This is a genomic window from Streptomyces sp. APSN-46.1, assembly GCF_022815725.1.
Classification (GTDB): Bacteria; Actinomycetota; Actinomycetes; order Streptomycetales; family Streptomycetaceae; genus Streptomyces.
In genome coordinates, this window is sequence record NZ_JALGRF010000014.1 from 57,672 (window position 1) to 114,615 (window position 56,944).

At 71.3% G+C, this 56,944-nt stretch carries 53 protein-coding genes and 1 riboswitch (2 of these 54 only partly in view); of the genes, 40 read left to right on the forward strand and 13 right to left on the reverse strand.

The window, feature by feature from the left end:
- Both MTF65_RS27065 and MTF65_RS27070 read right to left on the reverse strand, forming a co-directional pair.
- A protein-coding gene (locus MTF65_RS27065) for an FAD-dependent oxidoreductase (protein ID WP_243631588.1) crosses the window boundary here: on the reverse strand, positions 1–974 show its 5' portion. 769 nt of this gene lie to the left of the window's left edge; 974 of the gene's 1,743 nt are visible here — the first part of the coding sequence; it begins with the start codon at positions 972–974; its stop codon lies beyond the left edge, outside the window.
- A 53-nt stretch (positions 975–1,027) separates the two neighbouring features.
- Positions 1,028–1,294, reverse strand: coding sequence for a UBP-type zinc finger domain-containing protein (locus MTF65_RS27070; protein WP_407077171.1), 267 nt, complete (start codon positions 1,292–1,294; stop codon positions 1,028–1,030).
- Positions 1,295–1,574: 280 nt separating this feature from the next.
- On the opposite strand from MTF65_RS27070, the gene MTF65_RS27075 reads away from it, so the two are divergent.
- From MTF65_RS27075 to MTF65_RS27210, 28 genes are all read left to right on the forward strand, one after another.
- The gene (locus MTF65_RS27075) at positions 1,575–2,399 is read left to right on the forward strand and encodes a type 1 glutamine amidotransferase domain-containing protein (protein ID WP_243631590.1); all 825 of its coding nucleotides are present in this window, start codon (positions 1,575–1,577) and stop codon (positions 2,397–2,399) included.
- A gap of 42 nt (positions 2,400–2,441) precedes the next feature.
- A complete protein-coding gene (locus tag MTF65_RS27080; RefSeq protein ID WP_243631591.1) occupies positions 2,442–4,097 on the forward strand; it encodes a thiamine pyrophosphate-binding protein in 1,656 nt (551 codons plus the stop codon).
- 39 nt (positions 4,098–4,136) lie between these two features.
- A complete protein-coding gene (locus MTF65_RS27085; protein ID WP_243631592.1) occupies positions 4,137–4,568 on the forward strand; it encodes a nuclear transport factor 2 family protein in 432 nt (143 codons plus the stop codon).
- A gap of 23 nt (positions 4,569–4,591) precedes the next feature.
- The gene (locus tag MTF65_RS27090; RefSeq protein ID WP_243631593.1) at positions 4,592–5,047 is read left to right on the forward strand and encodes a nuclear transport factor 2 family protein; all 456 of its coding nucleotides are present in this window, start codon (positions 4,592–4,594) and stop codon (positions 5,045–5,047) included.
- A gap of 13 nt (positions 5,048–5,060) precedes the next feature.
- Positions 5,061–5,441 carry a nuclear transport factor 2 family protein gene (locus MTF65_RS27095; RefSeq protein WP_243631594.1) on the forward strand — a complete coding sequence of 127 codons (381 nt, stop codon included), beginning with the start codon at positions 5,061–5,063 and terminating at the stop codon, positions 5,439–5,441.
- Between the two features lie 13 nt (positions 5,442–5,454).
- On the forward strand, positions 5,455–7,083 hold the full coding sequence (locus tag MTF65_RS30570; RefSeq protein ID WP_243631595.1) for a GMC family oxidoreductase: 1,629 nt from the start codon (positions 5,455–5,457) through the stop codon (positions 7,081–7,083).
- Complete coding sequence (locus MTF65_RS27105; protein ID WP_243631596.1) at positions 7,076–7,687, forward strand: DJ-1/PfpI family protein; 612 nt, start codon at positions 7,076–7,078, stop codon at positions 7,685–7,687. Before MTF65_RS30570 ends, MTF65_RS27105 begins: the two co-directional genes overlap by 8 nt.
- Positions 7,687–8,118, forward strand: a complete 432-nt coding sequence (locus MTF65_RS27110) for a VOC family protein (protein ID WP_243631597.1) — start codon at positions 7,687–7,689, stop codon at positions 8,116–8,118. The genes MTF65_RS27105 and MTF65_RS27110 overlap by 1 nt, the downstream gene beginning before the upstream one ends.
- A 1-nt stretch (position 8,119) precedes the next feature.
- A complete protein-coding gene (locus MTF65_RS27115) occupies positions 8,120–9,940 on the forward strand; it encodes an AGE family epimerase/isomerase (protein WP_243631598.1) in 1,821 nt (606 codons plus the stop codon).
- A gap of 37 nt (positions 9,941–9,977) precedes the next feature.
- Positions 9,978–10,328 (forward strand): STAS domain-containing protein, encoded by a 351-nt coding sequence (locus MTF65_RS27120; RefSeq protein WP_243631599.1) that lies wholly within the window; start codon positions 9,978–9,980, stop codon positions 10,326–10,328.
- A complete protein-coding gene (gene glgX, locus MTF65_RS27125) occupies positions 10,325–12,472 on the forward strand; it encodes a glycogen debranching protein GlgX (RefSeq protein ID WP_243631600.1) in 2,148 nt (715 codons plus the stop codon). The genes MTF65_RS27120 and glgX overlap by 4 nt, the downstream gene beginning before the upstream one ends.
- A 16-nt stretch (positions 12,473–12,488) precedes the next feature.
- Positions 12,489–12,800, forward strand: coding sequence for an STAS domain-containing protein (locus MTF65_RS27130; RefSeq protein WP_243631601.1), 312 nt, complete (start codon positions 12,489–12,491; stop codon positions 12,798–12,800).
- A 14-nt stretch (positions 12,801–12,814) separates the two neighbouring features.
- Positions 12,815–13,270 (forward strand): anti-sigma regulatory factor, encoded by a 456-nt coding sequence (locus MTF65_RS27135; protein ID WP_243631682.1) that lies wholly within the window; start codon positions 12,815–12,817, stop codon positions 13,268–13,270.
- Positions 13,252–14,511 (forward strand): PP2C family protein-serine/threonine phosphatase, encoded by a 1,260-nt coding sequence (locus tag MTF65_RS27140; RefSeq protein ID WP_243631602.1) that lies wholly within the window; start codon positions 13,252–13,254, stop codon positions 14,509–14,511. The genes MTF65_RS27135 and MTF65_RS27140 overlap by 19 nt, the downstream gene beginning before the upstream one ends.
- Complete coding sequence (locus MTF65_RS27145) at positions 14,512–15,264, forward strand: MinD/ParA family protein (protein WP_243631603.1); 753 nt, start codon at positions 14,512–14,514, stop codon at positions 15,262–15,264.
- Positions 15,265–15,333: 69 nt separating this feature from the next.
- Positions 15,334–16,074 (forward strand): type 1 glutamine amidotransferase domain-containing protein, encoded by a 741-nt coding sequence (locus tag MTF65_RS27150; protein ID WP_243631604.1) that lies wholly within the window; start codon positions 15,334–15,336, stop codon positions 16,072–16,074.
- Between the two features lie 37 nt (positions 16,075–16,111).
- The gene (locus MTF65_RS27155) at positions 16,112–17,596 is read left to right on the forward strand and encodes an aldehyde dehydrogenase (protein WP_243631605.1); all 1,485 of its coding nucleotides are present in this window, start codon (positions 16,112–16,114) and stop codon (positions 17,594–17,596) included.
- A 38-nt stretch (positions 17,597–17,634) separates the two neighbouring features.
- A complete protein-coding gene (locus MTF65_RS27160; protein WP_243631606.1) occupies positions 17,635–18,261 on the forward strand; it encodes an NADPH-dependent F420 reductase in 627 nt (208 codons plus the stop codon).
- On the forward strand, positions 18,246–18,761 hold the full coding sequence (locus MTF65_RS27165) for a (2Fe-2S)-binding protein (RefSeq protein ID WP_243631607.1): 516 nt from the start codon (positions 18,246–18,248) through the stop codon (positions 18,759–18,761). The genes MTF65_RS27160 and MTF65_RS27165 overlap by 16 nt, the downstream gene beginning before the upstream one ends.
- Positions 18,762–18,766: 5 nt before the next feature.
- A complete protein-coding gene (locus MTF65_RS27170; protein ID WP_243631608.1) occupies positions 18,767–21,172 on the forward strand; it encodes a xanthine dehydrogenase family protein molybdopterin-binding subunit in 2,406 nt (801 codons plus the stop codon).
- Entirely contained in the window at positions 21,169–21,990 is an 822-nt protein-coding gene (locus tag MTF65_RS27175) for a xanthine dehydrogenase family protein subunit M (protein WP_243631609.1), read from the forward strand. Before MTF65_RS27170 ends, MTF65_RS27175 begins: the two co-directional genes overlap by 4 nt.
- Before the next feature lie 28 nt (positions 21,991–22,018).
- Positions 22,019–23,275 (forward strand): MFS transporter, encoded by a 1,257-nt coding sequence (locus tag MTF65_RS27180; protein WP_243631610.1) that lies wholly within the window; start codon positions 22,019–22,021, stop codon positions 23,273–23,275.
- On the forward strand, positions 23,272–24,750 hold the full coding sequence (locus tag MTF65_RS27185; RefSeq protein WP_243631611.1) for an ATP-binding protein: 1,479 nt from the start codon (positions 23,272–23,274) through the stop codon (positions 24,748–24,750). Before MTF65_RS27180 ends, MTF65_RS27185 begins: the two co-directional genes overlap by 4 nt.
- A 151-nt stretch (positions 24,751–24,901) precedes the next feature.
- The gene (locus tag MTF65_RS27190; RefSeq protein WP_243631612.1) at positions 24,902–25,243 is read left to right on the forward strand and encodes a nuclear transport factor 2 family protein; all 342 of its coding nucleotides are present in this window, start codon (positions 24,902–24,904) and stop codon (positions 25,241–25,243) included.
- Between the two features lie 97 nt (positions 25,244–25,340).
- Positions 25,341–25,988: a TMEM175 family protein gene (locus MTF65_RS27195; protein WP_243631613.1), complete on the forward strand. Its 648-nt coding sequence runs from the start codon at positions 25,341–25,343 to the stop codon at positions 25,986–25,988.
- A gap of 73 nt (positions 25,989–26,061) precedes the next feature.
- Complete coding sequence (locus MTF65_RS27200; protein WP_243631614.1) at positions 26,062–27,399, forward strand: transposase; 1,338 nt, start codon at positions 26,062–26,064, stop codon at positions 27,397–27,399.
- Positions 27,399–28,553: an XdhC family protein gene (locus tag MTF65_RS27205; RefSeq protein WP_243631615.1), complete on the forward strand. Its 1,155-nt coding sequence runs from the start codon at positions 27,399–27,401 to the stop codon at positions 28,551–28,553. Before MTF65_RS27200 ends, MTF65_RS27205 begins: the two co-directional genes overlap by 1 nt.
- Before the next feature lie 146 nt (positions 28,554–28,699).
- Entirely contained in the window at positions 28,700–30,142 is a 1,443-nt protein-coding gene (locus MTF65_RS27210; RefSeq protein WP_243631616.1) for a GuaB1 family IMP dehydrogenase-related protein, read from the forward strand.
- Positions 30,143–30,226: 84 nt separating this feature from the next.
- Here the strand turns inward: MTF65_RS27210 and MTF65_RS27215 are convergent, their stop codons facing one another.
- From MTF65_RS27215 to MTF65_RS27235, 5 genes are all read right to left on the reverse strand, one after another.
- Positions 30,227–31,462, reverse strand: a complete 1,236-nt coding sequence (locus tag MTF65_RS27215; protein WP_243631617.1) for a sensor histidine kinase — start codon at positions 31,460–31,462, stop codon at positions 30,227–30,229.
- The gene (locus tag MTF65_RS27220) at positions 31,459–33,210 is read right to left on the reverse strand and encodes a cation acetate symporter (protein ID WP_243631618.1); all 1,752 of its coding nucleotides are present in this window, start codon (positions 33,208–33,210) and stop codon (positions 31,459–31,461) included. Before MTF65_RS27220 ends, MTF65_RS27215 begins: the two co-directional genes overlap by 4 nt.
- Positions 33,211–33,368: 158 nt before the next feature.
- Positions 33,369–34,205: a LytTR family DNA-binding domain-containing protein gene (locus tag MTF65_RS27225; protein ID WP_243631619.1), complete on the reverse strand. Its 837-nt coding sequence runs from the start codon at positions 34,203–34,205 to the stop codon at positions 33,369–33,371.
- A gap of 172 nt (positions 34,206–34,377) precedes the next feature.
- Positions 34,378–35,316, reverse strand: coding sequence for an SCO0930 family lipoprotein (locus tag MTF65_RS27230; protein WP_243631620.1), 939 nt, complete (start codon positions 35,314–35,316; stop codon positions 34,378–34,380).
- Positions 35,317–35,431: 115 nt separating this feature from the next.
- A complete protein-coding gene (locus MTF65_RS27235) occupies positions 35,432–36,430 on the reverse strand; it encodes a GDSL-type esterase/lipase family protein (protein WP_243631621.1) in 999 nt (332 codons plus the stop codon).
- A 404-nt stretch (positions 36,431–36,834) separates the two neighbouring features.
- Between MTF65_RS27235 and MTF65_RS27240 the strand changes: the two genes are divergently transcribed.
- A complete protein-coding gene (locus MTF65_RS27240) occupies positions 36,835–38,289 on the forward strand; it encodes an amino acid transporter (RefSeq protein ID WP_243631622.1) in 1,455 nt (484 codons plus the stop codon).
- A 10-nt stretch (positions 38,290–38,299) separates the two neighbouring features.
- A complete protein-coding gene (locus MTF65_RS27245) occupies positions 38,300–38,755 on the forward strand; it encodes an Lrp/AsnC family transcriptional regulator (RefSeq protein ID WP_243631623.1) in 456 nt (151 codons plus the stop codon).
- Here the strand turns inward: MTF65_RS27245 and MTF65_RS27250 are convergent.
- Positions 38,733–39,443 carry a GNAT family N-acetyltransferase gene (locus MTF65_RS27250; RefSeq protein WP_243631624.1) on the reverse strand — a complete coding sequence of 237 codons (711 nt, stop codon included), beginning with the start codon at positions 39,441–39,443 and terminating at the stop codon, positions 38,733–38,735. The two genes, MTF65_RS27245 and MTF65_RS27250, sit on opposite strands and share 23 nt — an antisense overlap.
- Before the next feature lie 656 nt (positions 39,444–40,099).
- On the opposite strand from MTF65_RS27250, the gene MTF65_RS27255 reads away from it, so the two are divergent.
- The gene (locus MTF65_RS27255; protein ID WP_243631625.1) at positions 40,100–40,900 is read left to right on the forward strand and encodes a carbon-nitrogen hydrolase family protein; all 801 of its coding nucleotides are present in this window, start codon (positions 40,100–40,102) and stop codon (positions 40,898–40,900) included.
- A gap of 92 nt (positions 40,901–40,992) precedes the next feature.
- The gene (locus MTF65_RS27260) at positions 40,993–42,705 is read left to right on the forward strand and encodes an NAD(P)/FAD-dependent oxidoreductase (RefSeq protein WP_243631626.1); all 1,713 of its coding nucleotides are present in this window, start codon (positions 40,993–40,995) and stop codon (positions 42,703–42,705) included.
- A 102-nt stretch (positions 42,706–42,807) separates the two neighbouring features.
- Here the strand turns inward: MTF65_RS27260 and MTF65_RS27265 are convergent, their stop codons facing one another.
- From MTF65_RS27265 to MTF65_RS27275, 3 genes are all read right to left on the reverse strand, one after another.
- Entirely contained in the window at positions 42,808–43,485 is a 678-nt protein-coding gene (locus MTF65_RS27265; RefSeq protein ID WP_243631627.1) for a DUF5995 family protein, read from the reverse strand.
- Between the two features lie 76 nt (positions 43,486–43,561).
- Positions 43,562–44,956 carry a uracil-xanthine permease family protein gene (locus tag MTF65_RS27270; protein WP_243631683.1) on the reverse strand — a complete coding sequence of 465 codons (1,395 nt, stop codon included), beginning with the start codon at positions 44,954–44,956 and terminating at the stop codon, positions 43,562–43,564.
- 69 nt (positions 44,957–45,025) lie between these two features.
- Positions 45,026–46,246 carry an MFS transporter gene (locus MTF65_RS27275; protein WP_243631628.1) on the reverse strand — a complete coding sequence of 407 codons (1,221 nt, stop codon included), beginning with the start codon at positions 46,244–46,246 and terminating at the stop codon, positions 45,026–45,028.
- Between the two features lie 55 nt (positions 46,247–46,301).
- Between MTF65_RS27275 and MTF65_RS27280 the strand changes: the two genes are divergently transcribed.
- Positions 46,302–47,483, forward strand: coding sequence for an ROK family transcriptional regulator (locus tag MTF65_RS27280; RefSeq protein WP_243631629.1), 1,182 nt, complete (start codon positions 46,302–46,304; stop codon positions 47,481–47,483).
- Between the two features lie 152 nt (positions 47,484–47,635).
- Here the strand turns inward: MTF65_RS27280 and MTF65_RS27285 are convergent, their stop codons facing one another.
- Together MTF65_RS27285 and MTF65_RS27290 are read right to left on the reverse strand one after the other, a co-directional pair.
- Complete coding sequence (locus tag MTF65_RS27285; protein WP_243631630.1) at positions 47,636–48,406, reverse strand: SDR family oxidoreductase; 771 nt, start codon at positions 48,404–48,406, stop codon at positions 47,636–47,638.
- 183 nt (positions 48,407–48,589) lie between these two features.
- The gene (locus MTF65_RS27290; RefSeq protein WP_243631631.1) at positions 48,590–50,923 is read right to left on the reverse strand and encodes a chitinase C-terminal domain-containing protein; all 2,334 of its coding nucleotides are present in this window, start codon (positions 50,921–50,923) and stop codon (positions 48,590–48,592) included.
- 267 nt (positions 50,924–51,190) lie between these two features.
- Positions 51,191–51,321, forward strand: a riboswitch (FMN riboswitch).
- Positions 51,322–51,471: 150 nt separating this feature from the next.
- Here MTF65_RS27290 and ribD point away from each other — a divergent pair.
- The 7 genes in view from ribD to hisG are tightly spaced (at most 58 nt apart) and all read left to right on the forward strand, a layout consistent with a single transcriptional unit that may run on beyond the window.
- A complete protein-coding gene (ribD, locus tag MTF65_RS27295) occupies positions 51,472–52,632 on the forward strand; it encodes a bifunctional diaminohydroxyphosphoribosylaminopyrimidine deaminase/5-amino-6-(5-phosphoribosylamino)uracil reductase RibD (protein WP_243631632.1) in 1,161 nt (386 codons plus the stop codon).
- A complete protein-coding gene (locus MTF65_RS27300; protein ID WP_243631633.1) occupies positions 52,633–53,250 on the forward strand; it encodes a riboflavin synthase in 618 nt (205 codons plus the stop codon).
- Positions 53,247–53,900 (forward strand): nicotinamide mononucleotide transporter family protein, encoded by a 654-nt coding sequence (locus tag MTF65_RS27305; protein WP_243631634.1) that lies wholly within the window; start codon positions 53,247–53,249, stop codon positions 53,898–53,900. Before MTF65_RS27300 ends, MTF65_RS27305 begins: the two co-directional genes overlap by 4 nt.
- Entirely contained in the window at positions 53,897–55,198 is a 1,302-nt protein-coding gene (locus tag MTF65_RS27310) for a bifunctional 3,4-dihydroxy-2-butanone-4-phosphate synthase/GTP cyclohydrolase II (protein ID WP_243631635.1), read from the forward strand. Before MTF65_RS27305 ends, MTF65_RS27310 begins: the two co-directional genes overlap by 4 nt.
- Before the next feature lie 58 nt (positions 55,199–55,256).
- Entirely contained in the window at positions 55,257–55,742 is a 486-nt protein-coding gene (gene ribH, locus MTF65_RS27315; protein WP_007262951.1) for a 6,7-dimethyl-8-ribityllumazine synthase, read from the forward strand.
- Positions 55,743–55,777: 35 nt separating this feature from the next.
- Positions 55,778–56,059, forward strand: coding sequence for a phosphoribosyl-ATP diphosphatase (locus MTF65_RS27320; RefSeq protein WP_243631636.1), 282 nt, complete (start codon positions 55,778–55,780; stop codon positions 56,057–56,059).
- A gap of 57 nt (positions 56,060–56,116) precedes the next feature.
- Positions 56,117–56,944: the 5' portion of an ATP phosphoribosyltransferase gene (gene hisG / locus MTF65_RS27325; RefSeq protein WP_243631637.1), read on the forward strand. Its footprint extends 21 nt past the window's final position; 828 of the gene's 849 nt are visible here — the first part of the coding sequence; it begins with the start codon at positions 56,117–56,119; its stop codon lies beyond the right edge, outside the window.

Here is a 56,944-nt window from a genome sequence, read left to right on the forward strand (position 1 = left end):
GCGCCGAAGCGGGAGGCCTGGATGGTGGCCCGGCGGGTGAGGTCCCCGCCCGAGAGCCCCGACGGGAAGCCGAGGTAGTTCTCGATCAGGCTGGAGGTGCCGGCCTGGCCGCCCGGGGCGCGGGAGTCCAGCATGAGGGTCGAGAGCCCCTCCGAGGCCGCGTACACCCCGGCCGCCAGGCCCGCCGGCCCCGCGCCGACGATGACGCACTCGTAGTGCGGGCGGGAGGCGGTGGTGGACAGGCCCAGGCGCCGCGCGAGCTCGGTGTCGCTCGGGGCGGAGATCACCGCTCCGTCCGGGAAGCGGACGAGCGGGAGCGCCGCGTCGGGCTGGGCGGCGATCAGGGTCAGCGCCTCGGGGTCCCGCTCGACGTTGAGGAAGCGGAACGGCTGGCCGTTGCGGGTGAAGAAGTCCCGCACGGCGTGGGTGCCGGGGGAGACGAGGTGGCCGGCGACGATGATCCCGTCGTAGGCGGGGCGGTAGGTGGCCAGCCAGTCCGACAACAGGTCGTCCAGGACCGGGAACAGCCGCTCGTGCGGCGGGTCCCAGGGTTTGAGCAGGTAGTAGTCCAGCCGGACCCGGTTGATGGCGGTGATCGCCGCGTCCGTCTCCGCGTAGGCGGTCAGCAGGACCCGGCGGGCGTCCGGGAAGCGGCTCACCGCTTCGAGCAGGAACTCGACGCCGGTGACGTCGGGCATCCGCTGGTCGACGAGGAACAGGGCCGGGTCGTGGCCGCGTTCGTCGAGGGAGTCCAGGATCTTCAGGGCGTCGGCGGCCGAGGAGGCGCCGAGGACCCGGTAGCGGTCTCCGTAGGCGCTGCGCAGGTCGCGGCGGACGGCGCGCAGCACCTGCGGGTCGTCGTCCACGGCCAGGATGACGGGCTTGCGGTTCTCCGCGCGCTCGGCGGCGGCCCCCGGGCCGTGCGCGGCGGTGGCGGTGCCCGTGGTACCCGTGGTCGCGGCGGCGGTCCCCATGGTTGAGGTGGTGGAGGTAGCCGCGGTCGCCGGAGCGTTCTCCGGGGCCGCGCTCACGCCGGGTCCAGCATCAGCTTGTCGGCGTAGCACCAGGCCCAGTCCTCACCGGGCTCGTGCGAGGCCGCGATGGGGTGCTCGGTGGTGCGGTAGTGCCGGGTGGCGTGACGGTTCTTCGAGGAGTCGCAGCACCCGACGTGCCCGCAGCTGAGGCACATCCGCAGATGCACCCAGCCGTCTCCGAGAACCAGGCACTCCTCGCAGCCCTCGGTGCCGGGCTTCACCGGACGTATCTGATCGATGTGTGTGCACAACAGGTCCATCGTCATCGTCCCCGTCCCTCTCCTCGCGCACTCGTGCCTCGCGCGTCAGTGATTCACGACGCGTCCAGACCATAAGACGGGACCCCCGCGACGGTTCATCGATTCGGCCGAAGTCAGGGAGTCCGGAGGCGACTTCTTGATGTCGGCGGACTACTACCTGAGGTGCTCCGACGACATGGCCTCCTACCTCACGAAGTCGCGTACGGGCGCTTTGACGCAGGCCCTGGGCGCACGCAGTGTGGGGGACGCCAACGACAACAGGCGGCGCCTGGAGGAATCTGTGAGCAGAAAGATTCTGGTCATTGTCTCCGAACACGGTTACTGGGCCGAAGAACTGATAGGGCCCGTATCGCAGTTCGACGAGCGGGGCTACGAGATCGTATTCGCCACGCCGACCGGAAAGCGCGCGCACGCACTTCCGCCGAGCCTTGACGCGAACTACATCGACCCCCCGCTGGGACGCTCGGTCACGACCGAGGAAAACGCCCGGCTGGGCCGCGAGTTCGAGCAGTCGAGCCGGCTGGACTCGCCGCTCGACATCGAGGCATGGGTGCCCGAGCGCCCGTACACGAGCGACGAGGGCTATCTGCGCAAGCTGGAGCAGTACCACCGCGATCTGGACAAGCTCGACGCCGACATCGCGGACTACGACGCGATCCTCATCGTCGGCGGCAGCGGCCCGATCGCCGACCTCGCCAACAACGAGCGGGTCCACGCCCTGATCCTGGCCTTCAAGAAGGCCGGCAAGGTGGTGGCGGCCGAGTGCTACGGCGTCGCGTGCCTGGCCTTCGCCCGGGACTGGAGCGACCGCAAGAGCATCATCTGGGGCAAGCACGTCACGGGCCACTGCAAGGAGTACGACTACAAGGACGGCACCGGATTCCTCGGTACCGATTTCAACATGGGCCCGCCGCCGTATCCGCTGGAGTACATCCTGCGCGACGCGACCGGACCGCGCGGCGCGTATCACGGAAACTTCGGCAAGCCGGTGTCCGTGATCGTGGACTTCCCCTTCGTGACCGGGCGTTCGACCCCGGACTCGTACCTCACGGGACAGAAGATCGTGGAAGTCCTGGAGGACGGTCTCACCCGATACGGCTGGTAGGGGTAATAGTCCGGAAACTCCTGGGAGAGAAGGGGGAGTTCAATGAGTTCCGAAGCCACTCCCGGACGGGAAAGGCTGATCGAGCAGTTCAAGGCCGACGGCCTGAATGTGATGTTCGGAAATCCGGGGACCGTGGAACAGGGATTTCTCGACGCGGTGGACGCGGCGGAGGACTTCCAGTACATCCTCGCCCTCCAGGAGACCGTGGCCGCCGGCATCGCCGACGGCTACGCCCGGGCCACCGGCGGCGCGGCCCTGCTCCAGCTGCACTCCGGAGTGGGGCTGGGCAACGGCATCGGCATGCTCTACCAGTCGCTGCGCGGCCACACCCCGCTCGTCGTGGTCGCCGGCGACGCCGGGGTGCGCTACGACGCCATGGACGCGCAGATGGCGTCCGACCTGGTGGCGATGGCCAAGCCGGTGACGAAGTACGCGACCCGGGTCACCGATCCGCGGTCCGTGCTCCGCACCATCCGCCGGGCGGTGAAGATCGCCCTGACCCCGCCGCGCGGCCCGGTGTTCGTGGCGCTGCCGATGGACGTGCTGGACGAGCTCAACTCCGAGCCCGTACTGCCCGCCGTCGTGCCGCTCACGGACGTCGCGCCCTCGCCGGCCTCGGTGGGGCGGGCGGCCGAGCTGCTGGCCCGCGCCGAGCGGCCGGTCGTCCTCATCGGGGACGGGGTCTCGCTCTCCGGGGCGCAGGCCGAACTCGCGGCCGTCGCCGAGCTGCTGGGCGCGGACGTGTACGAGGTGGACTCCTCCGAGGTGAACATCGCGGCCTCCCACCCGCTGCGCCGCGGCCAGACGGGCCACATGTTCGGCCCGCACAGCAAGGAGCTCGTGGGCGAAGCCGACGGGGTGCTGATCGTCGGCACCTATGTCTTCCCGGAGGTGTTCCCCGAACTGGAGAGCCCCTTCCGGGCGGACGCGAAGGTCGTCCACATCGACCTCAACGCGTACGAGATCGCCAAGAACCACCCGGTGGACCTGGGCCTGGCCGCCGACCCCAAGCAGGCGCTGCGCGCGCTGGCCGGCGTACTCGAACGCCTGCTGACCCCGCAGCGGCGGGCGGCGGCCGCCGCCCGGCTGGACGCACGGTCCCGGGAGCGGGCCCGCGCCGCCTCGACAGCGCGAGAAGCCGACGAGACCGACGGCACGCCGATGGCCGTCTTCCTGCGGACCCTGGCCGAGCGGACCGGGGGCGATCTCATCGTCTTCGACGAGGCGCTGACCACCTCCCCGCTGGTCACGAAGCACCTGCCGCCCGAGCGGCCCGGCGACTACCACCTCACCCGGGGCGGTTCGCTGGGCGTGGGCTTCCCGGGCGCGGTCGGCGCCCAGCTCGCCCATCCGGACCGGCTCGTCGTCGGATTCGCGGGCGACGGCGGCTCGATGTACACGTACCAGGCGCTGTGGACCGCGGCCCGGCACGGGATCAACGCCAAGTTCGTGGTCTGCAACAACCGCAAGTACCGGCTGCTCGACGACAACATCGCCCAGTACTGGCGGGAGCGGGAGATCCCGGAGCACGGCTTCCCGGGCTCCTTCGACCTCTCGCACCCCGAGATCGACTTCGCCGCGCTGGCGCGCTCGCTCGGCGCCGGCGGGATCCGCGTGGAGAAGCCGGACGAGGCGGTCGCCGCCGTGGGCCGGATGCTGGCCCACCCCGGTCCGTTCCTCGTCGACATCCAGATCTGAGCCACCGCACACCACCCCAGTACGGACAGGAGGAACCGCATGCCCGCCGAACGGCTGACCGAGGACGCGATCCGCAGCTTCGCCGAGAACTGGTACGTGGCCCTGGACCAGCACGTACCCCTGGACCAGGTGCTCGCCCTCATCACCGAGGACCTGGAGTTCAAGGTCCCCGAGGACACCTTCCTCGGACACCAGGGCTTCGGCCGCTGGTACGCGGCCGTGACCAGCCGGTTCTTCGACGAGGTGCACACGGTCACGAAGGTGGAGCCCGTCATCGAGGGCGACCGGGCCATCGTCCGGGTGCTCGTCAACTGGCAGGCCAAGATCTGGGATCCGCCCGCCGCCCGCAGCGAGTGGCTCGGCTTCGACGCCGACCAGACCTGGACGGTGGTGGCCGGCCCCGACGGGCCGCTGATCAAGCAGTACACCGTCAACGACCTGGCTCCGATGCCCGGTTCCGGCTCCCTCTGAGCGCCGGCGAAGGAGAAGCGACGATGACCGAAGTGACACGGGAGCGGGTCGAGGCGGCCTACGCCGCCCTCGGCTCCGGCGACCGCGCGCGCATCCTGGAGTACTACTCCGAGGACCTGCGCTGGCTGGTTCCGGGCAACCATCCGCTGGCCGGCTGGTACGAGAGCCTGGACGCCTTCCTGGAGCTGATGGGCCAGACCCACAAGCTCACCGGGGGCACCTTCCGGATGGACATCCAGGCGGTCCTCGTCGGTGAGGACTGCAGCGCCGACCTGTGCCGCAACATCGCCCTGCGGGACGGCGCGGACCGGGCCAGCCAGTCCCCGTACGAGCGGATGGACTACCCGGTCTTCCACTTCATGCGATGGCGGGACGGCCGGATCGTCGAGGGCCGTGACGGGCTCTTCGGGGACTCGGCGACCGCCTTCAGCCAGTTCTGGGCGCCGTTCGCGCCCGACGGAACCCGCCGGGACCGATAGGGGGAGGAGCGCCATGAGCGCTGTGGACGCACGACAGATCCTTGAGCAGTACTACGAGTACGCCAACGCCGGGGACTGGGACCGCTGGTGCGACCTGTTCGCCGACGACCAGGTCATGGACGAGCAGCTCGCCGGACACATCGAGGGCCTGGAGGTCCTGCGCTCGATGATGAAGGGCATGGGGACGATGTACCGCGTCTTCCAGAACAAGCCCGTGCACTTCCTCGTCGACGGGGAGAAGGCCGCGGCCGTCTCCCACCTCAGCGCCATCAGCGCCTCCGGCGAGGCGATCGAGGCCGAGGTCATGAACTTCTTCCGGATCGTGGACGGAAAGATCGCCTACATGGCGAACTACCACGACACCGCCCCCTTCCAGGTGCTGAGCCAGGGCTGAGGGAGGTCGACTCGTGGCTATCTCCGACGCGGATGAGTACGACTACGTCATCGTGGGATCCGGCACCGCCGGCAGTGTCCTGGCGAACCGCCTCTCCGAGGACCCGGACGTCTCCGTCCTGGTCCTGGAGGCCGGCGGCTCCCGCATCCCGCCCGAGGTGGACGACCCGTCCTCCTGGTACAAGCTGCTCGGCGGGCCCGTCGACTGGGGCTACACCAGCGTCCCGCAGCCCGGTCTCGACGGCCGCCGTACGTACGAACCGCGGGGCAAGGCCCCCGGCGGCAGCAGCAACCTGTACATCATGATGCACATCCGGGGCCACGCCTCGGACTTCGACAACTGGGCCTACCAGGGCGCGGCCGGCTGGGCGCACGAGGACGTGCTCCCGTACTTCGCGCTGCTGGAGGGCCAGGAGGACGCGACCGCCGCCACCACCGGCACCCGCGGCCCGCAGCGGATCACGCACGCCGGACGGCACGGCCCCAACCCGGCCTCCCGCGCCTTCATCGACGCGGCCGTCGAGCTCGGCCACGAGGAGATCGAGGACTTCAACACCGACGGCCCGCGCCGCGGGCTCTTCGGCACCGGCTGGCACCACATCGACGTGGCCGACGGCCGCCGCCAGGGCGTCCTCGCCGCCTACCTGGAGCCGGCGCTCGACCGCGCCAACCTGACCCTGCGCACCAGCGCGCAGAGCACCCGGCTGCTCTTCGACGGGGACACCTGCACGGGCGTCGAGTACGTCCAGCTCCAGGCCCCCGCCGCGCTTTCGGGCAGGGACGTCCCGGGCCGGACCGTCCGCGACGGCCACAGCAGCACCGCCGAGCCCGGACCGCACACCGTACGGGCCCGCCGGGAGGTGATCGTGGCCGCCGGGGCGATCGAGTCGCCGAAGCTGCTGCTGCTCTCCGGCATCGGCCACCCCGAGCAGCTGCGGCAGCACGGCATCGAGGTCACCGCCGCGCTGCCCGGCGTCGGCGAGAACTTCCACAACCACGTCCTGACCGGGCTGATGGCCGAGGTCACCCAGGAACTCCCGCCGCCGGCGCAGAACCTGTCGGAGAGCGCGCTGTTCCTGTCCTCCCGGCCCGGACTGCCCGCGCCGGACCTCCAGATCGCGTTCGTGCACGTCCCGTTCGACGTGATCGTCGGCCAGGACCACCCGAACACGGTGTCCATCCTGCCCGGAGTCGTACGGCCGGTCTCCCGCGGCTGGATCAAGCTGGCCAGCGCCGACCCGCTGGCCCACCCGCTGATCAACCCGAACTACCTGGGTGACCGGTGGGACCTGGAGCGGATGGTGCAGGGCGTCAAGCTCGCCCGGGAGATCTTCGCGACCTCCGCCTTCTCGCCCCTGTACAAGCAGGAGCTCCAGCCCGGGCCCGACCACGTCACGGACGACGAGCTGCGGACCTTCGTCAAGCAGAAGTCCGAGAGCTACCACCACCAGGCCGGCTCCTGCCGCATGGGCATCGACGACCTCTCCGTGGTCGATCCCGAGCTGCGGGTGCACGGCGTACGGAACCTGCGCGTCGTCGACGCCAGCGTGATGCCCGCCGTTCCGTCGGGCAACTGCCACGCCGCCATCGCGATGATCGCCGAGCGCGCGGCCGACTTCGTGAAGGGGGTTTCCCGTGCCTGACGTCGTGCTGCGCGAGGGAGCGCTCTCGGGGACCCGGATCGCGGTCCTGGTCGAGAGCGACTTCTACGAGCCGGAGATCTTCTACTACCAGCACCGGTTCGCCGAGGAGGGCGCCGAGGTCGACTTCCTGACCCGGCTGTGGGGCAACGACTCCGTCACCTTCTCCGGCCACGAGTACCGGGCGCCGTTCACCGCCAGCCAGTCCCTGGAGGGGCTGAGCGACGACGAGCTGCGCCGGTACGCGGCGATCATCGTGCCCTCGGGCATGGTGGCCGACCGGCTGCGCTACACCGAGGACGTGGACCAGCTGGCGCCGGCGACGGAGCTGCTGCGCCGGGCCTTCGAGGAGCCGACGGTCCTCAAGGGCATCATCTGCCACGGCATGTGGCTGGCCTCCTCGATCCCGGGCAAGGTGCGCGGCCGCAAGGTGGTGTGCCACAACAACCTCATCGGTGACGTCCGGAACATGGGCGCCCAGTACGTGGACGAGGATGTGGTGGTCGACGGGGACCTGGTCACCGGCCGCACCGGCGCGCACCACCACCTGTTCGCCCGCCGCATCATCGACCTGATCGCGGCGGGGCGGGGCCGGGGGACCGGCTGATGGGGCCGATGGTCTGGTCGCACGTGGGCCTGAACTGCACGGACCAGAAGACCACCGAGGACTTCTACACCCGGTACTTCGGCTTCACCCGGGCCCGGGTGGTCGACCTCGGGGAGGCCCGGATCGTGTTCCTGCGCAAGGGGGACGCGTACCTGGAGCTCTTCGCGGCCGGCGCCGAACCGGCGCGGGAGGCGAACGACGACGGGCCGCAGGCCCCCGGCCGGATGCGCCACCTGGCCTTCCAGACCGACAGCGTGGACGCGTTCCTGGCATCGCTGGGCGACGCGGCCGAAGTGACCCTGGGGCCGTTGGACTTCGACGACTTCATCTGCGGGTGGCGGACCGTGTGGGTCCGTGATCCCGACGGGGTGATCGTCGAGGTCAGCCAGGGATTCGAGGACGACCGCTCACACGACAAGGACGGTGCATGACATGGCGGACGCCGTGAGCTTCTCCTTCTCCGACACGATCGCGGGCTACGTCGTCCGCTTCGACTCCGCGACCCGGCTGCTGCGGCTGAAGACCTCGGACGGCCGCGAGTTCGACGTCTCGCTGGCCGGGGACCCGAGCGCCGAGCTGGTCCGCAACCTCGACGAGCCGTACATCGACGCCTCCGGGCACATCGACGAGATGCTCTCGCCCGGCCGGTTCCTCTTCGTCTACGGCGTCCACTACCCGGAGCAGGGCGGCCGCTACGAGGCCAAGCGCCTGGTGTTCCTGGGCCGCGGCGCGGAGGACTACCGGTTCGAGGAAGCGAGCTGGTGGGTCAAGCAGATCGAGTCGCTGGCCGACTTCTACAAGCGGGCGCAGTTCGGTGAGGGGCCGGTGGACTTCACCCAGTACCGCACCGAGATCCGGCTCGGCGGCGACAAGACCGCCAGCCACGTCCAGGAGACCGACACGATCTCCCGCCTGGTCTACGGCATGGCCTCCGCCTACCTGCTGACCGGCAAGGACGAGTACCTGGAGGTCGCCGAGCGCGGCACCGAGTACCTGCGCAAGCACATGCGGGTCGTGGACGGCGAGGAGGACGTGGTCTTCTGGTACCACGGCATCAGCGTCGACGGGGACAGCGAGCGCAAGCTGTTCACCTCGGAGTTCTCCGACGACTACGACGCGATCCCGATGTACGAGCAGATCTACGCGCTCGCCGGCCCCATCCAGACGTACCGGATCACCGGTGACATCCGGATCAAGAACGACGCGGACGCCACCATCCGGCTGTTCGACAAGTTCTTCAAGGACGAGGAGCAGGGCGGCTACTACTCGCACATCGACCCGATCCTGTTCAGCCCGGACCACGAGTCCCTCGGCGAGAACGCCGAGCGCAAGAACTGGAACTCGGTCGGCGACCACGCGCCCGCGTACCTGATCAACCTGTACCTGGCGACCGGCGAACAGAGGTACGCCGACTTCCTGGAGTACACCTTCGACACCATCGCGGACAAGTTCCCGGACTACAAGAACAGCCCCTTCGTCCAGGAGCGCTTCTTCCGCGACTGGTCGCACGACACCGCGCACAGCTGGCAGCAGAACCGGGCGGTGGTCGGCCACAACCTGAAGATCGCCTGGAACCTGATGCGCATGAACTCCCTGAAGGCCAAGCCGGCCTACGAGGAGCTCGCCCGCAAGATCGGCGAGATCATGCCGGCCGTCGGCAGCGACCAGCAGCGCGGCGGCTGGTACGACGTGGTCGAGCGGATCAAGACCGGCGACGCGGAGACGTATCGTTTCGCCTGGCACGACCGCAAGGCCTGGTGGCAGCAGGAGCAGGCGATCCTCGCCTACCTCATCCTGAAGGGCACCGTCGGCGGCGAGGACTTCCTGAAGGAGGCCCGCCAGGCGGAGGCCTTCTACAACACCTTCTTCCTCGACCACGATGAGGGAGCCGTCTACTTCAACGTGCTCGCCAGCGGTACGCCGTACCTGCTCGGCACCGAGCGGCTCAAGGGCAGCCACTCGATGTCCATGTACCACTCGGCGGAGCTCTGCTACCTCTCCGCCGTCTACAACAACCTGCTCATCAACGGCCGGGAGATGGACTTCCACTTCCAGCCCGACCCGACCAACCTGCCCGACCGCGTGCTGCGCGTCTCGCCCGACCTGCTTCCCGCGGGCTCGGTCCAGGTCGCGTCCGTCGAGATCGACGAGAAGCCGTGGACGGACTTCGACGCGGACGGCCTCACGGTCCGGCTGCCCGACGTCCAGGGACGGGTCAAGGTCAAGGTCCGGCTGCGGCCGGCGGCCAAGTAAAGCCCAACGGGGGGCGCCCCAAAAAGAGGGGAACATCATGACTCTCAACCTGAAGGAACGCCGGAACAAGGCGGGCACCGTGCTCGTCGCCACCGGTGAGATCAACAGCGAGACCTCCGGATCGCTGCTCCAGACCCTGCTGCCGCTGGTCCGCGAGGGCCGGCCGCTGCGCATCGACCTCACGGCCGTCACCTATGTGTCGAGCGCGGGCCTGCGGACCCTGCTCGTCGTCTACCGCGAGGCCCAGCACGCCGGGGTCGCCGTCACCCTCTACGGGGTGAGCGAGGAAGTCCGGTTCGTCATGTCGGCCACCGGCTTCCTCGACTTCTTCGAGACCGGTGAGGCCGCCGCGGCCGAGGCCAAGGCCAAGGCACGGTCCGCGCGATGACCGAGTCCCAGTCCGAGCAGGTCCTGCGCATCGACGCGTACCCGACCCACGAGGTGGGCGGGTACCGCGTCCGCGCCGGCAAACCGTTCCCCTTCGGGGCCAACGTGGTCCCCGGCGGGGTCAGCTTCTCCGTCTTCTCCGACCAGGCCACCTCCATGACCCTGGTCATCTACAAGCGCGGAGAGCCCGAGCCGATGGCCGAGCTGGAATTCCCCGAGGAATTCCGCACCGGCAGCGTCTTCGCCATGACGGTCTTCGGCCTCGACCACGAGAACATCGAGTACGGCTACCGGGCCGACGGACCCTTCGACCCGGCCATCGGCCACCGCTTCGACGCCCGGCAGGTTCTCTCCGACCCCTACGCGCGGCTGATCTCCGGCCGCGACGTCTGGGGCGTGGAGCCGGACCGCAGCCTCGGCTACCAGTACCGCTCCCGCGTCTGCCTCCAGGACTTCGACTGGGGCGACGACACGCCGCTGCGGCTCCCTGCCGAGGACCTCATCGTGTACGAGGCCCACGTGCGCGGCTTCACCCGGCACCCTTCCTCGGGCGTCACCGCGCCCGGCACCTTCGCGGGGCTGCGGGAGAAGATCCCGTACCTGAAGGAACTCGGGGTGAACTGCATCGAGCTCCTCCCCGTGTTCGAGTTCGACGAGAGCGACAACCCGCGGACCAACCCGGAGACCGGCGAGAAGCTCTACGACTACTGGGGCTACAACACCGTCGCGTTCTTCGCGCCCAAGGCCGGCTACGCGGCCACCGGACGCTACGGGATGCAGGGCGACGAGTTCCGCACCCTGATCAAGGACCTGCACGCCGCCGGCATCGAGGTCATCCTCGACGTCGTCTTCAACCACACCGCCGAGGGCAACGAGCAGGGCCCGACGATCTCCTTCAAGGGCCTCGACAACGCCACGTACTACATGCTCACGCCCGAGGGGTACTACTTCAACTTCAGCGGCACGGGCAACACCGTCAACTGCAACCACCCCGTCGTGCGCAACTACGTGCTCGACTGCCTGCGCCACTGGGTCGCCGACTACCACATCGACGGCTTCCGCTTCGACCTCGCGGCCATCCTCGGCCGGGACCTGGACGGCACGCCGCTGCCCAACCCGCCGCTGCTGGAGCTGCTCGCCTACGATCCCGTGCTGCGGCACACCAAGCTCATCGCCGAGGCGTGGGACGCGGGCGGCCTCTACGAGGTCGGCAACTTCCCGGCGTACGGCCGCTGGGCGGAGTGGAACGGGAAGTACCGCGACACCGTGCGCAGCTTCATCAAGGGAGACCCGGGGCTCACCGGGGAACTCGCCACCCGGATCGCCGGCTCGCCCGACCTGTACTCCGGCCGCGGCACCTCGGCGTCGGTCAACTTCCTGACCGCCCACGACGGTTTCACCCTGGCCGACCTGGTCTCGTACAACGACAAGCACAACGAGGCCAACGGCGAGGGCAACAACGACGGCGGGAACGACAACGCCAGCTGGAACTGCGGGGCGGAGGGGCCGACCGACGACCCCGAGGTCAACGCGCTGCGGCTGCGGCAGATGAAGAACGCCCTCGCCATCCTCTTCACCAGCCAGGGCATCCCGATGCTGCTGGCCGGAGACGAGGTCGCGCGGACCCAGCAGGGCAACAACAACACGTACTGCCAGGACAACGAGCTGTCCTGGTTCGACTGGGACCAGGTCGGGGACAACGCCGAACTGCTCCGGTTCACGCGGGAGATGATCGCCTTCCGCAAGCACCACCGCGAGCTGCGCTCCACCGCCCACCCCACCGGCCGGCTCCGGGACAGCCTCGGGCTGCCGGACATCAGCTGGCACGGGGAGCGGGCCTGGCAGCCCGACTGGTCGGCCGAGAGCCGGCTGCTGGCGGTGGCCCGCTGCGGCACCGGCGACGACGACGTGGTGTACGTGGCCATGAACGCGCACTGGGAGTCGCACGACCTGGAACTGCCCGCCCTGCCGGGCGGGCGGAGCTGGCACCTGTTCGCCGACACCGGGGCCGAGGGACCGTACGACATCCGCACCCCCGGTGCGGAGCAGGAGCTGGACAACGCCGGCAAGTACCTCATCGGCCCCCGCTCCGTCGTGATCCTGGTGGGCCGCACGAACGATCCCGAGACGACCGGGACGCCCTGACCGAAGGAGACCTGACATGCCGCTTTCCGTGTCCCTGAGCATCGAGGGCGACACCACCGTCATCGAGCTGACGGGTGAGCTGGACGCCAAGACCGCGCCGGACTTCCACCAGACCATCGAGAAGGCCGCCGGGCACGGCACCAACACCGTGGAGATCAGGATGGCCGGCGTCGGCTACATGGCCAGCGCCGGACTGCGCTCCCTGGTCTTCGCCCAGCAGAAGGTGGCGGACCACGTGACCATCAAGGTGGTCGGCGCCATCGAGCCCGTCTCCCGGACCATCCGGACGGCCGGGCTGGACCGCAGCATCGTCCTCTCCGACGACTGACTCCGGTGAGTGACATGGTCAAACTGGCGAGGACGCCCGTCGAGCTGGAGGTGCCCGCGACGGTGGGGGCACTGGGCGACATCGCCGCGTTCGTCCTGCGGCTGGCCGGAGGGGCGGGCCTGGACAAGGGCGCCGCGTACCGGATCCGGCTGGCCGTGGACGAGCTGGCCACGAACATCGTGATGCACGGGTACCGGGGCGGCGACGGGCGGATCACCGTCCGCGGCCGCTCCGGTCCCGGCGGGGTGCAGATCGTCATCGAGGACACCGCACCCGCCTTCGACCCCGTCGAGGGCTGCCTGCCGCCCGTCCCCGGGCTTCCCCCGGAGCGGCGCAGGGTCGGCGGACTCGGCATCCACCTGGCGCTCACCAGCGTGGACGAGTTCAGCTACACCCGCAGGGACGGCCGCAACATCAGCACGCTGACTGTGAAGGCAGAGGGGACGGACCCATGCCCTCCACGACCGTGATCATCCTCGACGAGTACCCGCCTCCGCCGCCCCAGCTGTTCGACGCGCTGCGGACGATGGACGCGGAACTCGTCTCCCGCACTCTGGCGGACCTGCTCCACGGCGAGCTGGACGAGCTGCCCGTCGCGGACGTGCTGCTCGTCCCCGCCGAGTCCGACGGGGAGTCGGTACGGACGGCCGTGCGCCGGCTGCGCCACTGGGCCGGGGCCCCCATCGTGGTCGTCTGGACCGTGACGGAATTCGCCTCCCTGGAGGCGCACGTCCGGCTCGGCCACGACTACCTCGTACCGCCCTTCCTGCCCGCCCTGGTCGGGGCCCGGCTGCACAGCTGCTCGGAGCGGGCCGGACTCGGCCGCACCCTGCGCGAGGCCGACGCCCGGGCCGAACTGATGGGATACGAGAAGGAGCTGGAGATCGGCCGGGAGATCCAGGCCGGCTTCCTGCCCGAATCGCTGCCCGTCCCGGAGGGCTGGGAGATCGACGTACGGTTCCGGCCGGCCCGGCAGGTCGCCGGGGACTTCTACGACGTCTTCGAGATCTCCCGCGGCCGCCGGCTCGCCGTCGTCGTCGCCGACGTCTGCGACAAGGGGGTCGGTGCGGCGCTCTTCATGGCGCTCATCCGCTCGCTGCTGCGGCACACCGCCGAGAACAGCGGCCTCCAGCACCTGATGGCGGCCGGGCGCGCGGGCGGCAGCCGGCGCACCCCGGTCGTCGGCGCCACCCCACTGCTCAACGCGGTCACCGCGACCAACGGCTACCTCACCCGCAACCACCTGCGGCAGGGCTACTTCGCCACCCTGTTCTTCGGGGTGCTCGACCCGCTCACCGGCAGCCTGGTCTACATCAACGGCGGCCACAACCCGCCGCTGCTGCTGCCCGCCGACGGCAGCAGCCCCGTCCCACTGGAGGTCACCGGACCGGCCGTCGGCGTCCTGCCCGACTGCGTGTACACCCTCGGCTACGCCCAGCTGAATCCCGGAGACACCCTCTTCGTGTTCACGGACGGGGTCCCCGAGGCCCGCTGCCCGAACGGCAGCTTCCTCGGCGACGAACGGATGCTGGACCTGCTCGCCGGCCCCCCGGTGAGCGGCAAGGACGTGGTCGACCGGATCGACCTGGCGGTGCGGGAGCACACCGGCACCGCCGAACAGCACGACGATGTCACCATGCTGGCCCTGCACCGGCCACGTGCGGCGCGGGGGTCGTACGCGGACGGCGCCGGCCATCGGGTGGTGGCGTAGATGACCCGGACCATCGTGGTGCACTCGCACCGCGGCGGCACCGGAAAGTCCTCGGTGCTGGCGAACCTCGCGCTGCTGATCGCGGCGGAGGGACGCCGGGTGGGAGTGGTCGACACCGACATCCAGTCGCCCACCCTGGACCTGCTGTTCCGGCTCGAACCCGGCTTCTCGCTGGCCGACTACCTGCTCGGCCGCTGTGAGATCGAGGCCGCAGCCCAACAGGTGGGCGCCGGTTCCGGTCTGGCCCTGTACGTCGTACCGGCCCGGACGGGGACCGCCGCCCTGCGCGAGCTCATGTCCACCGGGTACGACGTGGGGCTGCTGCCGGAGGGCTTCGACCGGCTGGCACGGCACCTCGCCCTCGACGTGCTGCTGCTGGACACCCACGCCGGGCTCAACAACGAGTCGGTGACCGCCATGGCGAGCGCCGACGTCCTGATGATCATGGCGCGGGCCGACCGCATCGACCTCTCCGGGGTCGAGGAGACCCTCGCACTGGCCGGGCGGCTGCCCTGCCGGCGCACTCTGGTCATGAGCATGGCCCCGGAAGGCATCGACCGCGAAGAGGCCCGACGGCGCGCGGAGGAGGTGTACGGCGCCCCCCTGGCCGGAATTCTCCCCTACGCGCCGGAAATGGCCGCCCTGTACGGCGAACGCATATTCGCCGAGGCGCATCCCGACCACCCCCTGGTCGGTGAATTCCGCACCATCATCTCCGCGTTGGACGCACGTGACGAAGTATCACGCGCCTGACGCTCCCCCCTTACGCCCCTTGCGGGCGGCGTGTTGAATCGGCAGCGATTCAGAACAAGGAGAACAGTCATGAAGATTCTCGTCGTCATGACGGCCAAGGCAACGCTCCATCTTCTCGATGGGGAACAGCACCCCTCGGGATTCTGGGCCGAGGAATTCGTGGTTCCCTACACGCTCTTCAAGGCCGCGGGCCACACCGTGGACGTGGCGACGATCGGCGGCCTGGCTCCCACGGTCGACCAGACCAGCATCGACCCCCAGTTCCTCCAGTGGGTCCGCCCCCAGGGCTCGCCGGACGAGGACGCGGCCAACGCCGCCGAGTACGTCCGCGTCATCGAGAACACGCCTCAGCTGAAGAACCCGATCGCCCTGGAAACCCTGGGCGAGAAGGACATCACCGACTACGACGGCATCTACGTCAGCGGCGGGCACGGCGCCATCGGCGACCTGTCCAAGTCCGACGAACTCGCCCAGATCCTGCGGTGGGCCATCGCCCAGGACAAGCCGCTGGCCACCGTCTGCCACGGCCACACCTCGCTGCTCGCACTGCGCGACGGTGAGGGCCGCTGGCCGTTCGAGGGCTACCGGATGACCGCCTTCTCCCACAGCGAGGAGCTGGTCACCAACATGGCCGGCCGGCTCCCGCTGATCCTGGAGGCCGAGCTCACCCGGCTCGGTGCCCGGTACGAGAAGGCAGCAGCGATCTGGGACTCGCACGTGGTGGTGGACCGCAAGCTCACCACCGGCCAGAACCCGTACTCCTCCAAGGCCCTCGCCGAGACCTTCTTACGGCAGCTCGCGAAGGGCTAGTACCACCGCGCCCCGCACCCGACCCCGGAAGGCAGCCATGACCAAGCGTGAGCTGAGTGGTCCGCCCCTCGCCAATCCCGGCAAGCTGTTCATCGGCGGCAAATGGGTCCCGTCCCAGGACGGCCGGACCGAGCCGGACATCAGCCCCGTGGACGGACAGGAGATCGTGCCGGTGGCCCAGGCCACCGCCGCCGACGCCGACGCGGCCGTGGCCGCCGCCCGCACGGCGTACGAAGAAGGTCCCTGGAGCAGACTGTCCGCCCAGGAGCGCGCGCTGCGGCTGAACCGGGTCGGTGAGCTCATCGAGCGGGACCTGGAAGAGATCGCCCTGCTGGAGACGGTGGACATGGGCAAGCCGTTCGCCTTCTCCAGCACGGTCGACGCCCCGATGGCCGCGCAGCTGATGCACTACTACGCCGGCGCCGTGACCCGCGTGGACGGCTCCTCGCGGGCCCCGGCCGGCGGGCAGCTCGCGTACACCCTGCGCGAACCGCTCGGCGTGGTCTGCGCCATCACCCCGTTCAACTTCCCGCTGCTGCTGTCGATGACGAAGATCGCGCCGGCCCTCGCCGCGGGCAATACCGTCGTCCACAAGCCGTCCCCGGCCACCCCGCTCACCGCCCTGAAGATCGCCGAGCTGTTCCAGGAGGCGGAGATCCCGGACGGCGTGCTGAACGTCATCACCGGGCCCGGTGTGGAACTCGGCGAGACGCTCACCGACCACCCCGACATCGACAAGATCGCCTTCACCGGCTCGACCGTCGTGGGCCAGTCGATCATCCGCAAGGCGGCCGGCACCCTGAAGAAGGTGACGATGGAACTCGGCGGGAAGTCCGCCAACATCGTCTTCGCCGACGCCGACCTCGACGCCGCCGAGGAACTCGCCTTCTTCGGCATCTACTACAACAAGGGCGAGATCTGCACGGCCGGCTCCCGACTGCTGCTGCACCGCCCCATCCACGACGAGATGGTCGAACGCCTGGTCCGCCGGGCCGCCGCCCTCAAGCCCGGCGACCCGCGCGACCCGGCCACGCTGTTCGGCCCGCTGGCCCACCGCGGCCAGTTCGACAAGGTCAGCTCGTACATCGAGATCGGCGAGAAGGAAGGCGCCGTCCTGCGCACCGGCGGCTCCGGCTGGACCCCGGAGGGAGCCTCCAGTCAGGGCCTGTACTTCCTGCCGACCATCTTCACCGGCGTCGACAACGGGATGCGGATCGCCCAGGAGGAGATCTTCGGCCCGGTCCTGTCGATCATCCCCTTCGACACCGAGGAGGACGCCGTACGCATCGCCAACGACAGCGCGTACGGCCTCGCCGCCGGCGTCCACACCAAGGACCTGCGGCGCGCCCACCGGGTCGCCTCGCAGATCAAGGCCGGCACGGTCTGGGTCAATTGCTACAACCAGTACGACCCCTCGGTGCCCTACGGCGGCTACAAGGCCTCCGGCTACGGCCGCGAATGCGGGCCCGAATCCCTCGAAAGCTACACCCAGACCAAGTCGGTCTGGATCGGCATGGACTGAGCACACCTCCCCCGGGGGTGTCCGGCGAAGGAGCGTCAATGCGCACAGGCATCATCGGCACCGGGCGGATCGGTTCGACGCTCGCCAGGATCCTGGTGGCGGCAGGCCACGAGGTCGTGCTCGCCAACGCCCGCGGCCCGCACAGCATCGGCCCGCTGCTGGCCGAACTGGGCCCGGCGGCTTCGGCGGCGCACCCCGCCGAAGCCGCCGGCGAGACCGAACTCCTGGTGCTGATGGTGCCCTTCGACAGCGTCCAGGGGCTGCTGCCCCAGGACGCCGTACGCGACACCGTGCTCGTCGACGCGACGAACGCCTTCAGCGGCCCGGGCGCCCCCCGGGACCTCGGCGGACGCGGCTCCAGCGAACTCGTCGCCGAGTGGTACCCCGGCGTGCGGGTCGTGAAATCCCTGAACACCATGCATTTCGAGACACTCGCCGTCGCCGGTACCGATCCGGGCCGTAAAGATTCACAGCGCCTGGCCCATTTCGTGGCCGGCGACGACGGGAAGGCCAAGGAAATCGTCGCGGGAATCATCACGGATCTCGGATTCGCACCCGTGGACACCGGCCCGCTGCACTCGGGGGGAATTCTCCAGCAGCCCGGCGGGCCCCTCTTCAACCAGCCGCTCACGGAAGCGCAGGCGCTCGCATGGATCTCACACTGAATGTCAACGGAAGACCCGAGAAATTCGCGGCGCCGCCCAACGAGCTGCTCGTGGAGCGGCTCCGTGACGGCCTCGGACTGACCGGCACCAAGGTCGGCTGCGACACCGGCCAGTGCGGGTCCTGCGTCGTGCGGCTCGACGGCAAGTCCGTCAAGAGCTGCCTCGTCCTCACCGCGGCGGCCGCCGGCTCCGAGGTGACCACCATCGAGGGAGTCACCACCACGGGTGGCGAACTCACCGGCCTCCAGGAGGCCCTGCGCCAGGAGCACGGCACCCAGTGCGGGTTCTGCACCCCCGGCATGGTCATGGCGCTCGGCGAGCTCGTCGAGAACGCCGCGGCCACCGCCGACGGCGAAAGCCCCACCGAGCCCGAGATCCGCGAGTGGCTCACCGGCAACCTGTGCCGCTGCACCGGCTACCACAGCGTCGTACGGGGAGTGCAGCGCGCCTGCGCCGCCCCCCGGGCCGAGGTGCCCGCCACCTCCGGACAGGAGGTGTGAGCGAGATGACCGAAGTGACGGGGGAGACCGCCCTCCAGGGGAACGGCGTGCTGGGCCGGCCGCTCGACAGCCGCGAGGACCCGAGGCTGCTGCGCGGCGAGGCCGTCTACGTGGCGGACATCGATCTGCCCGGCACCGCCCACATGGCCATCCTCGGCAGCCCGGTGGCCCACGCGAAGATCCTCTCCATCGAGACCAAGGCCGCCGAGCAGCTGCCCGGCGTGCTCAAGGTGGCCACCGCGGCCGACTTCACCGACGTCATGCCGCTGCCCTGCATCTGGATACCCGGCGGGGTCGAGAGCCACTTCCCGCCCCACCCCTACGGACTTCCCGGCGCCCGCCCGGTCCTGACCGGCGACACCGTCCGGCACGTCGGCGACCCCATCGCCGTCGTCGTCGCCGAGACCCCGCGCCAGGCCGCCGCCGCGCTGGACGCCATCGCCGTCGAGTACGAGCCGCTGCCCGTGGTCACCCGGGCCGACGAGGCACTCGCCGAGGGCGCGCCCCAGCTGCACGAGGCCGTCCCCGGCAACCTGAACGCGTACTGGACCTGCGGCGACAAGGACCGCACCGACGCGGCCATCGCCGACGCCGAGGTCACCGTGGAGCTCGACCTGGTGAACCAGCGCACCATCAACAGCCCCATCGAGCCCCGCGGCGCGGTCGGCGACTACAACGCCGCCACCGGCGAGTACACCCTCTACGCCTCCACCCAGGGCCCGCACAACCACCGCTTCCTGCTCTCCGCGCTGGTCCTCGGCATCCCCTTCAACAAGCTGCGCGTCATCGCGCCGACCGTCGGCGGCAGCTTCGGCACCAAGGGGTACCTGTACCCCGACATGGCGCTGGTCCTGCTGCTCTCCAAGGCGCTCGGCCGGCCCGTGAAGTGGGTGGACACCCGCACCGGACTGATGAACTCCACCGTCCAGGGCCGCGACCACCGCCAGCACGTCACGCTCGCCGGCACCCGCGACGGCCGCATCACCGCCGTGCGCGCCACCAGCTACGCCAACCTCGGCGCGTACCCCTCCACCATCGGCCCCGGTGTCGCCACCGCCCTGATGGGCCGCTCCATCAGCGGCATGTACGAGATCCCCGCCGCCTTCTGCGAGGTGTACGCCGCCTTCACCAACACGGTCTCGCTCGGCGCCCAGCGCGGCAGCGGGCGCGCCGAGGCCGCGTTCCTGATGGAGCGCCTCGTGGACCGGTACGCCTCCGAGATCGGCATGGATCCGGCGGCGGTGCGGCGCAAGAACCTGGTGCCGAAGGAGAAGTTCCCGTACGACAACGGCCTCGGCTGGACCTACGACTCCGGGAACTACCAGCTGAACTTCGACCGGGCCATCGAGCTGTCGGGCTACGCCGACATGCCCGCCCGCAAGGCCGAGGCCCGCACCCGCGGCAAGCGCCTCGGCGTCGGCCTCGCCACCTACGTGGCCATCTGCGGCGTCGGCCCCTCCACCCGGATGTCCCAGGAGGGCATGCTCGGCGGCACCTGGGAGAGCGCCAACATCCGCGTCCACCCGACCGGCGAGGTCGCCGTCACCGTCGGCTCCGCCTCCACCGGCCAGAGCCACGGCACCGTCTTCGCGCAGGTCGCCGCCGACGAGCTCGGCATCGACCCGGACCAGGTCCAGGTCTACGAGGGCGATACGCAGAAGGCCCCGTACGGGCAGGGCACCTACGGCTCCCGCTCGTACAGCATGGCCGGGCCCGCCGTCGCGCTGACCGCACGGAAGATCAAGAGCAAGCTGATCCGCGCCGGGGCCGTCTTCCTGGGCATCCCGGAGGACAAGGTCGTCTACGCCGGCGGCAAGGTATACGAAGAGGGCAACGAGGAGAACGCCAAGACCTTCGCCGATCTGGCGATGGCCATGTGGTACGGCTGGGGGCTGCCCCCGGAGATCGAGCCGGCCCTCGACGAGACCACCCACTTCGACCCGCCGGACTTCAACTACCCCTTCGGGACCCATGTCGCGGTCGTCGAGATCGACGAACTCACCGGCGAGACCGAGGTCGTGGCCTACACCGCGGTCGACGACGCCGGAAACATCGGCAACCCGAAGGTGGTTCTCGGCCAGATCGAGGGCAGCATCGTGCACGGCCTCGGCCAGGCGCTGATGGAGATCGCCGAGTACGACGAGAACGGGCTGCTCGTCAGCCGCGACCTGGGTCACTACGCCCTGCCGCGCGCCGCCGACGTGCCCTTCTTCCGTCTCGACAAGACGGTCACGCCGTCCCCGCACAACCCGCTCGGCGCCAAGGGCGCCGGCGAGATCGCCACCGTGCCGCCGGCCGCGGCCGTGGTCAACGCGGTCGTCGACGCCCTGTCCGACCTGGGCGTCCAGCACATCGACATGCCGGTCACCCCCGAGAAGGTCTGGCGCCGCCTGAGAGGGGAAGCCCAGTGATCCTCACCGAATTCGACTACGTCCGGCCCGGGGGCCTCGACGAGGCGCTCACCCTGCTGGCCGGGACGCGCGGCGCCCGGGTGCTGGCCGGGGGGCAGAGCCTGCTGCCCGACCTGCGCACCGGCGCCGACCGGGCCGGGCTGCTGGTCGACATCCGGCGGCTGGAGGAGCTGCGGGGCGTCGAGCGCACGGCCGAGGGGCTGCGGATCGGGGCCCTGACCAGCCTCGCCGAACTCGCCGCGCACCCGCTGGTGCTCGCCGAGGCCCCGGAGCTGGCCGCCGCGGCCCGCGCCAACGGCGACCCGCAGGTCCGCAACCTCGGCACCGTCGGCGGGAACCTGGCCGCCACCGGGCGCGCCACCGATCTGCCGGTCGCGGCCATCGCCGCCGGCGGGCTGGTCGAACGCGCGGGTCCCGGCGGGCGCTCGACCGTACCGGCCGAGGAGTTCGCGGAGTCCGGCCCGCCCGCCGGTACGGTCGTCACCGCGCTGCTCGTGCCGCCGGCCGGCCCCTCCGGCGCCTTCGAGAAGACCGCCGACCGGGCCACCCGCTACCCGGTGTGCGCCGCGGCCGTACGGATCACCGCCGACGGGCCGCGGATCGCGGTCACCGGCGCCACCGCCCGCGCGCTGCGCCTGCGCGGAGTCGAGGACCGGCTGCGCCGGGGCCCGTACACCACCGACGCCGTACTCGCGGCGTTCCGCGCCGAGCCCAGGGAGCTCTTCGTCCCCGGGCGCGGCACCTCGGCCGAGTACCTCGGCCATCTGGCGGGGGTGCTCACGGCCCGCGCGCTGGCGAGGGCCCAGGCCCTCGCCTGACCGTCCACTACGGGGAGTTGAGTAAGCAGTGGCCGACACATCGAAGACGACCACGGGGGTTGCCGTGCGCCCAGCCGCCCACGCGGCCAGTGCACCCAGAGGCTCCGGCTTCTGGGTGGTGGGAGCGGTACTGGTCCTGCTGATGCTCTCCTCGTCCGTCCCGTCCGCCCTGTACGTGCTCTACCAGCAGAAATGGGGCCTCTCCTCCGGCATCATCACGGTGGTCTTCGCCCTCTACGCCGTCACCGTGCTCGCGGGGCTCCTGCTGTTCGGATCGCTCTCGGACACCCTGGGCCGACGCCCCGTGCTCGGCGCCGGCCTGGTCCTGGCCATCGTCTCGATGGGGCTGTTCGCCGGGGCCCAGGGGCTGGGGCTGCTGCTCGCGGCCCGGGCCGTCCAGGGCCTCGCCGTGGGCCTGGCCACCGGGGCGATGGGAGCGGCCCTGCTGGAACTCACCCCGCGCTCGCGGCCCGCGCTCGGCGCCCAGGTCAACAGCGCGGGTCCGACCATCGGCATCGGGCTCGGCGGCATCGGGGCCGGGCTCCTCGTCCAGTACGCGCCCGCGCCGACCGCGCTGAGCTACCTGCTGCTGGTCGGGGCCTTCGCGGTCGCGCTGGTCGGGGTGGTGCGGATGGGCGAGAGCGCGCCCGGCGCGGGCGGCGGCTTCCGCGTCGTGCCGCACCGGATCCGGGTCCCGGCGGCGGCGCGGGGCCGGTTCGCCGTCCTCGTGCTGACCATCGTCGCCGTCTGGTCCGTGGGCGGCTTCTACCTCTCGCTCGGCCCGCACCTGGCGCTCTCGCTGCTCCAGAGCACCAACTACCTGGTCGGCGGGGCCACGGTGGCCCTGCTCGCCGGCGCCGCCACCGCCGCCCAGCTGCTGCTGGGCGGTACGGAGGCACTGCGCACCGCCGTCCTCGGCCTGCTCGGGCTGCTGGCCGGCCTGGGCCTGGTGCTGCTCTCGCTCGGCATCGGTTCGGCCGCCGTGTTCCTGGTGGCCACCGCCGTCCTCGGCAGCGGCTGGGGCGCGGCCTTCCTCGGCTCCTTCCGGGCGCTGAGCGGGCTCGCCGAACCGGCACACCGGGGCGAACTGACCGCCGCCGTCTACGTGTTCGCGTACCTGGCGATGAGCGTGCCGGCGGTGCTCGCCGGAATGCTGACCAACATCCACGGGCTGCACCGCACCTCGGTCGGCTTCATGGCCGCCGTCGCCGGGGTGTGCGCCCTGGCGCTGGTGGTGACCCTGCGGCTGGCCGCCCGTACCAGGGCCGAGGGGAGGACGGCGTGAACGAGGCGGAGCTGCGTACCGCGCTGAGCGGGCTGGAGATCTTCGAAGGGCTCACCGGGGAGCAACTGGACTGGCTGGTCTCGGTCTCCGAGCCCCGGGTCCTCGCCGACGGGGAGGTCCTCTTCCGGGACGGCGAGGAGGCCACCGGCTTCCACGTGCTGCTCTCCGGCGGGCTCGTCGTCACCAAGGTGGTCGATGGCCGGGAGGAGGTGCTCACCCGGCACTCCACCGAGGAGGAGAGCGCCGCCGCCGAGGACCACGACGGCAAACCGTCCGCCGCGCACCGCTTCACCGGCGAGCTGCCGCTGCTGACGGACGGCTCCTACGTGGCGACCGCCGCCGCGAGCGGGCCGGCGACAACCGTCGTCGCCTACCCCAAGGCGGTGTTCTTCGAGATGCTGACCCGCTGCCACGGGGTGGCGGCGGTGCTGATCCCGGTGCTGGCCTGGCGGATCAAGTCCTCCGAGGTGCAGGCGCGCAAACGGGCCACCGTGGAGGCGCTGGGCACGCTCGCCGCCGGGCTGGCCCACGAGCTGAACAACCCGGCCGCGGCCGTGGCCCGGGCCGCGCAGGAGCTGGCGCCCGCCCTGGACCGGCTGACCCGGACCGCGCACGCCTGGGGCGCGGCCGCCTCGGGCGCGGAGCGCTCCGTACTGGACCGGCTCGCCGAGGAGCTGGACAAGCTGCCGCCGCCGGAGATCACCGACGCGCTGGCCCAGGCCGACGCCGAGGAGGAGATCGCGGACTGGGCGGAGGAGGCCGGCACCGAGCGGGCCGGGCTGCTCGGTTCGGGGATCTCGGACCTCGGCCTGGAGCTGGGCTGGCTGCTGGAGCGGCTGGAGGGGGTCGGCGAACCGGCCCTGCCCGCCGCCCTGGACCACCTCGCGGCGCTGCTGGAGACCCGGTCCCTCGCGGCGGAACTGCGGGCGGCCGGCCCGCGGATCTCCCAACTGGTCGCCGCCACCCGGGATTACGCCAATCTCGACCGGGCGCCCGAGCAGACCTTCTCGGTGACCGACGGGCTGGAGAACACGCTGGTCGTGCTGCGTGCCAAGCTCGCGGGCATCAGCATCGTGCGTGTGTACGAGCCCGACCTGCCCGAACTGACGGGCTATCCGAGCGAGTTGAACCAGGTGTGGACCAACCTGGTCGACAACGCCGCCGAGGCCATGGAGGGCTCCGGCGTACTGACGCTACGCGCCCGGGCCGAGGGCGTCTGCATGGTCGTGGAGATCAACGACACGGGCCGGGGCATCCCCGAGGTGTCCCTGCCGAGGATCTTCGAACCCTTCTACACCACCAAGGACGTGGGGAAGGGCACGGGTCTGGGGCTGCACCTCAGCTACCGGATCGTGACCCAGCGCCACCACGGGTCGATCACGGCCCGCTCGCGTCCGGGCGAGACGCGGATGGTCGTCCGGCTCCCCTTCGCGGGGAACGCGCCCGCCTGTGCCACGCCCGACGACACCCCCTGATCAGACGACACCCCCTGATCAGACGACACCCCCTGATCAGACGACACCCCCTGATCAGACGACACCCCCTGATCAGGCGAAATCCCCTGATCGGCCTGCCGATGCAGGCACCGCCACCCGTCCCATCACCCCGTGAACGAATGGAGTCGACATGGCCACGTACGACATCTCCAAGCTGCACCCGGTGTTCGTCCGCCAGATGGACGCGCTGGCCGCCCTGGACATCGAGGCGGTGATGAAGAACTACACCGACGACGCCGTTCTGCTCCGCTTCGAGGGGGCGTCCGTCGGCATCGACGCCGTGCGCGAGACGTTCACCGGCTATCTCACGGTGAAGCCCACCCTGGTCGAGCTCCAGGAGTACATCGAGACGGACGACACCATCTTCTACCGCGCGATCATGAACCTCAACGGCGAACCGGAGCACGCGTTCGGGACACTTGTCGTCCGCGATGGCCGAATCTGGCGGCAGACGGCAGGCTTCGGTAGCTGACCGCCGAAAGCTGGGTAGCGTGTGCGGGGAGGGCGGGCACCGCCCTCCCCGTATGTGCGGCACGCAGTGCGGCCGCACCAACTGAAAAGGGGAGGTCATGGAACACGAAACCGGGCGGGTCGAGGCATTCAGTGACGGTGTATTCGCCATCATCATCACGATTCTCGTCCTGGAATTGAAGGTTCCGGAGGAAACCGGATCCCACTTCTGGCATGGCGTCCGGGAGCAATGGCCCCATTACGCGGCCTACGTGGTGAGTTTCCTCATCATCGGCGTGATGTGGGTGAACCACCACACCATCTTCAGCCACCTCAAGCGGGTGGACCGGCCGCTGTTGTTCCTGAATCTCATGGTGCTGATGGTGGTGTCCGTGATTCCGTACACCACCAATGTCCTTGCCGAGCACCTCATGCAGGAGGGCGGCTCCGCCAACGCGGCCGCGGTTCTCTACAGTGCCGTCACCGTCGCTTACGCCTTGGCCTTCCTGGCGTTCTGGTGGTACGTCACCCGGGTCGGCCACCTCTTCCACGAAAAGGTGGACAGGGAAGGTGCCCGGGCCACCAGGGTGCGCTTCGGCCTCGGTGCCATCGCCTACCCCCTCACGGTCGTCCTGGCCTTCTTCTCCGCACCGCTCACTCTTGTCGCGCACTTCCTGATCGCGATCTACTATGCGGCGAACCAGATCCCCATCCCCCTCGTGGTAGAGGAAGAGCGGCTCGAAACTGCCAGCGACCTCAGGAAGTAGCCGCCGGGGCCTACGGCCGTTCTCCGCGGTCAAGTAGGGTATTGGATCTAGCTGGTCGCGGGGGAGGCACCAGATGGCTCGAGTAGTCCTGCCGGAGGATTCCACCAAGGAAATCTCCGAATTGATCGATGTACTGATCTCTCTCTTCTTCGAGTCCTTACCCCGGCGGGACCAGCGTAACTGGGCCCGCGTTTATCTGAACGGTCTTGTGCGGACGGCCGGGAAGAAAACAATCCGAAACATTGCCGGAACAGGGGCCAGTTCCGTCGAACAGAGCCTCCAGCAGTTCATCAGCAAATCCCCGTGGGACTGGACCCCCGTACGCCGGTCCCTCGCCCAGCACCTCGAACGCACCGCGCAGCGCCCGCTGGCCTGGGTGATCCAGCCCATGGTCATCGAGAAGGCCGGCGACCGGTCGGTCGGCGTCGGCCGGCAGTTCGTACCCCAGCTCGGCCGTACCGCCAACTGCCAGCAGGCCAGCGGGATCTGGCTCGCCTCCAGCGAGGCCAGCTTCCCGGTCGAATGGACCCTCACCCTCCCCGGGCCCTGGACCAGTGAACTGCTGCGCCGCCGGCGGGCCGGCATCCCCGACACCGCGCGCTCCCTGACCCCCGCACAGGACGCGGTGCACGCGGTCCAGCGCATGGCCGCGAGCTGGCAACTCCAGCGCCGGCCCGTGGTGATGGAGGTCGCCAACACCGATCTCCCGCACTGTGTCGAGTCGTTCGCGCTCCAGGACATCCCCTTCGTCTTCAAGGTGGACGGCACCCTGCCCGTCTCCTTCGGAGGAGCCGGCCGCCACAAACCCGGGCCGCACACCGCGCCCGCCCGTGAGCTCATCGACTCCCTGCGCTCACAGCGCCGCGTCGTCGAATGGACCCGGCACGGCCGCGCCGAGGGAGCGGTGACCCTGCTGACCTCGGCCGCCATCCTCGCCACCCCCTGTGAGGACCGGCAGACCCCCGCGCCGCCGATTCCGCTGCAGCTGGTGGGGGCCTGGACCGAAGCCGCGATGCTGCCGTCCGAGTTCTGGATCACCAACATCGGTGACCGGCCGCTCGCCCAGCTCTTCCTGCTCGCGAAACTCACCGACCGGGTCTCCCTCGACTTCTCCGAGACCTGCGAACCGGTGGGGATACGAGACTTCGAGGGCCGCTCCTTCCGCGGCTGGCACCACCACGCCACCCTCGCGAGCGTGGCCCACGCCGCCATGCTGCTGAGCACCCGCGGGCGGAGCCTGGATCCGGGCCCCCTCGCGTACCCGGGCCCACCGGCCCGGACGGCCGCGCAGGTCGCGCAGGTCGCACCGGTCACGCCGGCCGTGTCGCCGCCGAGACCGCCGAGACCGCTCATCCCCGGGCAGACCCCCCGGGTGCCCGGACAGAGCCCGCGCCGCGAGTACATCCGCTGATGCTCGACATCGCCGGGGAACTACGCGCGTGGTGCGCCGCCCAGCGGGAATTCGCCCTGGCCACCGTGGTCGCCGTCAGCGGAAGCGCACCCCGCGGCCCCGGCGCCTCGCTGGCCGTCGACGCCGGGGGCACCGCGGTGGGCTCCCTCTCCGGAGGCTGCGTGGAATCCGCCGTGCACGAGCTCTGCCTCGACGCGATCGCCTCCGGCGAGGGCGGCGTGCACCGCTTCGGGTACAGCGACGACGACGCCTTCGCCGTCGGCCTGACCTGCGGGGGAGTCCTCGACGTCCTGGTCACCCCGGTACGCGGGCAGGACCCGGTGCGGCCCGTGCTCGGCTCGGTGCTCGACGCCGCCGCCGGCGGGGCGCGGGCCGCGCTGGCCCGGGTGGTCTCCGGGCCGCCGCAGCAGCTCGGGCGGGCCCTCGCCGTCCACCCCGACGGGTCCTACGAGGGCTGCCTGGGCGGAGGCGCGGAGCTCGACCGGGCCGCCGCCCGGCAGGCGAGGGCGCTGCTGCTGGCCGGGCGGACCGGCACCGCCGAGCTCGGCACGGCCGGTGGGCTCTGCGGGCAGCCGCTGACCCTGCTGGTCGAGTCGGCCGCCGAGCCGCCCCGGCTGATCGTCTACGGCGCCATCGACTTCGCCTCCGCCCTGGCGCGCGTCGGGGCCTTCCTCGGACACCGGGTCACGGTGTGCGACGCCCGGCCCGTGTTCACGACACCGGCCCGCTTCCCGGACGCCGACGAGGTGATCGTGGACTGGCCGCACCGGCATCTGGCCGCCGAGTGGGAGGCGGGCCGGCTGGACGCCCGTACCGCCGTCTGCGTCCTCACGCACGACGCCAAGTTCGACGTACCGCTGCTGGCCCTGGCGCTCAGGGCGCCGCTGGGCTACGTGGGGGCCATGGGATCGCGGCGCACCCACGAGGAGCGGGCCGCGCGGCTGCGGGACGAGGGGGTCACACCGGCCGAGCTGGCCCGGCTGCGCTCACCCATCGGCCTGGACCTGGGCGGAGCCACCCCCGAGGAGACGGCCCTGGCGATCGCCGCCGAGTTCACCGCCGTCCGGCACGGCGGCACGGCGGCGCCGCTGGCCGGGCTCGGGGGGCCCGTGCACCGGCGGGTCGGTGCCCCTTTCGTGACCAAAGTCCCGTAGGAAAGAACCACGCGGCCCGGTATGTCCTGGACGATCTACCCGGGCGTGGTAAACGCCAGGACGTGGGAGAATGAAGTACGTGCGTTTTCCTCGGCTGCCCCGCTGGGTATGACGGGATCCTCCGACTCGACTGGGATGTTCTGCACGTGCGTTTCCTCAATGACCAGAAGCCGCCGTACGACCTGACGTACGACGATGTGTTCATGGTGCCGAGCCGCTCCGCGGTGGGTTCCCGCCAGGGCGTAGACCTCTCCTCGCCCGACGGCACCGGCACCACCATTCCGCTCGTCGTGGCCAACATGACCGCCATCGCGGGCCGCCGGATGGCCGAGACGGTCGCCCGCCGCGGCGGCCTCGTCGTCATCCCCCAGGACATCCCGATCGAGATCGTCACCGACGTCATCTCCTGGGTGAAGACCCGCCACCTCGTGCTCGACACCCCGATCACGCTGGCGCCCACCCAGACCGTCGCCGACGCCCTGTCCCTGCTCCCCAAGCGCGCGCACGGCGCCGGTGTCGTCATCGACGCCGACAACCGCCCGATCGGTGTCGTCACCGAACACGACCTCACCGGCGTGGACCGCTTCACGCAGCTCTCCGAGGTCATGTCGAAGGACCTGCTGCTCATCGACGCCGACATCGACCCCCGCGAGGCGTTCACCAAGCTCGACGCCGGCCACCGCAAGCTGGCCCCGGCCGTCGACAAGGACGGCAAGCTGGTCGGCATCCTGACCCGCAAGGGCGCGCTGCGCGCGACCCTGTACACCCCGGCCACCGACGCGGACGGCAAGCTGCGCATCGCGGCGGCCGTCGGCATCAACGGCGACTTCGTCCAGAAGGCCAAGCAGCTGCTCGACGCGGGCGTGGACACGCTCGTCATCGACACCGCGCACGGCCACCAGGAGTCGATGCTCAACGCGATCAAGGCCGTCCGGGCGCTGGACCCGCAGGTTCCGATCGTGGCGGGCAACATCGTCGCCGCCGAGGGCGTCAAGGACCTGATCGACGCCGGCGCCGACATCATCAAGGTCGGTGTGGGCCCCGGCGCCATGTGCACCACCCGCATGATGACCGGCGTGGGCCGCCCGCAGTTCTCCGCGGTGCTGGAGTGTGCGGCGGAGGCGAAGAAGTACGGCAAGCACGTGTGGGCCGACGGCGGTGTCCGCCACCCGCGTGACGTGGCGATGGCGCTGGCCGCCGGTGCGTCGAACGTGATGATCGGTTCGTGGTTCGCGGGTACGTACGAGTCCCCGGGCGACCTCCAGCAGTCCGCCGACGGGCGCCTGTACAAGGAGTCGTTCGGCATGGCCTCGGCGCGCGCGGTGCAGAACCGCACGTCGGAGGAGTCGGCGTACGACCGGGCCCGCAAGGGTCTGTTCGAGGAGGGCATCTCCACCTCGCGGATGTTCCTCGACCCGGCGCGTCCGGGCGTCGAGGACCTGATCGACTCGATCATCGCCGGTGTCCGTTCCTCGTGCACCTACGCCGGTGCCGGGTCCCTCGCGGAGTTCGAGGAGAAGGCCGTGGTCGGTGTCCAGTCGGCCGCCGGCTACGCCGAGGGCAAGCCGCTGCACGCCAGCTGGAGCTAACCCCTCTTCCGTGGCCCCCGGCCGTCCCGCGTGGACGGCCGGGGGCCACGCGCGTACCCGGGTGCGGCCCGGCTGCGGGGGCTTTCAGCCGGGGGGAAGCCGCTCTCCGGGTGGCGAAGTGTGCACTCCCGCACGGTACTTGGGAATCCGGATGGTGATCTTCATGCCGGCGCCGACCCCCGTCTCCATCACCATCCCGTACGCGTCGCCGTACACCTGCCGGATCCGCTCGTCCACATTCGGCAGCCCGATCCCGGAGGAGGAGTCCGTCCGCTCCCCGGCCAGGATCCGGCGCAGCAGGGCCGGGTCCATCCCGACCCCGTTGTCCTCGATGGTGATCACCGCCTCCGAGCCCGCGTCCCGGGCGGTGATGGTGATCCGGCACTCCTGGGTGGAGTCCTCCAGGCCGTGCTTGACCGCGTTCTCCACCAGCGGCTGGAGACACAGGAACGGCAGCGCCACCGGCAGCACCTCCGGCGCCACCTGCAGGGTCACCTTCAGCCGCTCCCCGAACCTGGCTCCCGCCAGGGCCAGATACTGCTCGATGGACCGCAACTCGTCCGCGAGGGTGGTGAATTCGCCGTGCCGCCGGAAGGAGTAGCGGGTGAAGTCCGCGAACTCCAGCAGCAGCTCCCGGGCCCGCTCCGGATCGGTGCGGACGAACGAGGCGATCGCGGCGAGGGAGTTGAAGATGAAATGCGGCGAGATCTGCGCCCGCAGCGCCTTGATCTCCGCCTCCATCAGCCGGGTCCGCGACCGGTCGAGCTCGGAGAGCTCCAGCTGGACGGAGACCCAGCGCGCCACCTCGGTCGCCGCCCGCACCAACACCGCCGACTCGCGCGAGCCGTACGCCACCAGCGCCCCCAGCACGCCGTCCTCGCCGGTGAGCGGCGCGACCACCGCCCACTTCAGCGGGCAGTCCGGCCGCTGGCACTCGGTGCGCACGCTCTGGCTCCGCCCGGACTCCAGCATCACCGCCACCCGGGCCATCGCCCGCCGCTGGTGGTGGTCCGCGCCCGGGCCGTCCCAGGCCAGCACCGCCTCCCGGTCCGTCAGGCACAGCGCCTCGGTGCCCAGCAGCGACCGCAGCCGCCGCGCGGCCTTGCGGGCGGCGTCCCCGGTCAGCCCGGCGCGCAGCGGGGGAGCGGCCAGCGAGGCGGTGTGCAGGGTGTGGAAGGTGGCCCGCTCCACCGGTGTCCCGAGATCCAGCCCGGCGGCCCGCTCACCGCGCCGGGCGTGCCACCGGCCGGCCGCCCAGCCCAGGCCGAGCAGCAGGGCGGCGCCCGCCACCGCCAGCAACGAGAGCACCGCTCCGGTCATGGAGCACCGCCCACGCGGGCCGCGCCCGGCCCGCTCTCCGGCAGGTGGAGCGTCTCCGGCAGATGCAGCCGGGCCAGCGTCGCCGCCGTCCCGCCGGGTACCCGCGAGGGCGTCGCCAGCGACACCAGCACCATCGTCAGGAACCCGAGCGGCACCGACCACACCGCCGGCCAGGCCAGCAGGGTGTGCGGCCAGCCCGCCGAAGCCAGCCCCGCCCGGGTCGCCAGCACCGCGCTCAGCGCCGCCCCGCCCCCCGCGACCAGCCCGGCCACCGCCCCCGGCGGAGTCAGCCCGCGCCACCAGATCCCCAGCACCAGCAGCGGGCAGAACGACGAGGCCGACACCGCGAAGGCCAGCCCCACCGCGTCCGCCACCGGCACGTCCGTCGCCGCCACACTGCCCCCCAGCGGAACGAGCATCGCCACCAGCGCCGCGACCCGGAAGCTGCGCACCCCCCGCGCCTGGAGCACGTCCTGGTGCAACACCCCCGCCACCGCCATCGTCAGCCCCGAGGCCGTCGACAGGAACGCCGCGAAGGCGCCCCCCGCCAGCAGCGCCCCCAGCAGGTCGCCGAGCACCCCGCCCACCATCCGCTCCGGCAGCACCAGCACCGCCGCGTCCGCCGTCCCGGTCAGCGCGAGCTCGGGGGCGTAGATCCGGCCGAGCGCCCCGTACACCGGCGGCAGCAGGTAGAAGACCCCGACCAGCCCGAGCACGACCAGCGTGGTCCGCCGCGCGGCCCGCCCGTGCGGGCTCGTGTAGAAGCGCACCGCGACGTGCGGCAGCCCCATGGTGCCGAGGAACGTGGCCAGGATCAGCCCGTACGTCGCGTACAGCCGCAGCTCCGGCCGGTCCCCGGACAGCGGCTCGGACCAGCTGGACATGCCCAGCCCCGCCTCCGCCCGGGTCTGCGGCACGGGAACGCCCGGGTCGAACTCCAGGCGCGCGCCGGCCCGTACGGAGTGCTGCCCGGCGGACAGGGCCAGCGGCGCGGCCTCGTACGTCCGCCCGTCCACCTGCCCCGTCACCGTCAGCGTGAGCGGCTCGTCCAGGGACAGCCGTACGTCCTCGGCCAGTGTGACGGCGGTGTGCTCGCGGAAGACCGCCGGAGCGTCGAACCGGGCGCGCGGCTCCCCGTCGCCGGCCCAGGCCGCGATCAGGAAGAAGGCCGGCACCAGCAGAGCGGTGAGCTTCAGCCAGTACTGGAAGGCCTGTACGAAGGTGACCGAACGCATCCCGCCCGCCGCCACCGCCACCGTCACCACGACGGCGACGACCACCCCGCCCACCCAGTGCGGGGCCCCGGTCAGGATCTCCAGCGTCAGCCCCGCCCCCTGGAGCTGCGGCAGCAGGTACAGCCAGCCGACGCCGATCACGAACAGCACCGCGAGCCGCCGCACCGCCTGCGACTCCAGCCGCGCCTCGGCGAAGTCGGGCAGCGTGTACGCGCCCGAGCGCCGCAGCGGGGCCGCCACCAGCACCAGCAGCACCAGATAGCCGGCGGTGTACCCGACCGGATACCAGAGCATCTCCGGCCCCTGGAGCAGCACCAGCCCCGCGACACCGAGGAAGGAGGCCGCCGAGAGGTACTCCCCGCTGATGGCCGCCGCGTTCAGGCGCGGGCCGACGGTGCGCGAGGCGACGTAGAAATCGGAGGTGGTCCGGGATATCCGCAGGCCGAGCGCCCCGACGAGCACCGTGACCAGGACGACGACGGTGACCGCGGTCAGCGCGTACGTCTGGTTCACAGGGCGTCGGTCCTTCGCCGGGGGAGGGGTGACCGGAGTCTACGCACGGGCCCGGACCGGGCAACAGGCGCGATCCGGCACGTCTGCCCGGCCGCATCGGAACGTCAGACCCCGGGGTCCCGGTCGGGCCCGTCGGGCCGGGTCCGCACCGGCGGTTCTCAGCCCGTCGCGTGCCGCATCAGCAGATCCCGGAGCTCGCGCGCGTGCCGTCGGCTGACCTGGAGCTCCGCCGCCCCGACCCGGACGCTGGTGGCGCCCGCGTCGAGGCGCAGCTCGTCGATCCGGCCCAGCGCCACGAGATGGCGCCGGTGGATCCGGACGAACCCGCGCGCCGCCCAGCGCTGCTCCAGCGTGGACAGCGGGATGCGCACCAGATGACTGCCCTCGTCGGTGTGCAGCCGGGCGTAGTCGCCCTGGGCCTCGACGTACGCGATGTCGGCGATCGCCACGAACCGGGTGACCCCGCCCAGTTCGACGGCGATCTGGTCGGCGGCGCGGTCGGCGACGGCCGCCTCGGGAACGGGGCGCGGCAGCGGCTGCTGACCCGCGGACACCGGATTCCGTACGGGAGGCGGCTCGGGGGCGGCGGGCGGCCGGTCGGGTCCGCCCAGCTGTACGCAGGCCCGCCGGACGGCCTCGGCCAGCCGCTCGGGACGGACCGGCTTGAGGACGTAGTCCACGGCCTTGAGGTCGAAGGCCTGGACGGCGAACCCCTCGTGGGCGGTGACGAACACGATCAGCGGCGGCCGCGCGAACCCGGCCAGCAGCCGGGCGATGTCCAGCCCGGTCAGCCCGGCCATGTGGATGTCGAGGAAGACCACGTCGATGCCGTCGGGCCCGCCCGGGCCGCTCTCCAGCGCCCGGGTGATCCGGCGCAGGGCCTCGGTGGCGTCCGAGGCGCCCTCGGCGCTGTGCACCCGGGGGTCGGAGCGCAGCAGGTAGAGGAGTTCCTCAAGGAGCGGCTTCTCGTCGTCGACGGCCAGTACGCGCAGCATGGGGGGAGTCTAGGTTCCGGGTTGTCGCGGGGAAACGGTGCGCGGCCCCCGCCCCGGGGGAGGTAGGGCAGAGGCCGCGCGGTCCGGCGTGGGGGAGCGCCCGGGAGGTGGTCCGGGCGCGCGGGGAAGAGTCCGGGAGGCCGACAGGGGGACGGGCCGGCCTCCCGGACGGCTACTGGGCGGTGATGAGCTTGCCGTCGGGGGCGACGGCATACCAGGTGCCGCCGACACCCTGGCCGTTGACGTCGCCGGGCTTCTTGTCACCCGTGAAGGTGTAGACGGGCCAGCAGTTCACCGTCTGCTGCTTCTGGCCGTCCGGGCGGTCGAGCACCAGGTAGTTCTTCTCGATGATGCCCTCGCCCTTCTCCGCCGGGGCCACCACGGGCCACTTGGCCAGGCAGTCGCCGGTGCACTTGGAGACCATCGGCCAGGCGGTGTCCGGCTTGAACCGGTACACGGTCATGCCCTTGCCGTCGACGACGTGGTCGCCGAGCTTGGGGTCCTTGGCGACGGACAGGCCGCCCTCCTCGCCCGTGGCGGGGGCCGGCGCGGCCGCCTCCTTCGAGGCCTTCTTGCCGTCGGGCGCGAACGCGAACCACACCCCGCCGACGCCCTGCCCGTTGATGTCACCCGGCTTGGCGTCCTTGTTGAAGCGGTACGCGGGCCAGCCCGCCACCGTCAGCTGCTTGGTGCCGTCGCTCCGGACGACCTCGCCGAGCAGCGCCGGGTCCATGCCGGCGGCGGCGGTGGCGTCGTCCGCCGCGACCGCGGGCCAGGTCTTCGCGCAGTCGCCGTCGCAGTTCGACTTCGGGGGCTTGGCGGTGTCCTTGTCGAAGCGGTAGAGCGTGAGACCGGCGCTGTCGGCGAGGAACGGGCCGATCTTCTCGTTGTCGGTGATCGCCAGCTGTCCGGCGGCGGAGCCGGCCCCGGTGTTCTTGCCGGTGCCCGCCGCGTTCTCGGCGCCGTAGTCCCCCGAGCCGGCCTGCGAGGAGGCGGCCGCGACGGGCTGGGCGGCGGACGCCGCCCCGGTGTCGTCCCCGCCGCAGGCCGTCGCCGTCAGGGCGACGACGACTGCCACGGCGGCCAGGGTGGTTCCGCGCTTGATGCCCATCGTGATCTCTCCCGTGTGGTGTCTCCCGTGGCGCTGCCTGAGCCGCGCCAACTGTGTGCAGGACACGGGACGAGGGAGCCGGACCGTTCAGTGCGGCCCCTGTGGGCTGTCTCACTCACCCCCCGTCGAACCCGGCCCGGCGCAGGGCCGTGGCCACAGCGAGGCCGAGGACCTGGTGTCCGGCGTCATTGGGGTGCAGCCCGTCCGCGAGGTGCTCGGGACCCAGCAGGTCACGCCCCGGGAGCAGGGCGAGGCGGGCGTCCCCGGCGCCGATCCGGTCCCGGGCGGCGCGCTCCATGGCATCGCGCAGGGCGCCCAGGGTGGCGCCGAGCCGGTTCGGGGTGCGCTCGGCGTCGGGGCGCAGTACGGGGGAGACCAGCAGCAGCGGGGTCTGGGGGTGACCCTGGCGCAGCAGGTCGAGGAACGCGCGCGTGGTCTCGTACAGCAGGGGTACCGAATGGGGGACGCGGGACCAGCAGTTGGTGCCGAAGGCGAGGGTGAGCACGTCGGCGGGGAGTCCGGCGAGCTGTTCGGCGGTGGCGAGTTCCCCGCGCGCCGCGCCCGCGTAGCCGAGGTTGACGGTGTCCCAGCCGAGCGCCCGGCCGGTGACGGCGGGCCAGCCGTGGGCGGGGCGGGTGGACCACCAGCCCTCGGTGATGGAGTCCCCGTGCACCACCCAGCGCGGGGCGGGCGGTGCGGGGGAGAGGGGGCCGCCGATCCCGCGCAGGCCGAGGATCCGCGGGGACTGGGTCTCGGGCGGGTGGACGATGAACGGGCCGTGCCGCCGGGGGAGTTCCACGCGTACGACGGCTTCGGCGGCCGGTTCGGTGTACACCTCGGCGAGCCGGCCGTGTCGGTTCCACAGGGCGAAGCCGTGCGCGAGGTCGCGCAGCCCGTCGGTGGGGCCGGGCACGGTGGCCCGGTAGTGGATGTCCACGGCCCGGGCCGTCTCGGTGGTGAACTCCAGCCGCACCCCGATCGGCAGCGTGGCCCGCTCGCCGGTGTCCCATGGCAGCCGCATGGTGTCCGCCGGGTCGGCCCGCACGGGGCGCCCCTGGTCCAGCCAGGCGACCCCGCGCAGGAACGGTCCGGGGTCCAGCCACCCCTCGTCCACGCCGCTCACCCCTCGTCCACGCCGCTCACCGGTCTCACGCACCGCCTCCCGCCTTCACCCGTACCCCGCCGGGGCCCGTCCGGATCCCCGGCGGCACGCTGCGGCAGATCTGACGAACTGTCAAGAATAGGCGTCGGAGTGTGACCGCGCAGTGATCGATCATCCGTGCGCAACAAAGGACCATCCGGGACAGATCCGCGCAACGATCGTTCGTCAATGTGCAAGGATGGTGCATTACGGGCGGTATCAATCAGCTCGTAGGCTCACTCGCTGTACGTGGAGTGGCGTGGACCGCCTGCTCGGCGGTCCCCCATGCCCAGGCGCGCTTTCGCTCGCCTGCTCCTGCTCAGGACCGCTGCGGTCGACGCCTCAATCCTCACCCGCAGTGTCAAAGGAGTCCCCTCGTGCTCGAAACCGGCCAGGCGCCACCGCTCACTTCCGAGCCCCGCAAGCCTGTGAACCCTTTGCTGCGCCGCAAGCCGGTCGAGCAGATGGTCGCCGAGGGCGGCCAGGGTGAGGGCGGCCTGCTGCGCCGCTCGCTCACCATGTGGCAGCTGACCATGATCAGCATCGGTGCCACCCTGGGCACCGGCATCTTCGTCGTCCTCGGCGAGGCCGCCCCCAAGGCCGGGCCGGCCGTGACGATCTCCTTCATCATCGCGGGCCTCACCGCCCTCTTCTCGGCCCTCTCCTACGCGGAGCTGGCCGGCTCCGTCCCGGTCTCCGGGTCCTCGTACTCGTACTCCTACGCCACCATGGGCGAGTTCATCGCCTGGATCTGCGGCTGGTGCCTGGTCCTGGAGTACGCCGTCTCGGTCGCGGCCGTCGCCGTCGGCTGGGGCCAGTACCTCAACGAGCTGCTCGACGGGACCATAGGCATCACGCTCCCCGAGACCATCTCCGCCCCGATGGGCGAGGGCGGCTGGATCAACCTGCCGTCGCTGGTCGTGGTCCTGCTCGCCATGGTGTTCCTGATGCGCGGCGCCAAGGAGAGCGCCCGGATCAACTCGATCATGGTCGCGGTGAAGATCGTCACGCTGGTGCTCTTCGTCGGCATCGGCATCATGGGCATCAAGTCCGGCAACTACGCCCCGCTCGCGCCGCTCGGCATCACCGGCATCAGCGCCGCCGCCTCCACCCTCTTCTTCTCGTACATCGGCTTCGACGCCGCCTCCACCGCCGGTGAGGAAGCCAAGAACCCGAAGAAGGACCTGCCCCGCGCGATCATGCTGTCGCTGGGCATCGTCACCGTCCTGTACGTCCTCGTCGCCTTCGTCGCCGTCGGCGCCATGCCGTGGCAGGACTTCGAGGGCACCGAGGCCGCGCTCGCCCAGATCATGACGGACGTCACCGGCACCAGCGTCTGGGGCGTCGTCCTCGCCGCCGGCGCCGTCGTCGCCATCGCCTCCGTCGTCTTCGCCGTCCTCTACGGCCAGACCCGCATCCTCTTCGCGATGTCCCGCGACGGCCTCGTCCCCAAGGTCTTCGCCAAGGTCGACGAGAAGACCGGCGCCCCCCGCGCCAACGTGGTGATCGTCTCCCTCTTCTGCGGCGCCCTCGCGGCCTTCATCCCCCTGGGTGAGCTGGCGAACGCCACCAGCATCGGCACGCTCTTCGCCTTCGCCCTGGTCAACATCGCCGTCGTCATCCTGCGCCGCACCAAGCCCGACCTGCCGCGCACCTTCAAGGTGGCGCTGTTCCCGGTCACGCCGATCCTCGGCTTCGCCGCCTGCGGCTACATGATGTACAACCTGCCGATCGCGACGTGGGTCGCCTTCGGTGTCTGGATGGCCGTCGGCCTCGTGGTCTACTTCCTGTACGGCATCCGCCGCTCCAGCCTGGCCACAGCAGAGAAGTGATCCACCCGCAGTGCGACTGAACGATCTCGACGAACGCATCGTGCACGCCCTCGCCGAGGACGCCCGCCGTTCCTACGCGGACATCGGCTCCGAGGTCGGGCTCTCCGCCCCCGCGGTCAAACGGCGTGTGGACCGGCTGCGCGCCGACGGCGCCATCACGGGCTTCACCGTCCGGGTGGACCCGGCCGCCATGGGCTGGGAGACCGAGGGCTTCATCGAGATCTACTGTCGCCACAACACCTCGCCGGACGACATCCGGCGAGGTCTGGGGCGGTACCCCGAGGTGGTGTCCGCGTCGACCGTCACCGGCGACGCGGACGCCCTCGTCCAGATCTTCGCCTCCGACATGAGGCACTTCGAGCGGGTCCTGGAGCGGATCGCCGGCGAGCCCTTCGTCGAGCGCACCAAGTCGGTCCTGGTCCTCTCCCCCCTGCTCCGCCGCTTCACCTCGGGCGCGCCGGCCTAAGCCTTTCGTCGGGGGTGCGCAGCCCGAGGAAGTCCGGTCGGCGGCGCAGCGTGAAGCCCATCGACTCGTACAGGGCGATGGCGGAGGCGTTGTCCGCGGCGGCGTGCAGGAAGGGGCTGTCGCCGCGCTCCCGGACGGCGGCGGCGACCGCGCGTATCAAGGCACCGGCCAGTCCCCGCTTCCGGTGGTCGGGGTGGGTGCACACGGCGCTGATCTCCGACCAGCCGGCCGGCCGCATCCGCTCGCCGGCCATCGCGACGAGCCGGCCCTCGTGCCGGATCCCGAGGTACGTGCCGAGCTCGACGGTGCGCGGCAGGAACGGGCCGGGCTTGGCGAGCTCGACCAGCTCCAGCATCTCCGGCACGTCGGCGGGGCCCAGCGGGACCGCGTCGGGCGCGGCCTCGGCCCGTACCGCCCGGCCGTCGAGCTGTACGCCGGGGATGGTCGCGACGGTTTCCCAGCCGGCGGGCGGGGTCAGCAGCCCGGTGACCCAGACGGGCGCGCCGGGGCCGGCCAGCGCGGCCAGATCCGCCCAGGCGAGCGGGTCCTCCGGGTCGGCGAGCGCGGCGAACGGGGTGGTGTCGCCCTGGTAGCGGGCGGCGAGCCCGGAAACCTCGGCGAAGGTGGCGTGCGGGCCGGTCAGCGCGGCCCAGACGGGATTGTCGAGCGCTGCGGTGTCGGGGGACATGGCGCGGATCTCCTTCTGCCGGGGTGAACGGCCGACCGTCACCGCCTTCTTGACGGACGGCGGGCGCCACGAGGTGGAGTGCCCGCCATGATCACCCTATCCACCGGCGCACCGGCGCACCGGCGCACCGGCCGCCGAGCACGGGACGGGGACGGCGTACAGCCCGAGCGGGGGCACGCCCGCCCCTACTGCGCCGGGGCACCGCGGGCGCTCCAGCCCCGGTTCGCGCCGGGTCGGCTGAGCGCACCACATCCGGCCCGGGGCGGCCCGGGCCGGATCCGTTCCGCGGGGGCAGGGCGGCCAAAGCCCGGCACCAAGCCCGGAAGGCCCGGCTCCCGCAGTGACGCCGGTCGGGCGGCTGGGCGCACGGTTCCGGTGGCGGGATGGCCGTGCCGGGCGCTTCGGCGACCCGGCCCGGCTTGAGCCGCGCACCCGCGCGGCCCGCGCGTAGGCTCGTACCTGCGCCGTCTTCGCGGCCACCGCCGCCTTCCGAGCGGACGCGTAGAGTCACCCGCGCAACGAATCGTCGTATCGCCCGGCGAACACGCAACGAATCGATGCGCAGCGCGCAACGCTCACGGCTTGTCGCGATCGAACGCGCAAACGTACCTTCGTATGACCCCCTCCCCACCAGTCACAGTCACCGAGGTACGTCCATGCCCCCGCTGCGCACCGCCCTCCTCCAGAGCTCCGGCCGGCTCGGCGACACCGCCGAGAACCTCAAGGCGCTCGAAGAGGCCGCGGCGCGCGCCGCACAGGGCGGGGCCGGGCTCCTCGTGACCTCGGAGATGTTCCTGACCGGCTACGCGCTGGACCTCCAGGACATCCCCGGCCTCGCCGAACCGGCGGACGGCATGTCCGCCCGGGCCATCGGCGAGATCGCCCGCCGCCACGGGATCGCCGTCCTGTACGGCTACCCGGAGCGCGCCGGCGACACGGTGTACAACTCGGCGCAGCTCATCGGCCCGGACGGCACCCCGCTCGCGAACTACCGCAAGACCCACCTCTTCGGCTGCTTCGAGCAGGACGCCTTCACCCCCGGGGACACCCCCGTGGTCCAGGCGGACCTCGGCGGCCTCCGCGTCGGCATCATGATCTGCTACGACGTGGAGTTCCCCGAGAACGTCCGCGCCCACGCGCTCGCCGGGACCGACCTGCTGCTCGTCCCCACGGCGCAGATGCACCCGTTCCAGTTCGTCGCCGAGCAGCTCGTGCCCGTACGGGCCTTCGAGAACCAGATGTACATCGCGTACGTCAACCGCACCGGCCCCGAGGGCGAGTTCGAGTTCGTCGGCCTCAGCTGCCTGGCCAGCCCGGACGGGGTCACCCGCACCAGGGCCGGCCGCGGCGAGGAGATGGTGTTCGGCGAGGCCGATCCGGAGCTGCTGCGGGCCTCGCGCGCGGCCAATCCGTACCTGCGTGACCGGCGCCCAGGGCTCTATGCCTCCCTCGTCTGAGCTCTGAAGTCTGAACTCTGGGCTCTGAGCCCTCCCGCTCCGTCCGAGCCGCCGCCTTCCCCCCTGCCCCACCCTGCAAGGAGTCGTACCCCATGACGTCCACGGTGCCCACCACCGCCGTCCCGCACAGCGACGGACAGCCGCCGATCACCATGTTCGGCCCGGACTTCCCGTACGCGTACGACGACTTCCTCGCCCACCCGGCGGGCCTGGGGCAGATACCGGCGACCGAGCACGGCACCGAGGTCGCCGTCATCGGCGGCGGGCTGTCCGGCATCATCTCCGCGTACGAGCTGATGAAGATGGGCCTCAAGCCCGTCGTCTACGAGGCCGACCAGATCGGCGGCCGGCTGCGGACCGTCGGCTTCGAGGGCCCCGGTACCGAGGGCCTGACCGCGGAGATGGGCGCCATGCGCTTCCCGCCCTCCTCGACCGCGCTCCAGCACTACATCGACCTCGTCGGCCTGGTCACCGAGCCCTTCCCGAACCCGCTCGCCGAGGCCACCCCCTCGACGGTCGTGGACCTCAAGGGCGAGACCCACTACGCCGAGACCATCGACGACCTCCCGCAGGTCTACCGCGACGTGTCCGCCGCGTGGAACGCCTGCCTGGACGAGGGCGCCGACTTCTCCGACATGAACACCGCGATGCGCGAGCGGGACGTCCCGCGCATCCGCGAGATCTGGGCGAAGCTCGTCGAGAAGCTCGACGACGAGACCTTCTACGGCTTCCTCTGCAAGTCCGAGGCCTTCCAGTCCTTCCGCAAGCGCGAGATCTTCGGCCAGGTCGGCTTCGGCACGGGCGGCTGGGACACCGACTTCCCGAACTCCATCCTGGAGATCCTGCGCGTCGTCTACACCGAGGCGGACGACCACCACCGCGGCATCGTCGGTGGCTCGCAGCAGCTGCCCCTGCGGCTGTGGGAGCGCGAGCCCGAGAAGATCATCCACTGGGAGCAGGGCACCTCGCTGTCCTCCCTGCACGAGGGCACCCCGCGCCCGGCGGTGACCCGCCTGCACCGCACGGCCGGCAACCGCATCACGGTCACCGACGCCTCCGGCGACATCCGCACGTACCGCGCCGCGATCTTCACGGCGCAGTCCTGGATGCTCCTGTCCAAGATCGCGTGTGACGACTCGCTGTTCCCGATCGACCACTGGACGGCGATGGAGCGCACCCACTACATGGAGAGCTCGAAGCTGTTCATCCCGGTGGACCGCCCGTTCTGGCTGGACAAGGCCGTCGACGACGCGGGGAACCCGACCGGCCGCGACGTCATGTCGATGACGCTGACGGACCGCATGACCCGCGGCACCTACCTGCTGGACAACGGCCCGGACCAGCCGGCCGTCATCTGCCTCTCGTACACCTGGTGCGACGACAGCCTGAAGTGGCTGCCGCTGTCCGCGAACGAGCGGATGGAGGTCATGCTGAAGTCCCTCGGCGAGATCTACCCGAAGGTCGACATCCGCCGCCACATCATCGGCAACCCGGTGACCGTGTCCTGGGAGAACGAGCCCTACTTCATGGGCGCGTTCAAGGCCAACCTGCCGGGCCACTACCGCTACCAGCGGCGCCTGTTCACCCACTTCATGCAGGACCGCCTGCCCGAGGACAAGCGCGGCATCTTCCTCGCGGGCGACGACATCTCCTGGACGGCCGGCTGGGCCGAGGGCGCGGTCCAGACCGCCCTCAACGCGGTCTGGGGCGTCATGCACCACCTCGGTGGCTCCACCGACTCCACCAACCCCGGCCCGGGCGACGTCTACGACGAGATCGCCCCGGTCGAGCTCCCGGAGGACTGACCTCCCGGACCCCGTGACCACGGGCCGCCCCCGCGAAATCATCGCGGCGGCGGCCCGTTTTCATGTCTGGTTTCAATCCGGCTTCAGGTCCGCTTCACGAGGCTAGGGCGCGTAAGCCCCGGTCTTCGCATCGGGTTTCACGGCCGTCGGCGTCAGCAGGCAGCGGCCCACCAGGCCCACCCCCGCGTCCAGCGACTTCGTGAACTCCTCGGCGAGTTCGGGGGAGCGGCGCAGGGTCCACAGGAGGCGGGCCGAGGCCCAGGCGCCCGCTCGGGCGCGCTCCAGGCTCCACGAGCCGAGCAGGTGGGTCAGCGGGTCGGCGATCTCCAGCAGGTCCGGGCCCGGCATCAGGTCCTCCCGGATGCGCTCCTCCAGGGAGACCAGGGTGTCGCCGACCCGGTCGAAGTCGGCTTCGAGCGCGGTCGGTTCGCAGTCCAGGTGACGGCACGTGGCCACCACCGCCAGCGCCAGGTCATGGCCGATGTGCGCGTTGATCCCGGCCAGCGCGTGCTGGAGCGGACGGACCCCGGGGTGGCGGCGGTACTGGAGCAGCGGGCGCCAGCAGGCAGGTGCCCGCTCGGCCTCGACCGCCCTCAGGTACCGCTGCGCGAACCGGACACTGAGCGTCTCCGCCCGCCGGGGCGCCGGGAACCCTCCGGCCTCGATCCGGTGGTGCAGGGTCTCCGTCACCGTCAGGTACACCCGGTTGAAGACGGCCACACCGTCCCGCTCGGGGAGCCGCTCGTCCAGGGCGCGCATTCGCGCGAGTACCGCTTTCATGGGAGGCAGCGTCCCAGTCGGGGGGCGCCGCGCGGGGAACTTGGCCGTACGCGTCGCCGGTTCGGGCGAAACCGCGTCAACGCGGCGTGTCCCGGGCGTCCTGATCGTCGTAGGAGGAGGTGCCCTCGTCGAGCAGGGGTTCCTGCTCCTTCATGTGGGGCGGGGCGAAGTACCGCAGCGTGTGGTACCCGGTGATCACCACGATCGTGCCGAGCGCGATACCGCCCAGCTCGAAGGTGTCGGTGATCCGCAGGGTCACGCCGCCGACTCCGATGATGACGCCCGCCGCGGCCGGCACCAGGTTCAGCGGATTGCGCAGGTCCACCCGGCCGTTGATCCAGATCTGGGCGCCGAGCAGGCCGATCATGCCGTACAGGATGACGGTGATCCCGCCGAGCACCCCGCCCGGGATCGCGGCGACGACCGCCCCGAACTTCGGGCACAGGCCGAACAGCAGCGCGAAACCGGCCGCGGTCCAGTAGGCGGCCGTGGAGTAGACCCGGGTGGCCGCCATGACGCCGATGTTCTCGGAGTACGTGGTGTTCGGCGGGCCGCCGAGCGCCGTGGACAGCATGGAGGCGGCGCCGTCGGCGGCGATCGCGGTGCCGAGCTGGTCGTCGAGCGGGTCTCCGGTCATCTCGCCGACGGCCTTGATGTGTCCGGCGTTCTCCGCGATCAGCGCGATCACCACCGGCAGCGCGATCAGGATCGCCGACCAGTCGAACGCCGGGGCGTGGAAGGACGGCAGTCCGATCCAGTCGGCGTCGGCGACACCGGAGAGGTCCAGGCGCCAGTGGTCCACGGCCTCGGCCCCGCCCGCGGGGGAGTGGATCTTGCCGAAGAGGAGGTCGAAGAGCGCGGAGACCGCGTAGCCGAAGAGCAGCCCGAGGAAGATCGCGATACGCGACCAGAATCCCCGCAGGCAGACCACGGCCAGGCCGGTGACCAGCATGACCAACAGCGCGGTCCACTGGTCCTGAGGCCAGTACGTCGAGGCCGTCACCGGCGCCAGGTTGAAACCGATCAGCATCACCACCGCCCCCGTCACCACCGGCGGCATCACCGCGTGGATGATCCGCGCGCCGAACCGCCGCACGGCGAGGCCGGCCAGGAACAGGGCCGCGCCGACCACGAAGACCGCGCCGGTGACCACCGCGCTGTCCCCACCGCCCGCCCGGATCGTGGCGGCGACGCCCACAAAGGAGAGCGAGCAGCCCAGGTAGGACGGGATCCGGCCGCGCGTCGCGAGCAGGAAGATCACCGTCGCCACGCCGGACATCATGATCGCGAGGTTCGGGTCCAGGCCCATCAGGACCGGTGCGACGAAACTCGCGCCGAACATCGCCACGACGTGCTGGGCCCCGAGCCCGGCGGTGCGCGGCCACGACAGCCGCTCGTCCGGCCGGACCACCGAGCCGGGGGCGGGAGTCCGCCCGTCTCCGTGCAGGGTCCAGCCCACGCCGAGGCGCATGTTCCACCACTTCCGTTCCGCCGAGAGGTCAAGGTCGAGCATCCTGACCGCGGGGCGGCCAGTCGTATGTTACGGCTGGATACGGGCGGGTTCGTCCCGGTCGGCCGCGGGGGAAACGTCCACGGCCGGCTTCTGCCGCAGTACGACGGCCCCCGCCACCAGCGCGAACGCCAGCAGGGTGACCAGCCCGAAGGAGACCACGAGCGAGGTCGCGTCCGCCACCGCGCCGATCGCCGACGGGGCGATCAGGCCCGAGGTGTACGTGATCGTCGCGACCCCGGCGATGGCCTGCGCCGGGGCTGGCCCGCTGCGCGCCGCCGCGGCGAAGGCCAGCGGGACCACCACCGCGATGCCGAGCCCGATCAGCGCGAACCCGGCCATGGCCGCGGCCGGATGACCCGCCGTCACCACGAACAGCCCGCCCGCCGTGGCCAGTACCCCGCCCGCCCGGACCGTGCGCACCGCGCCGAACCGGTCCACCACGCGGTCCCCGGCGAGCCGCGCCAGGGCCATGGTCAGCGCGAACGCGGTGGTGGAGGCGGCGGCGACGCCCGCGTCCGAGTCCAGTACGTCGCGCAGGTAGACCGCCGACCAGTCCAGGCTCGCGCCCTCCGCGAACACCGCCGCGAACCCGATCGCGCCGATGAGGAGGGCCGACTTCGGGGGCAGCGCGAAGTGCGGCGGAGCCTGCGCCCCCGCTTCGCTGCGCAGGTCCAGTACCCCCCGTACGGCGATCAGCCCGGCGGCGGTCAGCACGAGCGCCGCGATCAGGTGGTGCGCCCGCGCGTCCGCCCCGGAGTGCGCGGCGACCGTACCGGCGGCCGAACCGAGCAGCGCGCCCACGCTCCACATGCCGTGCAGCGAGGACATGATCGAACGGCCGAGGCGGTTCTCGGTCTCCACGCCGAGGGCGTTCATGGCCACGTCCGCCATTCCGGCGGTGGCCCCGTAGACGAGCAGCGCGAGGCAGAGCGTCGCCAGGTTCGGGGCCAGGCTCGGCAGGATCAGGGACAGGGTCCACAGCGCCAGCAGCATGCGCAGCGCGGTGCGGGCGCCGAAGACGTGGTTGACCCGCCCGGCCAGCGGCATCGCCAGCGCCGCGCCCAGGGCGGGAAAGGCGAGGGCGAGCCCCAGCGTGCCCGCGCTGAGCTGCGCGTGCTCCTGGATCCACGGGATGCGGGTGGCGAAGGAGCCGGTCACCGCGCCGTGGGCGCAGAAGACGGCGGCGATGGCGCATCGGGCACGGCGCAGCCGCGCCGGGCTGAGGGTGCTGTCGGTGTCCCCGGTCATGACAAGTAAACTATCAGGGACCCTGCCTGATAGTTAATGTCGGAAACTCCCTAAGATGAGCGCCGTGACTCCTGCCAAGGCCCTGACCCCCGCTGCCTCGCCCGCTCCGTCGCCCGCTTCCTCCAGCACGGCCCGGGCCATCAACGACCGGCTCGCCCTGCGGCTCCTCCAGGAGGAGGGGCCGCTCACGGCCACTCAGCTCAAGACGCTGACGGGACTCTCCCGCCCCTCCGTCGCCGACCTCGTCGAGCGGCTGACCGAGGCCGGGCTGATCGAGGTCGTGGGGGAGTCCGGCGCGCAGCGGCGCGGGCCCAACGCCCGGCTGTACGGGATCGTCGCGGGCCGCGCCTACCTCGCCGCACTGGACGTACGCACGGACAGCGCGACGGCGGTGATCGCGGACCTCCTCGGGCGGCCACTGGCCCAGGCGGCACTCCCCGTGGACGCGGTGGAGGAGGCGGTGGACCGGCTGGAGGCGCTCGCCCGCGAGGCCGGCGCGGACCGGCTGCACACGGTCGTCGTCGGAGCCCCGGGCATGGTGGCCCCCGTCAGCGGCGAACTCGGCGACACCAGCGGGCTGCCGGCCTGGCACCGGGACCTGGTGTCCGCCCTGCGGCGGCGGCTGCCGGCCGCGGTGGTGGTGGAGAACGAGACCAACCTGGCGGCGCTGGCCGAGCAGCGCGTGGGGGCGGCGCGGAACGTGGCCTCGTTCGTGCTGCTGTGGCTGGGCGCGGGGGTCGGGGCCGCGGTGGTCCTGGACGGCCGACTCCGCCGGGGGGCCTCCGGAGGGGCGGGCGAGATCGGCTTCCTCCCGGTGCCGGGCACGGGCGGCCTGCCCTCCGCCACGAACTGCGCGGGCGGCTTCCACGCGCTGGTCAGCCGGGACGCGGTGGCCGCGCTGGCGGCGGAGCACGGGTACCGCGGACCGGTGGAGGAGGCCGTCGCGGGCGCCGCCGGGGAGCCTTTCCTGGACGCGCTCGCGGAGCGGCTCGCCCTCGGGGCGGCGGCCGTGGCGGCCGTTCTGGACCCGGGGTGCGTGGTCCTGGCGGGCGAGCTCGGCCGCGCGGGCGGCGCCGGCCTGGCCGACCGGGTCGCCCGTCGGGTGACCACCCTGACCCCGGTCGCCACCGCGGTCCTCGCCACCACCCTCGGCGACCCGGCGGTCCTCACCGGGGCCCGCCTCGCCGCCCGCGACGCGGCGCAAGCCGTACTGTTCGGTCCGCCCGGCCCGGCGTGAAGCGGGCGGGGCGGACCGGGACGGCAGGTCCCGAGACCGCTCCTCGAACGAGGCCGCTCCTCGACGAGGCCCGGCTGCTCGGACGAGGCCCGGTTGCTCGGACGACCCGCCTACGCGGACGCGGCCCGGCCGACAAGACGGCGCCCGGCTGTTCAGGCGCGGCCCGGCCGCCCCCGCTCCGCCAGGAAATCGGCGAAGGTCCGCTTCCCCACGGCGTGCCCCGGCGTCAGGTGCCCGCCCCGTACGAAGCCCCCGTACGCCTTCCCGGCCAGCGGCACCGCGACGACCCGCCGGCGGCGTCCGGTCGCCGCCAGGTACGCCCGGCCCAGCTCCACCAGCGTACGGATCTCCGGGCCGCCCATGTCCGGGACCCGGCCCGCCGGGACCGGGGTCGCCAGCTCCGCCAGCCGGTCCGCGACCTCCTCGACGGCGATGGGCTGCACCCGCACCCCCTTGGGCAACAGCACCGGCAGGGGAGCCGGGACCTTCGCCATCGCGTCCACCACCATCGCCACCAGGTCGTGGAACTGGGTCGTCCGCAGGATCGTCACACCCGGGCCGGACCCCTCCAGCAGCCGCTCCACCGTGTACTTCATCCTGTAGTAGCCGAGCGGCACCAGATCCACGCCGACGATCGAGATGTAGACGATGTTCGTCACGGTCCCGGCCCGCCGGGCCGCCTCGATCAGGTGCCCGGTGGCCACGTCGTCGCCCTTGCCCGCCCGCCGCGTGTCGCTCGCGCAGTGCACGACGACCTCCGCGCCCGCCATCGCCGCGTCCAGCCCGCTGCCGTCCCGCAGATCCACCGGGTAGTCCTTCGCGTGCCGGCTCAGGACGCGGACCTCGTGGCCCGCGTCCCGCAGCCGTGTGACGACCAGTGTTCCGAGGGTCCCGGTGCCTCCGGTGACGAGGATGGTGCTCATGGTGTCCGTTCCTTCCCTAGAGGTGCGCTCACCAGCTCGGACCGGACAGCCCTCAGACCATTCTCGAACTCGACGACCAGCACCGCCAGCCCGCCGAACACCAGCGCCGGCGCCCCGTCGAAGTGAGCCCGTGAACGCACGAGGACCCGGTGGCCGCCGGGCCACCGGGTCCTCATCGTCCTGTCAGCAGGCGCCCTGGTCCTTCCAGACGCCCCACTCGCCGGTGGTGCCGGGCTCCTCGTTCTGCGTCCACCACTGGGCCTTCCAGTTGTGGCCCTCGTGCGAGACGAGGTTCCCGCTGTTGTAGACGGTGCCCGCCACGTACGCCGGGTTGGTGCACGTCCCGCCCGGAGGCGTGGTCGGGGGAGTGGTCGGCGGGGTGGTCGGCGGCTGCGTGCCGCCGGGCTCCGTCACCGTGGTGCCGCGCGCCAGGTCCCCGGCGAGGGCATAGGTGGTGCCGGAGATGTTCACCGTCCAGTTGGAGGGTGTGGAGACCGGCAGGTAGTAGTTGAACGCCAGGTCCACCGAGGCGCCCGGGGCCAGCGTCTGCCAGGCCGGCAGCTTCAGGGAGACCCGCTGGAAGTCGCCCTTCAGGCCGCCGACGTTGGCGCCGGTGTGGCCGGCGCTGATCACCTTCGTACCGAAGCCGGACTGGTCCGAGGCGTTGTCGGGGGCCGAGGTCCCGTAGTCGAACTGGAACTCGGTGCCGCCGGGCAGCGTGGCCTTCGTATTGTTGGTGATCTTGAGCTTCGGGGTGATCGGGTAGTTGGAGTCGCCCAGCTTGAACTCGGTGAACTCCGTCTTGATGTCCACGGCCTGGGTGGGCAGCGCGGCGTCGGACTTCTTCGCGCCGTACGGCGGAGCCGCCTTGAACTTCTCGTACATCGTCGTGGTGAGCGTGTCGCCCGCCTCGTACTGGCCCTTGGCGGAGTTGTAGGCGTAGTCGCCCGCCAGCTCCCAGACCATCGTGCCGCCGATGCCCTTGTTCACCACGTAGTCGGCCTTGGCGCTCACCGACTGCTCGTCCTCCGTCGAGAGGAAGACCTTCTTCTGCGCGTTCCACAGCCACGGCGCCACCAGCGTGGAGTCGTACTTGCGGGCGTACGTACCGGTCAGAGTGGTGTTCGCCGGGAACCCGTACCGGGTGACGTAGTCGCCGACGACGCCCTTCTCCAGGTTCTTGGCGTGCCACATCGGGTTGGAGCCCGCCGGGGACTCGACCCCGTTGGTGTCCTTGTCGTGCCACAGGTTGTCGATGCCGACCGCGCCGTCGCCGCACTTGGTCAGGCCCGCGCCGGCCGGGCAGGTGGTCGCGGGAGCCTTGCCCCACAGGCCGTCCGTGCCGCCCTGCACGTTCTTGAAGCCGCGGGTGTAGTACGGCAGGCCGATGTTGATGCGGCCGCCGGGCATGGAGCCGCGGAAGTAGTGGTACGCCCAGTCCGTGTTGAGGTAGCCGATGCCGCCGTACTGGGAGGTGGAGTAGACGCCGGCGGCCGCGAGTTCGGCGTCCTTGCCGTCGTCGAAGAGCGAGGCGTTCGGGCCGACGTACTCGTTCCAGGCGCCGTGCAGGTCGTAGGACATGATGTTGACGTAGTCCAGGTACTTCTGCATCTGGAACGTCTCCATGCCCCGCAGCAGGTAGCCGGAGGAGGGGGCGGCGACGGAGAGCAGGTAGTGCTTGCCGTCGGCGGCGCCCGCGCGGTCGAGCTTCTCGCGCAGCGACTTCATCAGGGCGGCGTAGCCCTGGACCAGGCCGGCGCGGCGGGCGTTGGACAGCTGCCAGTCCAGCGGGTTGCCCGCGTCCTTCATGGTGGTCGGGTACTCGTAGTCGATGTCGACGCCGTTGAAGCCGTACGTGCGGATGAACTCGACCGAGGAGTCCGCGAAGGTGTCGATGCCGGCCTGGTTGACCGAGCCGTCGGCGTTGGTGGCCATCGAGTAGAAGCCGCCGGAGGCGACGCGGTTGCCGTCGTCACCGAAGTAGCCGCCGGTCTCGGCCCAGCCGCCCACCGAGATCAGGGTCTTCACATTCGGGTACTGCTTCTTGAATTTGGTCAGCTGGTTGAAGTGGCCCTTGTAGGGGAGCGCGGGGTCCATCTCGGCGCCCGCGACACCCGGCCAGGTCATCCCGGTGGCCGCGTTGTTCGCGTTGTCCGCGCCGACCGAGATCCTGTTGTCGGCGCCGACGTGCGCGAAGGCGTAGTTCAGGTGGGTGACCTTGGACCACGGGATGTTGTTGGCGAGGTAGGCGGGCGTACCGTCCTTGCCGGTGCGCCAGCCGGTGAAGTAGCCGATGACGCGGCGCTGGTGGTCCGCGCCCATCTTCTCGCGGCCCTCCGAGTCGTAGACCGAGCAGTACGGGACGTCCACACCGGCCGTTCTGTACAGACCGTCGGGGCGACAGTTCTCGTTGTCGGCGGCGTGGGAGACGCCCGCCGAGAGCCCGCCCACCAGCAGTCCGGCGATTGCGGCGCCGGATGCCAGGAGCATCGCTCTCGTACGTGTGGGGGACAGCATTGTGCCTCCTGGGGAGGGGAGGATGGCAGGACACAACATGCGGACAGGTGACGCTTGTTGGCCCGTGACGTGCGCACATCTGACGGGCTGTCTCCCGGGGAGGGTGAAGGGAACGTTAAGAGGACTAGACCAGCCAGTCAATAGGTCTGGACCAAAGCCCGCCGACTTGACAAGATCGCCCCGGAATCCCCCGTTGTGAGTCAGGCCACAGCGCATCGCTCGCATGGCCGCCGATCGCCCGTGGCACACTGGCCCTAGTACCAGTAGCAGCGCACTCCGGGGTCGGTGTAATTCCGAACCGGCGGTTATAGTCCGCGACCCGTCCGCAGCCAGCGGCCGGTTGACCAGGTGAAATTCCTGGACCGACGGTTAAAGTCCGGATGGGAGGCAGTGCGCGGCGGGCCAGTCACCGGTACGCCGCCGTCGGCGGTTCATCGGCGTATCCCTCGGGAGACGCCCGATCGGGCCGCGTTGTCCGGCCTCGGCGTCCCCGTGTGTGATGTCCCGCTTCACTGTCGTATCCCGACAGGCCCCGGAGTCCGTGCCCGATGAGGCAGGAGGACCCGGTGGCGACACACGCCGCGCACGCAGCACCCGACACCCACGCCACCGCCATGCGCCGAGCCATCGAGCTCGCGGCCCGCGGACTCGGCTCCACCAGCCCCAACCCCGTCGTCGGCTGCGTCATCACCGACGCCGCCGGCGCCATCGTGGGCGAGGGCTGGCACCAGCGGGCCGGCGGCCCGCACGCCGAGGTCCACGCCCTGCGCGCGGCAGGGGACGCGGCCCGCGGCGGCACCGCCTACGTCACCCTGGAACCCTGCAACCACACCGGCCGTACGGGCCCCTGCGCCCGCGCCCTCATCGAGGCCGGCGTCACCCGCGTGGTCTACGCCGTCTCCGACCCGAACCCGCAGGCCACCGGCGGCGGCGGCACCCTGCGCGCCGCCGGGATCGCGGCCGAGGGCGGGTTCCTGGAGGCCGAGGCCGAAGCGGGCAACATCGCCTGGCTGACCTCCGTGCGCCTGGGCCGCCCCCACGTGACGTGGAAGTACGCCGCCACCCTCGACGGCCGCAGCGCCGCCGCCGACGGCAGTAGCCGCTGGATCACCTCCCCCGAGTCCCGCGCCGACGTCCACCGGCTGCGCGCCGAGGCCGACGCCGTCCTCGTCGGCGGCGGCACCCTGCGCGCCGACGACCCGCACCTGGCCGTACGCGGCGTCGAAGGTGCCACCCAGCCGCTGCGCATCGCGCTGGACACGCGCGCCGGCCTGCCGCCGACCGCCCGCGTCCTGGACGACGCCGCGCCCACCCTGCTCGTCGTCGGCGAGACCGCCGACGCCCGGCACCTGCCGGGCGTCGACCTGCTCCGGCTGCCCCTGCACGACGGCCGCATCGCCGTGCATGACCTCCTCTCCCGGCTGTACGAGCGCGGGGTGCGCTCCGTGTTCCTGGAGGGCGGCCCCACCCTCGCGGGCGCCTTCCTCGAAGCCGGGGCCGTCGACCGCGTCATCGGCTACCTCGCACCGGCACTCCTCGGCGCGGGCCCCGCGGCCCTCGCCGACGCCGGCATCACGAACATCGCCCACGCCGTGCGCCTCGACATCACCGAGGCCGTCCGCGTCGGCACCGATCTCCGCATCACCGCAGTCCCCATCACCGCTGTACCCGCCACCGCCGTCCCCACCACCGCCCCCAAGGAGCACTGAGTGTTCACCGGAATCGTCGAAGAACTGGGCGAGGTCACCGCCGTCGAGCAGCTCGCTGAGGCCTCCCGCTTCCGCCTGCGCGGCCCCGTCGTCACCGACGGCGCCAAGCACGGCGACTCCATCGCCGTCAACGGCGTGTGCCTGACCGTCGTGGAGACCGCCGACGGCGAGTTCACGGCCGACGTCATGCAGGAGACCCTGAACCGCTCCAGCCTCGGCGCCCTCCACCAGGGCTCCCGGGTCAACCTGGAACGCCCGATGGCCCTCGGCGGACGGCTCGGCGGCCACCTGGTCCAGGGACACGTGGACGGCACCGGCGAGATCCTCTCCCGTACCCCCTCGGAACACTGGGAGATCGTCAAGGTCGCGCTCCCGTCGCACCTGTCGCGGTACGTCGTCGAGAAGGGCTCCATCACCGTCGACGGCGTCAGCCTCACCGTGGTCGAGGCGGCGGCCGACTACTTCACCATCAGCCTCATCCCCACCACCCTCGCGCTGACCACGCTCGGCCTCAAGCAGCCCGGCGAACCGGTCAACCTGGAGGTGGACGTCCTCGCGAAGTACGTCGAGCGCCTGCTGGCCGCCGGCGTGAACCCCCTGAAGGAGACGGACCGGTGAGTGCCCTGTCCTGGCTCAACACGGAGGCCTTCACGGTCTTCGGCCAGAAGGTCATCTGGTCCGACATGATCGGCAACCTGATGGGCCTGGCCGCCCTCGCCCTCGGCTGGCGCCGCTCCATATGGACCTGGCCCGCCCAGCTCGTCTCCGGCCTCATCCTCATCGCCGCCTACGCCTCCGCCCACCTCTCCGGCGGCGTCGGCAAGCAGCTCCTGGTCATCGGCGTGGCCGTCTGGGGCTGGCGCGCCTGGGCCCGGGGCAGGCAGCAGGCCCAGGACGGCTCCATCGCCGTACGCACCGCCACCTGGACGGAACGCGGGCTGCTCCTGGCCGGCGCGGCCGTCGGCACCCTCGCGGTCGGCGGGCTGTTCACCCTCTACCCCGACCTGTCCTGGAGCCCGTGGGCCGACGCCTACATCTTCGTCGGCACGATCGTCGCGATGGTCGCCCAGGCCCGCGGCCTCGTCGAGTTCTGGTTCGCCTGGCTCCTCGTCGACCTGGTCGGCGTCCCCCTCGCCTTCAACGGCGGACTGGCCTTCTCCGGCCTCGTGTACGTCGTCTACTTCGCGCTCGTCCTGTGGGGCGCATACGACTGGTACCAGCGCTCGCGCACCACCCCCGCCACGGCCCTCGAAGGAGCAACGGCATGACCATCCTCAAGCCCGTGCCCGACGTGCCCGACACCGCCGCCGAGGACACCTTCCGCCTCGACCCGGTCGAGCAGGCCATCCGCGACATCGCGGCCGGCCGCCCGGTCGTCGTCGTCGACGACGAGGACCGCGAGAACGAGGGCGACCTCGTCATCGCGGCCGAGAAGGCCACCCCCGAGATCATCGCGTTCATGATGAGCGAGTGCCGCGGCCTGATCTGCGCCCCCATGGAGGGCCCCGAGCTGGAGCGGCTCGAACTCCCCCAGATGGTCCAGAACAACACCGAGTCGATGAAGACCGCCTTCACCGTCTCCGTCGACGCGAGCGCCGCCCACGGCGTCAGCACCGGCATCTCCGCCGCCGACCGCGCCACCACGCTGCGGCTGCTCGCCGACGGGGCCTCCCAGCCCTCCGACTTCGTCCGCCCCGGCCACATCTTCCCGCTGCGCGCCAAGGCCGGCGGCGTCCTGGTCCGCAACGGCCACACCGAGGCCGCCGTCGATCTCGCCCGCCTCGCCGGCCTGCGCCCGGCGGGCGCCATCGTGGAGATCGCCGGCGAGGACGGCGTCATGCTGCGCCTGCCCGAGCTGATCCCGTTCGCCCGCAAGCACGGCCTGACGATCATCTCCATCGAGGACCTGATCGCCTACCGCCGCTCCAGCGAGCCGACCGTGCGCCGCGAGGCCGAGGTCAGCCTGCCGACCGCCCACGGCGCCTTCACGGCGTACGGGTACCGCTCCACGGTCGACGGGGTCGAGCACATCGCCCTCGTCCACGGCGAGATCGGCGACGGCGCGGACGTCCTGGTCCGCATGCACTCCGAATGCCTGACCGGCGACATCTTCCACTCCCTGCGCTGCGACTGCGGCCCCCAGCTGCACGCCTCCATGGCCCGCATCAAGGCCGAGGGCCGCGGCGTGGTCGTCTACCTGCGCGGCCACGAGGGCCGAGGCATCGGACTGCTGTCCAAAATGCGCGCGTACGAACTCCAGGAGCGCGGCCGCGACACGCTGGACGCCAACCTGGAGCTGGGCCTGCCCGCCGACGCCCGCGACTACGGCGCCGGCGCGCAGATCCTCACCGACCTCGGCGTGCACAGCGTCCGGCTGCTGACCAACAACCCCGAGAAGTCCGCGGCCCTGATCCGCCACGGCATCGCGGTCGCCGGCCGGGAGCCGATGCCGGTCGAGGCGGGCGAGCACAATCTGCGGTACCTGCGCACGAAGCGGGACCGGATGGGCCACGACCTGCCCTGGCTGGACGCGGCCGCGACCACATCAGCCTGTGGCAACCAGTAAGACCAGACCGAGCACCACAAACGACCAAGACACACGTAACACACCGAGGAGCAGAGTTGTGAGCGGCAAGGGCGCACCCGAACTGAGCGTGAAGAACTGCGGCGACCTCCGGGTCGCCGTGATCGCGGCCCAGTGGCACGAGAAGGTCATGGACGGGCTGGTCGACGGAGCCCTGCGGGCCCTGCACGAGCTCGGCATCGACGAGCCCACCCTGCTGCGCGTCCCCGGCAGCTTCGAGCTGCCCGTGGTGGCGAAGGTACTCGCCGGTCGCGGTTACGATGCCATCGTCGCCCTCGGTGTGGTCATCCGCGGCGGCACCCCGCACTTCGACTACGTCTGCCAGGGCGTCACCCAGGGCCTGGTACAGGTGTCGATCGACACCGGAGTCCCCGTCGGCTTCGGTGTCCTGACCTGCGACAACGACGAGCAGGCGCTGGACCGCGCCGGGCTTGAGGGGTCGAACGAGGACAAGGGGCACGAAGCGGTCACCGCCGCCGTCTCCACCGCCATGACCCTGCGGACCGTCAGCGAACCCTGGCGCTGAGTGGCGACGGGCTACCCCGTATTCTGAGGACCATCATGGCGAACAAACCCTCCAAGAGCTTCGAAGAGCTCTTCACCGAGCTCCAGCTCAAGGCCGCCGACGGCGACCCCAGCACCTCCCGCACCGCCGAACTCGTCCACAAGGGCGTCCATGCCATCGGCAAGAAGGTCGTCGAGGAGGCCGCCGAGGTCTGGATGGCCGCCGAGTACGAGAGCAAGGACGCCGCCGCCGAGGAGATCTCCCAGCTGCTCTACCACGTCCAGGTGATGATGGTGGCGCGCGGGATCTCCCTCGACGACGTCTACGCGCACCTCTGAGCCCAGGCACGCACACCCCGCCCGTCATCACGTAACCCACGCACCAAAGGAAGCCCCATGCTGCGCATCGCCGTCCCCAACAAGGGTTCACTCTCCGGACCGGCGTCGGCGATGCTCCATGAGGCCGGTTACCGGATGCGCAAGGAGTCCAAGGAGCTCGTGGTCGTCGACCCCGAGAACGAGGTGGAGTTCTTCTACCTCCGCCCCAAGGACATCGCGATCTACGTCTCCTCGGGCAAGCTCGACATCGGCATCACCGGCCGCGACCTGCTGCTCGACTCCGGCGCCAGCGCCGAGGAGATCCTGCCGCTGAACTTCGGCCGCTCCACCTTCCGCTACGCGACCATCCCCGGCACCGCGAAGGGCCCCGAGGACTTCCACGGGATGACCATCGCGACCTCGTACGAGGGAATCGTCGCCAAGCACCTCGCCGAGAAGGGGATCGACGCCTCCGTCGTCCACCTCGACGGCGCGGTCGAGACCGCCATCCAGCTCGGCGTCGCCCAGATCATCGCCGACGTCGTCGAGACCGGCACCAGCCTGCGCAACGCCGGCCTGGAGGTCATCGGCGAGCCGATCCTCACCTCCGAGGCCGTCGTCATCCGGGGCAACGGCGCCGAAGCCGAGCACCCCCAGGTCCAGCAGTTCCTGCGCCGCCTCCAGGGCGTCCTGGTGGCCCGCAGCTACGTGATGATGGACTACGACTGCCGCGCCGAGCACCTGGAGCGCGCGGTCGCCCTCACCCCGGGCCTGGAGTCGCCGACCATCTCCCCTCTGCACAACGAGGGCTGGGTCGCCGTCCGCGCGATGGTCCCCGCCAAGGAGGCCCAGCGGATCATGGACGACCTGTACGAGCTCGGCGCGCGCGCGATCCTCACCACCTCG

What these genes read in the sequence shown, in the direction of transcription:
- MTF65_RS27080 (WP_243631591.1), top strand. Translation starts at nt 2,442, where the DNA reads ATGAGTTCCGAAGCCACTCCCGGACGGGAAAGGCTGATCGAGCAGTTC.
- MTF65_RS27140 (WP_243631602.1), top strand. Translation starts at nt 13,252, where the DNA reads ATGCCCTCCACGACCGTGATCATCCTCGACGAGTACCCGCCTCCGCCG.
- MTF65_RS27275 (WP_243631628.1), bottom strand. Translation starts at nt 46,246, where the DNA reads ATGACCGGGGACACCGACAGCACCCTCAGCCCGGCGCGGCTGCGCCGT.
- MTF65_RS27165 (WP_243631607.1), top strand. Translation starts at nt 18,246, where the DNA reads ATGGATCTCACACTGAATGTCAACGGAAGACCCGAGAAATTCGCGGCG.
- MTF65_RS27260 (WP_243631626.1), top strand. Translation starts at nt 40,993, where the DNA reads ATGACGTCCACGGTGCCCACCACCGCCGTCCCGCACAGCGACGGACAG.
- MTF65_RS27280 (WP_243631629.1), top strand. Translation starts at nt 46,302, where the DNA reads ATGAGCGCCGTGACTCCTGCCAAGGCCCTGACCCCCGCTGCCTCGCCC.
- MTF65_RS27310 (WP_243631635.1), top strand. Translation starts at nt 53,897, where the DNA reads ATGACCATCCTCAAGCCCGTGCCCGACGTGCCCGACACCGCCGCCGAG.
- MTF65_RS27110 (WP_243631597.1), top strand. Translation starts at nt 7,687, where the DNA reads ATGGGGCCGATGGTCTGGTCGCACGTGGGCCTGAACTGCACGGACCAG.
- MTF65_RS27225 (WP_243631619.1), bottom strand. Translation starts at nt 34,205, where the DNA reads ATGCTGCGCGTACTGGCCGTCGACGACGAGAAGCCGCTCCTTGAGGAA.
- MTF65_RS27150 (WP_243631604.1), top strand. Translation starts at nt 15,334, where the DNA reads ATGAAGATTCTCGTCGTCATGACGGCCAAGGCAACGCTCCATCTTCTC.
- glgX (WP_243631600.1), top strand. Translation starts at nt 10,325, where the DNA reads ATGACCGAGTCCCAGTCCGAGCAGGTCCTGCGCATCGACGCGTACCCG.
- MTF65_RS27170 (WP_243631608.1), top strand. Translation starts at nt 18,767, where the DNA reads ATGACCGAAGTGACGGGGGAGACCGCCCTCCAGGGGAACGGCGTGCTG.
- ribD (WP_243631632.1), top strand. Translation starts at nt 51,472, where the DNA reads ATGAGGCAGGAGGACCCGGTGGCGACACACGCCGCGCACGCAGCACCC.
- MTF65_RS27285 (WP_243631630.1), bottom strand. Translation starts at nt 48,406, where the DNA reads ATGAGCACCATCCTCGTCACCGGAGGCACCGGGACCCTCGGAACACTG.
- MTF65_RS27270 (WP_243631683.1), bottom strand. Translation starts at nt 44,956, where the DNA reads ATGCGCCTCGGCGTGGGCTGGACCCTGCACGGAGACGGGCGGACTCCC.
- MTF65_RS27250 (WP_243631624.1), bottom strand. Translation starts at nt 39,443, where the DNA reads ATGTCCCCCGACACCGCAGCGCTCGACAATCCCGTCTGGGCCGCGCTG.
- MTF65_RS27265 (WP_243631627.1), bottom strand. Translation starts at nt 43,485, where the DNA reads ATGAAAGCGGTACTCGCGCGAATGCGCGCCCTGGACGAGCGGCTCCCC.
- MTF65_RS27230 (WP_243631620.1), bottom strand. Translation starts at nt 35,316, where the DNA reads ATGGGCATCAAGCGCGGAACCACCCTGGCCGCCGTGGCAGTCGTCGTC.
- MTF65_RS27120 (WP_243631599.1), top strand. Translation starts at nt 9,978, where the DNA reads ATGACTCTCAACCTGAAGGAACGCCGGAACAAGGCGGGCACCGTGCTC.
- MTF65_RS27130 (WP_243631601.1), top strand. Translation starts at nt 12,489, where the DNA reads ATGCCGCTTTCCGTGTCCCTGAGCATCGAGGGCGACACCACCGTCATC.
- MTF65_RS27160 (WP_243631606.1), top strand. Translation starts at nt 17,635, where the DNA reads ATGCGCACAGGCATCATCGGCACCGGGCGGATCGGTTCGACGCTCGCC.
- MTF65_RS27215 (WP_243631617.1), bottom strand. Translation starts at nt 31,462, where the DNA reads ATGACCGGAGCGGTGCTCTCGTTGCTGGCGGTGGCGGGCGCCGCCCTG.
- MTF65_RS27115 (WP_243631598.1), top strand. Translation starts at nt 8,120, where the DNA reads ATGGCGGACGCCGTGAGCTTCTCCTTCTCCGACACGATCGCGGGCTAC.
- MTF65_RS27145 (WP_243631603.1), top strand. Translation starts at nt 14,512, where the DNA reads ATGACCCGGACCATCGTGGTGCACTCGCACCGCGGCGGCACCGGAAAG.
- MTF65_RS27085 (WP_243631592.1), top strand. Translation starts at nt 4,137, where the DNA reads ATGCCCGCCGAACGGCTGACCGAGGACGCGATCCGCAGCTTCGCCGAG.
- MTF65_RS27195 (WP_243631613.1), top strand. Translation starts at nt 25,341, where the DNA reads ATGGAACACGAAACCGGGCGGGTCGAGGCATTCAGTGACGGTGTATTC.
- MTF65_RS27090 (WP_243631593.1), top strand. Translation starts at nt 4,592, where the DNA reads ATGACCGAAGTGACACGGGAGCGGGTCGAGGCGGCCTACGCCGCCCTC.
- MTF65_RS27320 (WP_243631636.1), top strand. Translation starts at nt 55,778, where the DNA reads ATGGCGAACAAACCCTCCAAGAGCTTCGAAGAGCTCTTCACCGAGCTC.
- MTF65_RS27205 (WP_243631615.1), top strand. Translation starts at nt 27,399, where the DNA reads ATGCTCGACATCGCCGGGGAACTACGCGCGTGGTGCGCCGCCCAGCGG.
- MTF65_RS27070 (WP_407077171.1), bottom strand. Translation starts at nt 1,294, where the DNA reads ATGGACCTGTTGTGCACACACATCGATCAGATACGTCCGGTGAAGCCC.
- MTF65_RS27135 (WP_243631682.1), top strand. Translation starts at nt 12,815, where the DNA reads ATGGTCAAACTGGCGAGGACGCCCGTCGAGCTGGAGGTGCCCGCGACG.
- MTF65_RS27290 (WP_243631631.1), bottom strand. Translation starts at nt 50,923, where the DNA reads ATGCTGTCCCCCACACGTACGAGAGCGATGCTCCTGGCATCCGGCGCC.
- MTF65_RS27095 (WP_243631594.1), top strand. Translation starts at nt 5,061, where the DNA reads ATGAGCGCTGTGGACGCACGACAGATCCTTGAGCAGTACTACGAGTAC.
- MTF65_RS27255 (WP_243631625.1), top strand. Translation starts at nt 40,100, where the DNA reads ATGCCCCCGCTGCGCACCGCCCTCCTCCAGAGCTCCGGCCGGCTCGGC.
- MTF65_RS27155 (WP_243631605.1), top strand. Translation starts at nt 16,112, where the DNA reads ATGACCAAGCGTGAGCTGAGTGGTCCGCCCCTCGCCAATCCCGGCAAG.
- MTF65_RS27200 (WP_243631614.1), top strand. Translation starts at nt 26,062, where the DNA reads ATGGCTCGAGTAGTCCTGCCGGAGGATTCCACCAAGGAAATCTCCGAA.
- MTF65_RS27190 (WP_243631612.1), top strand. Translation starts at nt 24,902, where the DNA reads ATGGCCACGTACGACATCTCCAAGCTGCACCCGGTGTTCGTCCGCCAG.